56 protein-coding genes, 1 tRNA gene and 1 pseudogene (1 of these 58 only partly in view) are annotated in these 55,494 nt (G+C 71.3%); 36 read left to right on the top strand and 22 right to left on the bottom strand.

Features of this window, described 5'->3' with window-relative positions; genetic code table 11:
- Both miaA and dapF read left to right on the top strand, forming a co-directional pair.
- Window positions 1-235, top strand: the 3' portion of a protein-coding gene (gene miaA / locus VHA72_RS13505) for a tRNA (adenosine(37)-N6)-dimethylallyltransferase MiaA (protein ID WP_325576059.1). Its footprint begins 719 nt before the window's first position; only the last 235 of its 954 coding nucleotides appear in the window; its start codon lies off the left edge, out of view; its stop codon occupies window positions 233-235.
- Window positions 232-1,056, top strand: a complete 825-nt coding sequence (gene dapF, locus VHA72_RS13500; RefSeq protein WP_325576057.1) for a diaminopimelate epimerase — start codon at window positions 232-234, stop codon at window positions 1,054-1,056. The genes miaA and dapF overlap by 4 nt, the downstream gene beginning before the upstream one ends.
- A gap of 6 nt (window positions 1,057-1,062) precedes the next feature.
- Here the strand turns inward: dapF and VHA72_RS13495 are convergent, their stop codons facing one another.
- Entirely contained in the window at window positions 1,063-1,812 is a 750-nt protein-coding gene (locus tag VHA72_RS13495; RefSeq protein ID WP_325576055.1) for an alkaline phosphatase family protein, read from the bottom strand.
- Between VHA72_RS13495 and VHA72_RS13490 the strand changes: the two genes are divergently transcribed.
- From VHA72_RS13490 to VHA72_RS13465, 6 genes are all read left to right on the top strand, one after another.
- Complete coding sequence (locus tag VHA72_RS13490; RefSeq protein WP_325576053.1) at window positions 1,811-2,041, top strand: hypothetical protein; 231 nt, start codon at window positions 1,811-1,813, stop codon at window positions 2,039-2,041. The genes VHA72_RS13495 and VHA72_RS13490 overlap by 2 nt on opposite strands.
- Window positions 2,042-2,066: 25 nt before the next feature.
- Complete coding sequence (locus tag VHA72_RS13485; protein ID WP_325576051.1) at window positions 2,067-2,843, top strand: SDR family oxidoreductase; 777 nt, start codon at window positions 2,067-2,069, stop codon at window positions 2,841-2,843.
- Between the two features lie 100 nt (window positions 2,844-2,943).
- Window positions 2,944-4,407 (top strand): GTPase HflX, encoded by a 1,464-nt coding sequence (hflX, locus tag VHA72_RS13480; RefSeq protein WP_325576049.1) that lies wholly within the window; start codon window positions 2,944-2,946, stop codon window positions 4,405-4,407.
- A 44-nt stretch (window positions 4,408-4,451) separates the two neighbouring features.
- Complete coding sequence (locus VHA72_RS13475) at window positions 4,452-5,132, top strand: SGNH/GDSL hydrolase family protein (protein ID WP_325576048.1); 681 nt, start codon at window positions 4,452-4,454, stop codon at window positions 5,130-5,132.
- A 44-nt stretch (window positions 5,133-5,176) separates the two neighbouring features.
- The gene (locus VHA72_RS13470; RefSeq protein WP_325576047.1) at window positions 5,177-6,166 is read left to right on the top strand and encodes an aldo/keto reductase; all 990 of its coding nucleotides are present in this window, start codon (window positions 5,177-5,179) and stop codon (window positions 6,164-6,166) included.
- Window positions 6,167-6,173: 7 nt separating this feature from the next.
- On the top strand, window positions 6,174-6,818 hold the full coding sequence (locus VHA72_RS13465) for a class E sortase (RefSeq protein WP_325576045.1): 645 nt from the start codon (window positions 6,174-6,176) through the stop codon (window positions 6,816-6,818).
- Here VHA72_RS13465 and VHA72_RS13460 read toward each other — a convergent pair.
- Complete coding sequence (locus VHA72_RS13460; protein ID WP_325576043.1) at window positions 6,802-7,386, bottom strand: mismatch-specific DNA-glycosylase; 585 nt, start codon at window positions 7,384-7,386, stop codon at window positions 6,802-6,804. The two genes, VHA72_RS13465 and VHA72_RS13460, sit on opposite strands and share 17 nt — an antisense overlap.
- 179 nt (window positions 7,387-7,565) lie before the next feature.
- On the opposite strand from VHA72_RS13460, the gene VHA72_RS13455 reads away from it, so the two are divergent.
- Window positions 7,566-8,750, top strand: a complete 1,185-nt coding sequence (locus VHA72_RS13455; RefSeq protein WP_325576041.1) for a site-specific DNA-methyltransferase — start codon at window positions 7,566-7,568, stop codon at window positions 8,748-8,750.
- A complete protein-coding gene (locus VHA72_RS13450) occupies window positions 8,747-9,841 on the top strand; it encodes an FUSC family protein (protein ID WP_325576039.1) in 1,095 nt (364 codons plus the stop codon). The genes VHA72_RS13455 and VHA72_RS13450 overlap by 4 nt, the downstream gene beginning before the upstream one ends.
- Here VHA72_RS13450 and VHA72_RS13445 read toward each other — a convergent pair.
- The 3 genes from VHA72_RS13445 to VHA72_RS13435 are packed head-to-tail and all read right to left on the bottom strand — an operon-like array spanning window position 9,786 to window position 12,725.
- Window positions 9,786-10,358: a DUF402 domain-containing protein gene (locus tag VHA72_RS13445; RefSeq protein ID WP_325576038.1), complete on the bottom strand. Its 573-nt coding sequence runs from the start codon at window positions 10,356-10,358 to the stop codon at window positions 9,786-9,788. The genes VHA72_RS13450 and VHA72_RS13445 overlap by 56 nt on opposite strands.
- A gap of 25 nt (window positions 10,359-10,383) precedes the next feature.
- Window positions 10,384-11,217, bottom strand: a complete 834-nt coding sequence (locus VHA72_RS13440) for an SDR family NAD(P)-dependent oxidoreductase (protein ID WP_325576036.1) — start codon at window positions 11,215-11,217, stop codon at window positions 10,384-10,386.
- A complete protein-coding gene (locus VHA72_RS13435; RefSeq protein ID WP_325576034.1) occupies window positions 11,214-12,725 on the bottom strand; it encodes a flavin-containing monooxygenase in 1,512 nt (503 codons plus the stop codon). Before VHA72_RS13435 ends, VHA72_RS13440 begins: the two co-directional genes overlap by 4 nt.
- A 102-nt stretch (window positions 12,726-12,827) precedes the next feature.
- On the opposite strand from VHA72_RS13435, the gene VHA72_RS13430 reads away from it, so the two are divergent.
- The 5 genes from VHA72_RS13430 (at window position 12,828) to VHA72_RS13410 (ending at window position 20,065) form a co-directional block, all read left to right on the top strand.
- A complete protein-coding gene (locus VHA72_RS13430) occupies window positions 12,828-13,424 on the top strand; it encodes a TetR/AcrR family transcriptional regulator (RefSeq protein WP_325576032.1) in 597 nt (198 codons plus the stop codon).
- A 210-nt stretch (window positions 13,425-13,634) separates the two neighbouring features.
- Complete coding sequence (locus VHA72_RS13425) at window positions 13,635-14,048, top strand: GNAT family N-acetyltransferase (protein ID WP_325576031.1); 414 nt, start codon at window positions 13,635-13,637, stop codon at window positions 14,046-14,048.
- Between the two features lie 23 nt (window positions 14,049-14,071).
- Window positions 14,072-17,863 carry an ATP-dependent RNA helicase HrpA gene (hrpA, locus tag VHA72_RS13420; protein ID WP_325576029.1) on the top strand — a complete coding sequence of 1,264 codons (3,792 nt, stop codon included), beginning with the start codon at window positions 14,072-14,074 and terminating at the stop codon, window positions 17,861-17,863.
- Window positions 17,860-18,453: a hypothetical protein gene (locus tag VHA72_RS13415; protein WP_325576027.1), complete on the top strand. Its 594-nt coding sequence runs from the start codon at window positions 17,860-17,862 to the stop codon at window positions 18,451-18,453. Before hrpA ends, VHA72_RS13415 begins: the two co-directional genes overlap by 4 nt.
- A 214-nt stretch (window positions 18,454-18,667) precedes the next feature.
- Window positions 18,668-20,065, top strand: coding sequence for an ABC transporter substrate-binding protein (locus tag VHA72_RS13410; protein ID WP_325576025.1), 1,398 nt, complete (start codon window positions 18,668-18,670; stop codon window positions 20,063-20,065).
- Here the strand turns inward: VHA72_RS13410 and VHA72_RS13405 are convergent.
- Together VHA72_RS13405 and VHA72_RS13400 are read right to left on the bottom strand one after the other, a co-directional pair.
- A complete protein-coding gene (locus tag VHA72_RS13405; RefSeq protein WP_325576023.1) occupies window positions 19,987-21,318 on the bottom strand; it encodes an HRDC domain-containing protein in 1,332 nt (443 codons plus the stop codon). The genes VHA72_RS13410 and VHA72_RS13405 overlap by 79 nt on opposite strands.
- Window positions 21,315-21,932: a DUF3000 domain-containing protein gene (locus tag VHA72_RS13400; RefSeq protein WP_325576021.1), complete on the bottom strand. Its 618-nt coding sequence runs from the start codon at window positions 21,930-21,932 to the stop codon at window positions 21,315-21,317. The genes VHA72_RS13405 and VHA72_RS13400 overlap by 4 nt, the downstream gene beginning before the upstream one ends.
- A gap of 32 nt (window positions 21,933-21,964) precedes the next feature.
- Between VHA72_RS13400 and hemE the strand changes: the two genes are divergently transcribed.
- Genes hemE through hemQ form a run of 3 tightly spaced genes read left to right on the top strand, consistent with a single transcriptional unit; the run spans window position 21,965 to window position 25,128 of the window.
- Window positions 21,965-23,044: a uroporphyrinogen decarboxylase gene (gene hemE, locus VHA72_RS13395; RefSeq protein WP_325576019.1), complete on the top strand. Its 1,080-nt coding sequence runs from the start codon at window positions 21,965-21,967 to the stop codon at window positions 23,042-23,044.
- The gene (locus tag VHA72_RS13390) at window positions 23,044-24,375 is read left to right on the top strand and encodes a protoporphyrinogen/coproporphyrinogen oxidase (protein WP_325576017.1); all 1,332 of its coding nucleotides are present in this window, start codon (window positions 23,044-23,046) and stop codon (window positions 24,373-24,375) included. The genes hemE and VHA72_RS13390 overlap by 1 nt, the downstream gene beginning before the upstream one ends.
- A gap of 33 nt (window positions 24,376-24,408) precedes the next feature.
- Window positions 24,409-25,128 carry a hydrogen peroxide-dependent heme synthase gene (hemQ, locus tag VHA72_RS13385; RefSeq protein WP_325576015.1) on the top strand — a complete coding sequence of 240 codons (720 nt, stop codon included), beginning with the start codon at window positions 24,409-24,411 and terminating at the stop codon, window positions 25,126-25,128.
- A 46-nt stretch (window positions 25,129-25,174) separates the two neighbouring features.
- On the opposite strand, the gene VHA72_RS13380 is transcribed toward hemQ, so the two are convergent.
- Window positions 25,175-26,443: a uracil-xanthine permease family protein gene (locus tag VHA72_RS13380; protein ID WP_325576013.1), complete on the bottom strand. Its 1,269-nt coding sequence runs from the start codon at window positions 26,441-26,443 to the stop codon at window positions 25,175-25,177.
- Window positions 26,444-26,589: 146 nt separating this feature from the next.
- Window positions 26,590-26,991: a peptide-methionine (R)-S-oxide reductase MsrB gene (gene msrB, locus VHA72_RS13375; protein ID WP_325576011.1), complete on the bottom strand. Its 402-nt coding sequence runs from the start codon at window positions 26,989-26,991 to the stop codon at window positions 26,590-26,592.
- A 22-nt stretch (window positions 26,992-27,013) separates the two neighbouring features.
- Between msrB and VHA72_RS13370 the strand changes: the two genes are divergently transcribed.
- Entirely contained in the window at window positions 27,014-28,090 is a 1,077-nt protein-coding gene (locus VHA72_RS13370; protein ID WP_325576009.1) for a DNA polymerase domain-containing protein, read from the top strand.
- A 249-nt stretch (window positions 28,091-28,339) separates the two neighbouring features.
- Here the strand turns inward: VHA72_RS13370 and VHA72_RS13365 are convergent, their stop codons facing one another.
- Together VHA72_RS13365 and VHA72_RS13360 are read right to left on the bottom strand one after the other, a co-directional pair.
- Window positions 28,340-28,855, bottom strand: a complete 516-nt coding sequence (locus VHA72_RS13365; protein WP_325576007.1) for a hypothetical protein — start codon at window positions 28,853-28,855, stop codon at window positions 28,340-28,342.
- 9 nt (window positions 28,856-28,864) lie between these two features.
- Complete coding sequence (locus VHA72_RS13360; RefSeq protein WP_524538598.1) at window positions 28,865-29,923, bottom strand: ATP-dependent DNA ligase; 1,059 nt, start codon at window positions 29,921-29,923, stop codon at window positions 28,865-28,867.
- 101 nt (window positions 29,924-30,024) lie between these two features.
- On the opposite strand from VHA72_RS13360, the gene VHA72_RS13355 reads away from it, so the two are divergent.
- The 5 genes from VHA72_RS13355 to VHA72_RS13335 all read left to right on the top strand — a co-directional run bounded on the left by VHA72_RS13355 (window position 30,025) and on the right by VHA72_RS13335 (window position 31,767).
- Complete coding sequence (locus VHA72_RS13355; RefSeq protein ID WP_325576003.1) at window positions 30,025-30,276, top strand: type II toxin-antitoxin system Phd/YefM family antitoxin; 252 nt, start codon at window positions 30,025-30,027, stop codon at window positions 30,274-30,276.
- Entirely contained in the window at window positions 30,273-30,692 is a 420-nt protein-coding gene (locus VHA72_RS13350; protein ID WP_325576001.1) for a type II toxin-antitoxin system VapC family toxin, read from the top strand. Before VHA72_RS13355 ends, VHA72_RS13350 begins: the two co-directional genes overlap by 4 nt.
- A gap of 262 nt (window positions 30,693-30,954) precedes the next feature.
- Window positions 30,955-31,095 (top strand): hypothetical protein, encoded by a 141-nt coding sequence (locus VHA72_RS13345; RefSeq protein WP_325575999.1) that lies wholly within the window; start codon window positions 30,955-30,957, stop codon window positions 31,093-31,095.
- Between the two features lie 76 nt (window positions 31,096-31,171).
- Entirely contained in the window at window positions 31,172-31,360 is a 189-nt protein-coding gene (locus VHA72_RS13340) for a hypothetical protein (protein WP_325575997.1), read from the top strand.
- A complete protein-coding gene (locus tag VHA72_RS13335; RefSeq protein ID WP_325575995.1) occupies window positions 31,357-31,767 on the top strand; it encodes a type II toxin-antitoxin system VapC family toxin in 411 nt (136 codons plus the stop codon). Before VHA72_RS13340 ends, VHA72_RS13335 begins: the two co-directional genes overlap by 4 nt.
- A 4-nt stretch (window positions 31,768-31,771) precedes the next feature.
- Here the strand turns inward: VHA72_RS13335 and VHA72_RS13330 are convergent, their stop codons facing one another.
- The 7 genes from VHA72_RS13330 to VHA72_RS13310 form a co-directional block, all read right to left on the bottom strand.
- Window positions 31,772-31,915 (bottom strand): hypothetical protein, encoded by a 144-nt coding sequence (locus VHA72_RS13330; RefSeq protein ID WP_325575993.1) that lies wholly within the window; start codon window positions 31,913-31,915, stop codon window positions 31,772-31,774.
- A gap of 40 nt (window positions 31,916-31,955) precedes the next feature.
- Complete coding sequence (locus tag VHA72_RS13325; protein ID WP_325575991.1) at window positions 31,956-32,894, bottom strand: replication initiator; 939 nt, start codon at window positions 32,892-32,894, stop codon at window positions 31,956-31,958.
- The gene (locus VHA72_RS16540; protein WP_414689804.1) at window positions 32,882-33,064 is read right to left on the bottom strand and encodes a replication initiator; all 183 of its coding nucleotides are present in this window, start codon (window positions 33,062-33,064) and stop codon (window positions 32,882-32,884) included. Before VHA72_RS16540 ends, VHA72_RS13325 begins: the two co-directional genes overlap by 13 nt.
- Window positions 33,061-33,303 (bottom strand): replication initiator, encoded by a 243-nt coding sequence (locus VHA72_RS16535; RefSeq protein WP_414689803.1) that lies wholly within the window; start codon window positions 33,301-33,303, stop codon window positions 33,061-33,063. The genes VHA72_RS16540 and VHA72_RS16535 overlap by 4 nt, the downstream gene beginning before the upstream one ends.
- A gap of 285 nt (window positions 33,304-33,588) precedes the next feature.
- Window positions 33,589-37,041, bottom strand: a complete 3,453-nt coding sequence (locus VHA72_RS13320; protein WP_325575989.1) for a hypothetical protein — start codon at window positions 37,039-37,041, stop codon at window positions 33,589-33,591.
- 326 nt (window positions 37,042-37,367) lie between these two features.
- Window positions 37,368-38,009: a TetR/AcrR family transcriptional regulator gene (locus VHA72_RS13315; protein ID WP_325575987.1), complete on the bottom strand. Its 642-nt coding sequence runs from the start codon at window positions 38,007-38,009 to the stop codon at window positions 37,368-37,370.
- A 281-nt stretch (window positions 38,010-38,290) separates the two neighbouring features.
- Window positions 38,291-38,797: a nucleotidyltransferase family protein gene (locus tag VHA72_RS13310; protein ID WP_325575985.1), complete on the bottom strand. Its 507-nt coding sequence runs from the start codon at window positions 38,795-38,797 to the stop codon at window positions 38,291-38,293.
- A gap of 120 nt (window positions 38,798-38,917) precedes the next feature.
- Here VHA72_RS13310 and VHA72_RS13305 point away from each other — a divergent pair, with 120 nt between their 5' ends.
- From VHA72_RS13305 to VHA72_RS13285, 5 genes are all read left to right on the top strand, one after another.
- Complete coding sequence (locus VHA72_RS13305) at window positions 38,918-40,810, top strand: PAS domain S-box protein (protein ID WP_325575983.1); 1,893 nt, start codon at window positions 38,918-38,920, stop codon at window positions 40,808-40,810.
- Window positions 40,811-40,862: 52 nt separating this feature from the next.
- Window positions 40,863-41,294, top strand: coding sequence for an FAD synthase family protein (locus VHA72_RS13300; protein ID WP_325575981.1), 432 nt, complete (start codon window positions 40,863-40,865; stop codon window positions 41,292-41,294).
- Window positions 41,291-42,889 (top strand): LicD family protein, encoded by a 1,599-nt coding sequence (locus VHA72_RS13295; protein WP_325575979.1) that lies wholly within the window; start codon window positions 41,291-41,293, stop codon window positions 42,887-42,889. Before VHA72_RS13300 ends, VHA72_RS13295 begins: the two co-directional genes overlap by 4 nt.
- Window positions 42,889-43,125, top strand: coding sequence for a DUF6752 domain-containing protein (locus tag VHA72_RS13290; protein ID WP_325575977.1), 237 nt, complete (start codon window positions 42,889-42,891; stop codon window positions 43,123-43,125). Before VHA72_RS13295 ends, VHA72_RS13290 begins: the two co-directional genes overlap by 1 nt.
- A 16-nt stretch (window positions 43,126-43,141) precedes the next feature.
- Window positions 43,142-43,220 (top strand) — tRNA-Gln (locus VHA72_RS13285).
- Here the strand turns inward: VHA72_RS13285 and VHA72_RS13280 are convergent.
- Window positions 43,188-44,948, bottom strand: a complete 1,761-nt coding sequence (locus VHA72_RS13280; RefSeq protein WP_325575975.1) for a putative bifunctional diguanylate cyclase/phosphodiesterase — start codon at window positions 44,946-44,948, stop codon at window positions 43,188-43,190. The genes VHA72_RS13285 and VHA72_RS13280 overlap by 33 nt on opposite strands.
- Before the next feature lie 98 nt (window positions 44,949-45,046).
- On the opposite strand from VHA72_RS13280, the gene glmU reads away from it, so the two are divergent.
- The 4 genes from glmU (at window position 45,047) to pth (ending at window position 49,061) form a co-directional block, all read left to right on the top strand.
- Window positions 45,047-46,597 carry a bifunctional UDP-N-acetylglucosamine diphosphorylase/glucosamine-1-phosphate N-acetyltransferase GlmU gene (gene glmU, locus VHA72_RS13275; protein WP_325575973.1) on the top strand — a complete coding sequence of 517 codons (1,551 nt, stop codon included), beginning with the start codon at window positions 45,047-45,049 and terminating at the stop codon, window positions 46,595-46,597.
- Between the two features lie 41 nt (window positions 46,598-46,638).
- Window positions 46,639-47,619: a ribose-phosphate diphosphokinase gene (locus VHA72_RS13270; RefSeq protein WP_325575971.1), complete on the top strand. Its 981-nt coding sequence runs from the start codon at window positions 46,639-46,641 to the stop codon at window positions 47,617-47,619.
- A 178-nt stretch (window positions 47,620-47,797) separates the two neighbouring features.
- A complete protein-coding gene (locus VHA72_RS13265) occupies window positions 47,798-48,448 on the top strand; it encodes a 50S ribosomal protein L25/general stress protein Ctc (protein WP_325575969.1) in 651 nt (216 codons plus the stop codon).
- A 4-nt stretch (window positions 48,449-48,452) separates the two neighbouring features.
- Complete coding sequence (gene pth, locus VHA72_RS13260; RefSeq protein ID WP_325575967.1) at window positions 48,453-49,061, top strand: aminoacyl-tRNA hydrolase; 609 nt, start codon at window positions 48,453-48,455, stop codon at window positions 49,059-49,061.
- Here the strand turns inward: pth and VHA72_RS13255 are convergent.
- Complete coding sequence (locus tag VHA72_RS13255) at window positions 49,051-49,743, bottom strand: LuxR C-terminal-related transcriptional regulator (protein ID WP_325575965.1); 693 nt, start codon at window positions 49,741-49,743, stop codon at window positions 49,051-49,053. The genes pth and VHA72_RS13255 overlap by 11 nt on opposite strands.
- Before the next feature lie 564 nt (window positions 49,744-50,307).
- Here VHA72_RS13255 and VHA72_RS13250 point away from each other — a divergent pair.
- The 3 genes from VHA72_RS13250 (at window position 50,308) to VHA72_RS13240 (ending at window position 53,882) form a co-directional block, all read left to right on the top strand.
- Window positions 50,308-51,741, top strand: coding sequence for a sensor histidine kinase (locus tag VHA72_RS13250; protein WP_325575964.1), 1,434 nt, complete (start codon window positions 50,308-50,310; stop codon window positions 51,739-51,741).
- The gene (locus tag VHA72_RS13245; protein ID WP_325575962.1) at window positions 51,719-52,408 is read left to right on the top strand and encodes a response regulator; all 690 of its coding nucleotides are present in this window, start codon (window positions 51,719-51,721) and stop codon (window positions 52,406-52,408) included. The genes VHA72_RS13250 and VHA72_RS13245 overlap by 23 nt, the downstream gene beginning before the upstream one ends.
- Window positions 52,409-52,568: 160 nt before the next feature.
- Window positions 52,569-53,882, top strand: coding sequence for an exopolysaccharide biosynthesis polyprenyl glycosylphosphotransferase (locus tag VHA72_RS13240; protein WP_325575960.1), 1,314 nt, complete (start codon window positions 52,569-52,571; stop codon window positions 53,880-53,882).
- Between the two features lie 3 nt (window positions 53,883-53,885).
- Here the strand turns inward: VHA72_RS13240 and VHA72_RS13235 are convergent, their stop codons facing one another.
- Both VHA72_RS13235 and VHA72_RS13230 read right to left on the bottom strand, forming a co-directional pair.
- On the bottom strand, window positions 53,886-55,139 hold the full coding sequence (locus VHA72_RS13235) for a DUF4910 domain-containing protein (protein ID WP_325575958.1): 1,254 nt from the start codon (window positions 55,137-55,139) through the stop codon (window positions 53,886-53,888).
- Window positions 55,140-55,149: 10 nt separating this feature from the next.
- Window positions 55,150-55,494, bottom strand: a pseudogene (locus VHA72_RS13230) (NAD-dependent dehydratase); the annotation flags it as partial.

The raw sequence follows: 55,494 nt of genomic DNA, 5'->3' as shown, positions 1-55,494 counted from the left end.
ACTGCTGCGGAGCAGGACCGCCGCGGCGGCGATCGGCTACCAGGAGGTGGCGGCGTACCTCGCCGGCGACCTGACCCTGGCCGAGGCCAAGCTCAAGACCGTGGCCAAGACCCGCCGGTTCGCCCGGCGCCAGGACGCGTGGTTTCGCAAGGACCCGCGGGTGGTGTGGGTGCGCCACGACGACCCCGAGCGGGTCGAGAAGGCGGTGGCAGCGGTCCGTAGGCTGGTGCCGTGAGCTATCCATTCGTCAAGGGCCACGGCACCGAGAACGACTTCGTGGTGCTGCCCGACCCGGACGGATCGGTGCACGGTCCGCTCGCCGCCGAGCGCGTTCGCGCGTTGTGCGACCGGCGGGCCGGCCTCGGCGCCGACGGCGTGCTGCGCGTCGTCCGCACGGCGAGCTACCCGGCCGACTGGCCCGGCGCGCCGACGGGGGTGGCGGGCGAGTGGTTCATGGACTACCGCAACGCGGACGGCTCCATCGCGGAGATGTGCGGCAACGGCACCCGGGTGTTCGCGGCGTACCTGCGCGAGCAGGGGCTGGCCGGTGACTCGATCACGATCGCGACCCGGGCCGGCGACAAGACCCTTACCTTCGACGGTGCCGACTGGACCGTCGACCTCGGCCCGGCCGAGATCCACGGCGAGACCAAGGTCGCCGCGGGCGGCCACACCTGGCCGGCGCGGCACCTGAGCATGGGCAACCCCCATGCGGTCGTCTTCGTGGAGACCCTGGAGCAGCCGGGCAGCCTGCTGGAGCAGCCGGAGTACGACGCCGCGGTCTACCCGACCGGGGTGAACGTCGAGTTCGTGGTGTCGGTGGGGCCGCGGCACGTCGCGATGCGGGTGCACGAGCGCGGAGTGGGGGAGACCCGCTCCTGTGGCACCGGCGCCGGTGCGGTGGGGGTGGCCGCGATGCTGGCCGACGGTGCGACTCGGCCGGCGGCGTACACGGTGGACGTGCCCGGTGGTCGGCTGACGGTGACGTGGACCGACACGGGCGTCCTGCTGAGCGGGCCGGCGGTCCTGGTCGCCCGTGGCGAGACCGACCTGTGAGGCCGATCAGTCGACCCTGAGGCCGAACGCCCGCGCCAGCGACGGGGCGGTGCGGGCACGACGCAGGTGCTTGGCGCCGACGACGTCGTCGAGGAAGCCGGTCAGCGAGTAGTGACTCAGCGGTGAGGAGACCACCCGTGGTCGCTGGTCATGGGTGGCCACCACTGTCAGCACCCTGTTGCCGTGGCGGCCGTCGTCCTCGTCGGCGGTCACCACGATCGCCAGCCGGCCGGACGTCCAGTCGGGTCCGGAGGTGAGGGCGGCGATGCGGGCCGAGATCCAGTCGTCGGCCTGGGCCAGCGTGCCGTCGTGGGCGTCGTGGACGACGTCGGGGATGACGAACCCGACGTTCGGCAGCGTGCCCGCAGCGGCGTCGTGGGCCAGTCGGGTGGCGGGTACGTCGTGCTTGCGGCAGGCGGCCCGGTCCGTGACGAAGTAGGCCCACGGGTTGTGTCGGACGGCGTACTCGCCGTGGTTGGTCAGGGCGCAGTGACCGGGCATGGCGTCGGCGTACACCTTCGCCGTGCGGCCGTGCCGGTGGGCCTGGCGGAAGACGGTGTTGCCGCGCAGTCGGTGGACCGTGGGGTCGGCGTCGTCGGTGATCCCGAGCGTCGACCCGGCCGCGATCGCGATGTAGTTCGGCAGGGACGGGTGGCGGATGGCGGTGTAGTCGGTGGCGTAGGCGTGCTGGGTGGCGAAGGCATAGGTGCGCGGCATGCCGGCGCGCATCTCGGCGAGAGAGTGGTTCTCGACCATGAAGACGATCGCCTTCGTCACCCGCGGCCCGGCGGCACGTGCGGTCGCCGTGCTCCCCGGGGTCATCGGGGTCATCGGGGTCATCGGGGTCGTGGAGGCCGCCGTGGCCGCCGGCGGTGAGGGCGTCGCCCCGGCGGGACGCGAGGCGCCGCCGCATGCGGTCAGCACGGCGGCCAGCACGGTCGACGACGACAACAAGACCAGGCTTCGACGCATGGATCGACGATAGGTGGCCGGGCGCTAGAGTCCGGCGCATGGATCTGACCAACAGCACCGCCATCGTCACCGGTGGCGCCAGCGGCATCGGCGCGGCCTGCGTGCGCCAGCTCGCCGACCGCGGCGCGACGGTGATCATCGCCGACCTGCAGGCCGACAAGGGCGAGGCCCTGGCCGAGGAGGTCAAGGGCGTCTTCGCGCAGGTGGACGTGACCAAGACCGACCAGATCACCGCCGCGGTGGAGCAGGCCGCGCAGATCGCACCGCTGAAGGCGTGCGTGAACTCCGCCGGCATCGGCTCGGCGGTGCGCACCATCGGCCGCGACGGTCAGATCGAGTCGGCGTTCCCGATCGACGCCTTCCGCAAGGTCATCGAGATCAACCTGATCGGCACCTTCGACGTGGTCCGCCAGGCCGCGACGGTGATGAGCCGCAACGAGCCGGACGCGAACGGCCAGCGTGGCGCGATCGTCAACCTGGCCAGCGTGGCTGCCTTCGACGGCCAGATCGGCCAGGCGGCGTACAGCGCCTCCAAGGGCGGCATCGTCGGGCTCACCCTGCCGCTGGCCCGCGACCTGTCCGCGGCCGGCATCCGGGTCAACACGGTCGCGCCGGGCCTGATCGACACCCCGATCTACGAGTTCGTGCCGAACCCGGAGGAGTTCAAGGCCAACCTGGGCAAGAACGTGCTCTTCCCCAAGCGCCTCGGCGTGCCCGACGAGCTGGCCTCGATGGTGCTGGAGCTGATCACCAACGACTACATGAACGCCGAGACCATCCGCGTCGACGGCGGCATCCGGATGCCACCCAAGTGAGTCGCTGACCCCCGCGATGTCACGCGTCCCGGCCGCACCAGCGGCCGGGACGCATGAGGGTGCGATAACCGCTGGCGCGCCGCCGTACCCTTGAAGGCGTATGACGAACGCACATGACTTCAGCCTGGAGACCGAGCTCGAGGAGACCGTCGACTGGGACGACCTCGCCGACGACCTCGCCGACGACACCGAGGACGAGCCCAGCGCCGGCGCGATGGAGCTCGCCGAGCGGCACGCCCTGCGCCGGGTGGCCAGCCTGCGCACCGAGCTCGAGGACATCACCGAGGTCGAGTATCGCCAACTGCGACTGGAGCGGGTCGTCCTGGTCGGGGTGTGGACCGACGGCAGCATCGAGGACGCCGAGAACAGCCTCGCCGAGCTCGCGCTGCTCGCCGAGACGGCCGGCTCGGAGGTGCTGGAGGCGATCTACCAGCGCCGGCAGTCGCCCGACCCGGCGACGTACGTCGGCCGTGGCAAGGTCGAGGCGATCGGCGAGATCGTCCGGGCCACCGGCGCGGACACGGTGATCTGCGACGGTGAGCTCGCGCCCAGCCAGCTGCGCAACCTCGAGGACCGCCTCCAGGTCAAGGTGGTCGACCGGACCGCCCTGATCCTCGACATCTTCGCCCAACACGCGAAGTCCAAGGAGGGTCAGGCCCAGGTCGAGCTCGCCCAGCTCAACTACATGAAACAGCGCCTGCGCGGTTGGGGCGGCAACCTGTCGCGCCAGGCCGGTGGCCGGGTCGCCGGCGGCGCCGGCATCGGTGGCCGCGGGCCCGGTGAGACCAAGATCGAGACCGACCGGCGCCGGATCAACACCAAGATCGCCAAGCTCAACCGGGAACTGCGCGAGATGAAGTCGACCCGCGACACCAAGCGGGCCACTCGACGGCGCAACCAGATCCCCGCGGTCGCGATCGCCGGCTACACCAACGCCGGCAAGTCCAGCCTGCTCAACCGGCTCACCGACGCCGGCGTGCTGGTGGAGGATGCGCTGTTCGCCACGCTGGACCCCACCACCCGGCGTACCACCACCGCCGACGGCCGGGTCTACACCATGAGTGACACCGTCGGGTTCGTCCGGCACCTGCCGCACCAATTGGTCGAGGCGTTCCGGTCGACCCTGGAGGAGGTCGCCGACGCCGACCTGATCCTGCACGTGGTCGACGGCTCCCACCCGGACCCGGAGGGGCAGTTGTCAGCGGTGCGCGAGGTCTTCGCCGAGATCGGCGCCGCCGACGTGCCGGAGCTGGTGGTGGTCAACAAGATCGACGCCGCCGACCCGCTGGTGGTCCAGCGGCTGCTGCGCGAGGAGCCGCACAGCGTTGCCGTCTCCGCGCGCACCGGCGAGGGCATCGCGGCGGCACTGGCGGCGGTCGAGGCCGACCTGCCGCGGCCGGGCGTGCCGTTCCACGTGCTGCTGCCCTACGAGCGTGGCGACCTGGTCAACCGGGTGCACCAGCACGGCGAGATCGACCACCTGGAGCACACCGGCGAGGGCACCGAGATCACCGGCCGCGCCAACGAGGACCTGGCCGCGGAGCTGTCGTCGTACAACGTTTAGGTGAATCTGCTGCGCCTCGTCGGTATCGGCCGGATCATGGTCCGGTGACCAGAAGGATCCGGCTCGTGCTGGCGGCCTCGGTGGCGTCCGTGCTCGCCACCCTGGGCGTCGTGGTGGTGCTGCTGCACGACGGCGCCAGCGCGGCCGAGTCGTCGTGCGCCCGCACCCAGGCGGCCTCGGTGGCGCGCGCCTCGATCGTGACCGGCCACGGCCCGCGCACGCTGGTGATCGGCGACTCGTGGGCGGCCGGCTTCGGGCTGTGGAACATCGGCCGGTCGTTCCCGTCGTACCTGCCCGGGCGGGTGCACGTCGCCGCGTTCTCCGGCTCCGGCTTCAGCGAGGGCGCGACCCACTGCCGCCACGAGTCGTACGCCGACCGCGCCCCCGAGGCGTTGCGCGGCGGTGCCTCGCTGGTGGTGGTCGAGGGCGGCCTCAACGACACCGACCAGCCGCCCGCCGACGTGGTGAGCGGGTTCCACCGACTGATGAGCGTGCTGCACGGCCACCGGGTGGTCGTCATCGGGCCCACCGCGGCCCCGAAGCGTGGCGACAGCGTGTACCCGGTCGACGCGCTGCTGGCGCGGCTGTGCGCCGCCGCCCGGGTGCCGTACATGTCGACGCTCGGCATCGAGCTGCCCTACCAGGGCGACCGGCTGCACCCCACCGCCGACGGCGCCGGCATCTTCGGCGAGGCGGTCGCGCACTGGATTCAGACCCAGGCCTGACACCTGGCTCGCTCCCCGGGCGCTCGATCGGACAAGATGGGGCCATGGAGCAGCGCACCCTCGGAACCACCGGCAAGGACGTCTCGATCGTCGGGCTCGGCACCTGGCAGCTCGGCGCCGACTGGGGCGAGGTCAGCGAGTCCGACGCCCGCGCCGTCCTGGAGGCGAGCGTCGAGGCCGGCGTCACGTTCTTCGACACCGCCGACGTGTACGGCGACGGGCGCAGCGAGCAGCTCATCGGCGACTTCCTGCGCTCCACCGGGGCGTCGGTCACGGTCGCCACCAAGATGGGTCGCCGCGTCGAGCAGATCCCGGAGAACTACACCCTGGACAGCTTCCGGGCCTGGACCGATCGGTCCCGGCGCAACCTCGGCGTCGACACCCTCGACCTGGTGCAGCTGCACTGCCCGCCGTCGGCAACCATCGACGACGAGGTCACCTACGACGCGCTACGCACGCTGGTCGAGGCCGAGGCCATCGCGGCGTACGGCGTCTCCGTCGAGACCTGCGACCAGGCGCTCTCCGCCATCCGCCACGGCGCCGCCACGGTGCAGATCATCCTCAATGCGTTCCGGCTCAAGCCGCTGGACCAGGTGCTGCCCGCCGCGGCGCGGGCGGGCGTGGGCATCATCGTGCGCGTGCCGCTGGCCAGTGGGCTGCTCTCGGGTCGCTACGACCGCGACACCGTGTTCGCGCACAACGACCACCGCAGCTACAACCGGCACGGCGAGGCGTTCGACGTGGGTGAGACGTTCTCCGGGGTCGACTACGAGACCGGCGTGGCGGCGGCGAAGGAGTTCGCCGAGCTGGTTCGGGCGCACGGCCCCGAGGGCGCGACGCCCGCGCAGGTGGCCATCGCGTGGTGCGCGCAACAGCCCGGCGTCACCACCGTGATCCCCGGTGCTCGCAACGTGGACCAGGCCCGGTCCAACGCCGCGGCCGGGCTGGTGCCGGCGCTCTCGGCCGAGTTGCTCGAGGGCATCACCCGGATCTACGACACCCACCTGCGCGCCTCGATCCATCCGCGTTGGTAGCACGCCGGTGCGGGCGCGGCGGATCCTCACCTGGACCGGGTTCGGCCTGATCCTGGCCGGCCTGGCCATGCTCGGCTGGGTGGCCTGGGAGTTCTACGGCACCACCTGGGTCAGCCACCGGCACCGGGAGCAGGCGCTCAGCCGGCTGGAGCAGGGCTGGCGCGGCGGACACGGCTCCGTGCGTACGTCGTGGGGCGAGGCGGACGCCATCGTCCGGATCCCACGCTTCGGCTCCTCCTACGCCGTGCCGGTGCTCGAGGGCACCTCCGCCGCGGTGCTGGCGACCGGCTACGGCCACTTCACCGGCACCGCGGGTCCCGGCCAGGTCGGCAACTACGCGCTGGCCGCCCACCGGATCACCCACGGGGAGCCGCTGCGCCGGATGCCCGATCTGCGGTCGGGTGACGAGGTGATCGTGCAGACCCGCACGCGGACCTACACCTACCGGCTGACCAACGCCGGATCCGCGCTGGTGGTGCCGATGACGGCGACCTGGGTGACCACGCCGCTGCCGCGCAATCCGACCGGCGGGATCGAGCCCGCGCAACAGCCGGGGCAGCGGCTGATCACGCTGACCACGTGCAGCGAGCTGTTCCACACCGACAACCGGATGGTGGCCTTCGGCGTACTGGTGGCTAGCGCGCCCCGATGACGCCCGCCGCGCGCGCCGCCTCCGCATAGGCGGCCGCCAGCGAGGCCACCGTCTCGTGGGCGTTGAGGCCGCTCGGGTTGGGCACCACCCACAGCTCCGACTCGCCCAGCATGGTCGGCTGACGGCCGACGGTGGCCTTGGGCAGCCCGAATGCGGTCCGGTACGCCGTGATCCCGGCCATCGCGACCACCCGCGGCCGCAGCCGCAGCACGAGGTCGGTGAGGGCCTTGCTGCCTTCGCGCAGCTCCTCGGCGCCCAGCTCGGAGGCGCGGGCGGTGGCGCGGTGCACCAGGTTGGTGATCCCGATGCCGCGCTCGCGCAGGTGCTCACGGTCGGCCTCGGTCATGCCGTCGGCAGGGCTGATCGGGCGGTCGATGATCCCGGCCTGGAACAGCGCGGGGTAGAACCGGTTGACCGGGTGGGCGAAGTGGGTGCTCGTCGCGGCGGTCCACAGCCCGGGGTTGATCCCGACGAACAGCAGCCTCAGCTCCTGTCCGGGCCCCGGCAGCAGGTCCGGCACCGCGGCGCCGTAGAACGTCTCGAGCTCTTCTCTGGTGAATCGCGCCACACCCCGAGCATTTCACCCTCCCGCCGAGAGGTCACTTTCTGCCCCTCGAGGGGTCACTTTCGGCGCGTTGAGTGGTCACTTCGGGCGGTTACTTCCGGCGGCACGGCGGACACTCGACCCGCCAAAGGTGACCTCTCGACCGGCCAAAGGTGACCTCTCGACGTGGATAGGGTTTGCGCGTGCCGTGGAACACCTTCATCGAGGGCGACAACCTCACGGTGCTGCACGCGCTCGCCGCCGCGGGTGAGACCTTCGACCTGGTCTACATCGACCCGCCGTACAACACCGGCAGCGCGTTCGCCTACCACGACGACGTGCGCGGCCCGGACGGCCGGCGGGCGGGGCGACACGAGGCGTGGGTGGCGATGATGCGGCCACGGCTGGAGGCGGCGCGTGCGGTGATGAGCCGGGGCGCGGCGATCTACGTCTCCATCGACGACAACGAGGCCGCGCACCTGCGGCTGCTGATGGACGAGGTGTACGGCGAGGCCAACTTCCTGGCCCAGGTCGTGGTCAGCCTCAACGCCAAGGGGCGCCAGCTGGGGCGCGGCTTCGCCACCTCGCACGAGTATCTGCTGGTCTACGCCCGCGACGCGCGGGCCTGTGTGCTGGACGCCTCCTCGCCGGAGCTGGTGGACGAGCGCGACTTCCCGCTGGTGGCCGACGACGGCCGGCGCTACCGGCGGCTGCCGTTGCGCAACACCAACAAGAAGTTCAACCCAATCACCGCGCCCACGCTGCACTATCCGCTGTGGGGCTCGCCCGAGTCCGGTGAGGTGCGGGTCGAGCCGTTCCCCGGTGCGGTGGAGATCAAGCCGGTCTTCGGCGACGGCTCGCCGGCGGTGTGGCGCTGGAGCGCGCCGCTGGTGGCCGAGCGCAGCGACGACCTGGTCTGCCGGCGGCTCACTGGGCGGCTGGGGGAGCGGGTCGACGTCTTCCAGCGCGATTGGCTCGACGTCGTCGGCGGGGCGACCGGGACCGTGCGGCGCAAGAAGCTGCGCACCGTGTGGACCGCCGCCGAGGTCGGCTCCACCGACGTCGCCGTCGCCGAGCTCAAGGCGCTGGTCGGCCACGTCTTCGAGTCGCCGAAGCCGACCGGGCTGCTGCGCCGCATCCTGCAGACCATGCCCACCGATGCGCGGGTGCTCGACTTCTTCGCCGGGTCCGGGACCACGGGCCACGCGGTCGCGCTGCAGAACGCCGCGGACGGGGGTCGTCGTACCTGTGTCTCGGTGAACCACGCCGAGCCCACCCGACCCGGCTCGAACGCCCACCGTGTGGGCCTGGCCACCGTCGCCGACATCACCCGGGCCCGGCTACGCGCCGTGGCCGAGGCGGTCGGTGGCGGGCTGGAGGAGCGGTGATCGAGCGCGAGCTGCTGCTGCACCGCGGCCGTACGTCGCTGCGGACGCGGCTGGCCCGCTGGCGCACCAAGCGCTGGCAGATCGTGCAGTGCGCGGTCGCGGCGGCGGTGGCGTGGTTCATCGCCCGGCACGTGCTCGGGCACCCGACGCCGGTCTTCGCGCCGATCGCGGCGGTCGCCTCGCTCGGCACGTCCTACGGCCAGCGGCTGCGGCGCGTGGCCGAGGTCTCGCTCGGGGTGTCGCTGGGCGTCCTGGTCGGTGACCTGCTGGTGGCCTGGATCGGGCAGGGGCCGTGGCAGCTCGCGCTGATCGTGGCGCTGGCGTTCAGCGTCGCGATCCTGCTCGACGCCGGCGTGATCTTCCAGAACCAGGCGGCGGTGCAGTCGATCTTCGTCACCGCGATGCTGCCCGGGAACAACGGCATCTGGACCCGCTGGACCGAGGCGCTGGTCGGCGGCGCCGTCGCGCTGGTGGCGGCCACGGTGGTGCCGGCGGCGCCGTTGCGCCGGCCCCGGGAGCAGGCCGCGCGCGTGGTCATCCGGATCGCCGAGCTGCTGCGCGCCGCGGGTGCGGTGATGCTCGAGGGTGAGGGCGATCGCGGCTACGCGATCCTCGCCGATGCCCGCGCCACCGACAGCCTCATCCGTGAGCTGCAGGCCGCCGCCGACGAGGGCATGGCGGTGGTGGCGTCCTCGCCGTTCCGGGTCAAGCACAAGGCGTCGGTGCGCCGCATGGTCGAGCTGGTCGAGCCGCTGGACCGTGCCCTGCGCTCCACCCGGGTGCTGGTGCGTCAGGTCGCGGTCGCCGCCCATCGCAGCCGGCCGGTGCCGGCGTCGTACGCGACCTTGGCCTTCGACCTCGCTGACGCCACCGAGCAGGTGGCCGCCGAGCTGCGCGCGGGCCGACTGGCCGCCGACGCCCGCGAGGCGCTGCTGGCGGTCGGGGAGGCCTCCGGCGCCGTGGAGCGCTCGGAGATGATGACCGCGGAGGTGATCCTGGTGCAGATCCGCTCGGTGGTGGTGGACCTGCTGGTGCTCACCGGGATGGAGCAGCTGGAGGCGACGGACTCGCTCCCACCGCCCCCGCGCTGATCGCGTCGAGCGTGGCCAGCCAGCGCTCCGCGGTCCCGTCGTACGGCGGCTCGCCGGCGGCGACCGCGGCCCAGACCCGGTCGGCGGAGTCCTCGGCCAGCGAGATGATCTCGGGCGGATAGCCGAGCTCGACCTGGTGCTGCTCGAACTCGTCCTGGTCGTCGAGGACCAGCCCGCGCTGGTCGCGGAGCAGGATGACGTCCAGGTCCAGGTCGACCATGGTCAGCACGTCGCCGTCCCAGACCGGCGGCGTGGTCATGTCGACGTACACCGCGGTGTCATGACCGGCGTCGTAGAAGCCGGCGAAGTGGGCGGCGTCGTGGTGCGGAGCCAGGCTCACGCAGGCGAAGTCGGCGACGAAGTCACGGCCGGGGCGCTGGTAGCGCGTGCCCACCGGGAAGCCGAGCCAGTCGCCGTGCTCGTCGGTGCCCAGATAGACGCCGTCGTAGCGCCAATGAGGCCGGCCTCCCCACTTGGTCATGCGGATGTGGATGGGGTGGCCGGCCTCGAAGAGCATGAGACCTGTCTACCGCAGATCGGACTCAGTGCGACTTCGGCGGCATCACGTACTTGGCGCCGAGGGCGATCAGGTCCTGGTAGCGCGAGCCGGTGAACTTGCCGAAGTTGTGCACCGCGTGGGCGTCGAGCCCGATCAGCACTCGGGCCTGCCTCTTCTGGATGCCGCGGATGATCACCTCGGCGGCCTTCTCCGGCGTGGTCTTGGCCAGCTTCTCGTCGAAGAACTTCGCGGTGGCGGCCTGGTCCTCCTTGGCCGAGGTGCGGGCCGAGCGCGCGATCGCGGTCTTGATGCCGCCGGGGTGGACGGCGGTGACGCCCACGCCGGTCCGCCCGATCAGCATCTCCTCGCGCAGCGCCTCGGTCATGCCGCGCACGGCGTACTTGGCGGCGTTGTACATCGACTGCCCCGGCATCGAGACCAGCCCGAAGAGGGAGGAGATGTTGACCAGGTGAGCGTCACCGGACTCGATCAGCGCGGGCAGGAAGAACTTGGTGCCGTGCACCACGCCCCAGAAGTTGATCCCGATGATCCAGTCGATGTCGTCCCACTCCAGGTCGACCAGGTCGCCGGCGAGCGCGACGCCGGCGTTGTTGATCACCACGTTGACGCCGCCGTAGTGGCTCAGCACGTCCGCGGCGTACGCCTCGAAGGCTGCCCGGTCGGCGACATCGAGCCGGTCGGCCTTGACCTCCGCGCCCCGGTGCTTGACCGCGTCGACGGTCTCGGCCAGGCCGGCCTCGTTGATGTCGGAGAGCGCCAGCCTGGCGCCGCGGCCGGCGAAGTCCAGCGCCAGCGCGCGGCCGATCCCGGAGCCGGCACCGGTGATGACGACGACCTTGTTGTCGAACTTCTTCATGCGTTCACTTCCTCGTGCAGGCGCTCGGAGGCGCCGGTGACGACGTACTTGGCGACGTCGAAGGTGTGCAGCAGGCCGCGGAAGACGAACGTCGTGCGCGGCCAGAGGGTGGTGTTGCGGCCCTGCTCGTCGAGGTACCAGGAGGCGCAGCCGCCCGAGGACCACACGGTCGGCTTCATCCGCTCTTGGAGGTCGGCGTTCCACGCCTCGAAGGCGTCCTCGCGCGGCTCGACGGTGGCGTAGCGGTGGTGGCGCATGGTGCGGATGGCGTCGCGGATGTACTGCACCTGCGACTCGATGATGAACACCATCGAGCTGTGGCCCAGCCCGGTGTTGGGGCCGATCACGAAGAACAGGTTGGGGAACTCCGGGACTGTGGTGCCCTTGTACGCCGCCGCGCCGGTCTGGGCGAACCGGTCCGCCATCGACCGCCCGGTCCGCCCGATCACGTGGTGGGCCACCGGGATGTCGGTGGTGTAGAAGCCGGTGGCCACGATCAGCACGTCGATCTCGCGCTCGGTGCCGTCGGTGGTGACGATCGAGGAGCCGGTGACCTTGGCGATCTTGTCGGTGACCAGCTCGGTGTTGTCCGCGTCGAGCGCGGGGTAGTAGCGGTTGGAGATCAGGATGCGCTTGCAGCCGATCTCGTAGGTCGGGGTGACCTTGGCGCGCAGCTGGGGATCCTTGATGCCCTTGCGGATGTTCTGCAGCGCCATCATCTTGGCCGGCAGCGCCAGCTTCGGGTTCTTGGTGAACGCCGGCACGTAGAGCTCGCGACCCCAGTAGATCGCCGTCCGGGCAGCCCGCTGCAACCCGGGCACGTGCCGGAAGGCGAGCTTCTCCAGGCTGCTGTAGCGGTGCTCGTTGCGGGGGATCACCCACGGCGCGGTGCGCTGGTAGACGTCGAGGTGGCTGGCGACCTTCTGCACCTCGGGCACGATCTGGATCGCGCTCGCGCCGGTGCCGATCACCGCCACCCGCTTGCCGGTCAGGTCCACGTCGTGGTTCCACCGGGCGGAGTGGAAGATCTCGCCCTGGAAGTCCTCGATGCCGTCGATGTCGGGGAGCTTGGGCTCCGAGAGCGGACCGGGTCCGACGATGAACGTCTTGGCGGCGTACGTCGTCGTGCGCCGGCCGCTGCTGGTGGAGACCAGCCAGCGCTGCCGCTCGTCGTCCCAGCGGGCGGCGTCCATCGTGGTGTTGAGCACGATCCGGTCCCGCACGCCGTACTCCTCGGCGACGCGGCGGATGTAGTCGAGGATCTCCGGCTGGGGGGAGAAGCTCATCGACCAGTCCGGGTTGGGGGCGAACGAGTAGCTGTAGAGCTGGCTGGGCACGTCGCACGCGGCACCCGGGTAGGTGTTGTCGCGCCAGGTGCCGCCGACGTCGTTGCCGCGCTCGATCACGACGAAGTCACGCTCGCCGTCCTCGTCGAGCTTGATCGCGGCGCACACGCCGCCGAAGCCCGCACCCACGATGAGGTGGTCGACCTCGATCTCCTTGGCCATGGCTCTTCCTTTCCTGGCTGCGTTCCCACCGTAGGCGGTCTATTGAACGAACGTCAATAGACCGTAGGTTGCTTGTTGAACGAATGTCAATAGACTGTTGGCATGGCTTCGCGGATCCGGCTCTCACCCGCCGAACGGCGCGAGCAGCTGCTCGACCTCGGCGTCCGGCTCTTCGCGCGCCGTTCGCTCGACGAGCTCTCCGTCGACGTGCTCGCCCAGGAGGCGGGCATCTCGCGCGGGCTGCTCTACCACTACTTCGGCGACAAGCTCGGCTTCCGCGAGGCGGTCGTCCGCCGCGCGGCCGCCGACCTGGTCGCCCAGACCGCCCCGCCGCCCAGCGGCGACCCGCAGCAGCGCCTGCTGCACTCGATGGCGGCGTACCTGGCCTATGTCGAGGCGAACTACGAGGGCTACCTGTCACTGGTCAGGGGCGCGGCCGGGGATCCGGTCCTGCGCGAGGTGTACGACGAGGCCCGCGCCGCGCTGACCGACCGGATCTTCGAGTCCGACGACGCCGGCATGCTGCCCGACACCCCCGTCGTACGGCTGCTGGTCAAGGGCTGGGCGGCGATGGCCGAGGAGCTGGTGCTCTCCTGGATGGCCGATCCCGCCGGGGTCACTCGCGAGCAGCTGCTCGACCTGCTCGGCAACTCGCTGCCCGCGCTGGTCGCCTCGCCGGCGGCGGCCACGGTCGGCTGACCCGCCCGCCCGCCCGCCCGCGCCGCAGCCCGCTGCACCCGCCGTACCCCCGACTCCAAAGTGTCACCGTGACACTTTGGGCCTGGAGTGACACTTCGCATGTGTCACCCTCGCCGCGAAATATCACGGTGACACTTTGGGAGCGGGCGATCGGGCGGGGGCGCCGGGAAATCGCTCGCGTCCCGGCCGCGGCACTGACAGGCTGCAGCGATGGAACTCATCGTCGGTGAGGGCGACCCGGACCTCGACGGGCAGCTGTCCGACGCGCTCGACGCGGTCAACGCCCTGCGTACGGCCGGGGTCGCCGGCGCGCGGGAGCTGACCGTCAAGCTGGTCGATGACCGCGGGCTCGCGGCCGGCGTCAGCGGCTGGACGTGGGGCATCGCGGCCGGCATCGGCATGACCTGGGTACGCGAGGACGTGCGCCGGACGGGCGTGGGGTCGCGACTGCTCACAGCGTTCGAGTCGGAGGCCAAGGCGCGCGGCGCCGATCGCGTCTTCGTCACGTCGTTCACGTTCCAGGCGCCCGGCTTCTACGAGCGACATGGCTATCGAGAGCTGTTCCGGTGGGACGGCGTGCCGCGCGAGGGCGAGGCCGACGTCCACTTCCGCAAGCACCTGTGAGCGTCGGGGAGAATGGGGGCGCGATGACCGAGCAACCCCTGGAGATCAACTACCCACCGCATCTGCCGGTCAGCGAGCGGCGTGAGGACATCGCCGCCGCCATCCGCGACCACCAGGTGGTGATCGTGGCCGGCGAGACCGGTTCGGGGAAGACCACCCAGCTGCCCAAGATCTGCCTGGAGCTGGGCCGGTCGATGATCGGGCACACCCAGCCGCGCCGGATCGCGGCCCGGTCGGTCGCCGAGCGCATCGCCGAGGAGCTGGACACCGAGCTGGGCGACCTGGTCGGCTACCAGGTGCGCTTCACCGACCGGACCTCGGCGGCGTCACGGATCAAGCTGATGACCGACGGCATCCTGCTCGCCGAGCTGCAGCGCGACCGCGACCTGCGCCGCTACGACACGATCATCATCGACGAGGCGCACGAGCGCAGCCTCAACATCGACTTCCTGCTCGGCTACCTCAAGCGGCTGCTGCCGCGCCGGCCCGACCTGAAGGTGATCGTCACCTCGGCGACCATCGACACCCAGCGCTTCTCCGAGCACTTCGCGAGCGGCGGGGTCGGCGCTCCCGTCATCGAGGTCTCCGGTCGCACCTTCCCGGTGGAGATCCGCTATCGACCGCTCCTGGAGCTGCCCGAGGCGGACGACGAGGGCGAACCGGTCGTCCGGGACCAGACCGAGGGCGTCGTCGACGCGGTCAAGGAGCTGTGCGCCGAGGGGCCCGGCGACATCCTGGTCTTCCTGCCCGGCGAGCGGGAGATCCGCGACACCGCCGACGCGCTCGGCGACCTGCCCCGCACCGAGATCGTCCCGCTCTACAGCCGGCTCTCCGCAGCCGAGCAACACCGCGTCTTCCAGCCGCACACCGGTCGCCGCGTCGTCCTCGCCACCAACGTCGCCGAGACCTCGCTGACGGTGCCCGGCATCAGGTACGTCGTCGACACCGGGCTGGCCCGGATCAGCCGCTACTCCAGCCGCACGAAGGTGCAGCGCCTGCCCATCGAACCGATCTCGCAGGCGTCGGCCAACCAGCGCTCCGGCCGCTGCGGGCGCGTCGAGGCGGGCATCGCGATCCGGCTCTACGACGAGGAGGACTTCGCGGGCCGGCCGGAGTTCACCGAACCGGAGATCCTGCGCACCAACCTGGCCAGCGTCATTCTCCAGATGGCCTCGCTGGGCCTGGGTGAGATCGCCCGGTTCCCCTTCGTGGAGCCGCCGGAGAGCCGCAACGTGACCGCCGGCGTGCAGCTGCTGGAGGAGCTCGGCGCGCTCGGATCCCCGAATGAAAGGGACAGAAGGCCGGAATCAACGGGGCGAAATCCCCGACTCACGAGGCTCGGTCGGCGGCTGGCCCGGCTGCCGATCGACCCGCGACTGGGCCGGATGATCCTGGAGGCCGAGCGGCTCGGCTGCGTGCGCGAGGTGATCGTGATCGCGGCCGCGCTGAGCCTGCAGGACCCGCGCGAGAGGCCCGGCGCCGATCACCCCAAGGAGCAGGCGCAGGCCGACCAGCTGCACGCCCGGTTCAAGCACGAGGCCAGTGACTTCCTGACCTGGCTCAACCTGTGGCGCTACCTCAAGGAGCAGCAGCGCGAGCTGTCCTCCAGCGCGTTCCGGCGGATGTGCCGACGCGAGTTCCTCAACTACCTGCGGGTGCGGGAGTGGCAGGAGTTCGAGTCCCAGCTGCGCCAGGTCTGCAAGGAGATGAGGATCCAGGTCGGCCGCCCCGCGGACAGCCCCGACGAGGACGGCATCCACCAGGCGCTGCTCTCGGGTCTGCTCTCCCACATCGGCCTGCTGGAGGAGCGAACCCGTGACAAGGCCGGTGACAAGGCCCGGCGGTCGGGGCCGCGGGAGTACCTCGGCGCGCGCAACACCCGGTTCGCGATCTTCCCCGGCAGCGCCCTGCACCGGCGCAACCCGCCGTTCGTGATGGCCGGCGAGCTGGTCGAGACCGGCCGGCTGTGGGCCCGCCAGAACGCCGCCATCAAGCCCGAGTGGGCCGAGCGGCTCGCCGGCGACCTGGTCAAGCGGACCTACTCCGAGCCGCACTGGTCCCGCAAGCGGGCGGCCGTGATGGCGCGCGAGCGCGTCACACTCTACGGCGTACCCCTGGCGGCCGATCGCCCCGTCAACTACGGCCGGATCGATCCCGAGCTGGCCCGCGAGCTGTTCATCAGGCACGCGCTGGTCTACGGGGAGTGGCAGACGCATCACCGGTTCCTGCGCGACAACGCCCGGCTGCTGGAGGAGGCCCAGGAGCTCGAACACCGCGCCCGGCGGCGCGACATCGTGGTCGACGAGCACACCCTGTTCGACTTCTACGACGCCCGCATCCCCGCCGACGTGGTCAGCGGGCAGCACTTCGACCGCTGGTGGAAGCAGCAGCGCGACAAGCAGCAGCTGACGTTCAGCCTCGACATGCTCACCCGGGACGTGGAGGTGTCGGAGCAGGAGTTCCCGACACAGTGGGAGAGTGGCCCGCTCACATTCGAGATCGGCTACCACTTCGAGCCGGGCGCCGCCGAGGACGGCCTGACCATCGACGTACCCGTCGCCACGCTCAACCGGGTCGGCGACGAGGACTTCTCCTGGAACGTCCCGGGCCTGCGCGAGGAGCTGGTCACCGCGCTCATCCGCAGCCTGCCCAAGCAGCTGCGCACCGCACTGGTGCCGGCCCCAGACCGGGCCCGGCAGTTCCTCGCCGAGACGCCACCGGGCGAGGAGCCGCTGCTCGACGCGCTCGAGCGCTGGGCGCGCGCCACGGCCGGGCTGCACGTCCCGCGCGAGGCCTGGGACTGGTCGAAGGTGCCCGAGCACCTGCGCCCGACGTACCGCGTCGTCGACGAGGACGGCCGCGAGCGGGCCCGTGGCAAGGACCTGGCAGCGCTGAAGGCGCCGCTGGCGGGGGAGTTCCGGCAGGCGATCGCCGAGGTCGCATACGACGCCGGGCTGGCCCGCACCGGGCTCGCGTCGTGGGACATCGGCGATCTGCCGGCGACGGTCACCGAGAAGCGGGCCGGCCACGAGGTCACCGTCTACCCCGCGCTGGACGACGAGGGCGCCAGCGCGGGCGTCGTCGTCTGCGGCAGTCCGGAGGAGGCCGAGGCGCGACACCGGCTCGGTGTCGCCCGGCTGGTGCTGTTGACCACCCCGGACCCGACCAAGCAGGTGATCGAGGCGCTGTCGATGACCGACCGGCTGGCGCTGGCCTCGACGCCGTACCCCACCACCGCCGCGCTGGTCGAGGACTGCCGCGCCGCCGTGGTGCAGCAGGCCGTCGACGCCCGGCCGCGGGTGCTCACCGCGGCGGGCTTCGAGGCGCTGCGACAGGCGCTCGGCACGCCCGAGGAGCAGCGCGCGGCCACCGCCGCCGTGCTCGGGGACGCGCTGCGCGCTCTGGCGGCCTGGCGGGAGGCAGACAAGGCGTTGTCCGGTCGCGCCGACATGTACCAGCTGCCGGCGTTGACCGACATGAGGGACCAGCTCGCCCGACTGATGGCGCCCGGCTTCATCCACGACGCCGGGCCGGCGCAGCTGCGCCGTTATCCGACGTACCTGCGCGCGATCGTGCTGCGCCGCGAGCGGCTCGACGCCGCCCTGGTCGCCGACCGGGAGCTCCAGGGCCGGATCGCCGAGCTGCAGGAGCACTACCTGCACCAGCTCGCCGCGCTGCCGCCCGGTCGACCGCCGGGCGAGCGGCTGCGCCGGGCGCGCTGGATGCTCGAGGAGTACCGCGTCCAGCTCTGGGCCCAGCAGCTGGGCACCGCTCAGCCCGTCTCTGATGCTCGGATCCGTAAGGTGTTGGGATGACCGAACGGAAGCATCACCGGCCGATGACGCCGGGCGACCGGTTCCTGGAATCGGTGGCCGGGGGAGTGGACCCGATCGAGGTGCGGGAGGCCGCCGACCGGGCCGCCACCCTGCTGGTGCGGGGCGCACGCGAGACGGGCGACCCCCAGGTCGCCGAGCGACTGCTGCACCTGGCCGACACCGAGGGCATCGAGGCGATCGCCGAGGTCTGGGCCGGCAGCCCGGCCGACACGCTCGCGGGGTGCCTGTGGCGGCTCTACCTGCTGCGCAGCTGGGTGTACGCCGATCCGGTCGAGGTGGCGCGGCAGTTCGACGCCGGCCGGACCCGGGCGCAGGTCGCCCGCGTGGTCGCCGGGGTGGCCGAGCCGCCGGGCCCGGAGGAGCTCCAGACGATGGTCGACGAGGTGCTGCGCGGCATCGCCGGCAGCGACTTCGCCGACGTACTCCTGCGGGCGGCCGCCTTCGCCCGCGTCGTCGCCACCGGTCGGGCGGCGCTGGAGCACGATCCCGCCGAGGTGCGGCACACCCTGACCCTCGCCGAGCAACTGGAGACCGCCGGTCACGCGGAACTGGCCCACCGGTTGGGGTGAGGGCGTTAAAATAGACAACGAGTACGTCGGGCCGCGGCAGCCCCGGGTCCCAAAATTAGCCGCTGCGAGCGGCCACGCGCCGTGAGGCGCTCCCGGTCCGGCGTGCTCCCTTTCTTCGGAGTCTTCCCTCTCAGGGTCTCCTCAGATGCCGGCCGCTAGAGTGAGGCGGCAGTTCGAGACCAGGCGAGATGACGGAGGCGCGCGAGTGAGGTCGATGAGCAAGGTGGCCTCCGCGATCGCCCTCACCGTCGTCGCTGGCGCGGCACTCAGCGGCTGCGGCGGCCACGCCGCGGCCACCAAGCACCACAAGACGCGGCCCAGTCACACCGCCGCGGCCGGTCCCACCCAGTTGAGGCTGGGGGTGTTCGGGTCGCCGGCCGAATTGGCGGCGTACCAGCAGGCGGTCTCGACCTACGACGCCCAGCACACCGACGTCACCATCAGCGTGCAGACCTGGCCCACCGCTGCGGCGATGATGAAGGACCTGGCCTCGGGCAGCCCCACGCCCGACGTCTTCCTCGCCGGCCGGGAGGACCTCGCCGAGCTGGAGCAGGACAAGACCATCGCCCCGGTGGACGAGGCGTTGGCGGCCCGCAACGTCGACCTGGGCGACGAGTACTCCCGTGAGGCGCTGGAGGCGTTCTCCGCCGACCGGCACCTGCAGTGCATGCCGTACGCGGCCGACCCGGACGTCGTCTACTACAACACCGACCTGGTCGACTTCGACGCGATGAAGGCCGCCGGCGTTGCCACCCCGAACAGCCTGGACAGCGGCAAGTGGACGGTGAACACCTTCGCCGCCGCGGTGCAGTACGCCAGCGCCGCCGGGCCGCGGATCCGCGGGTTCTACCTGCCGCCGACGCTGGAGGGCCTGGCGCCGTACATCTACTCCGGCCAGGGCAAGGTCTTCGACGACGAGACCACGCCGACCTCGCTCGCCTTCTCCGACCCCAGCAGCCAGAAGGCGCTGGAGGAGCTGCTGCCGGCGGTCACCACACCCGGTGCCACGCTGAGCGCCCAGCAGCTGAAGAAGCACACGCCGCTACAGTGGTTCGAGCGCGGCAAGCTGGCGATGATGGTCGGCGACCGCTCGATCGTGCCCGAGCTGCGCGAGCAGCCGGGCCTGCACTGGGACGTCATCTCGCTGCCCTCGGTCAACGGCACCACCACCGTCGGCGACTACACCGGGCTGTGCCTGAGCCGCACCACCAAGACGCCCCAGGCCGCCGCCGACCTGCTCGCCTACCTGGTCTCCGACGACGCCGAGGCCATCGTCGCCCACGCCGGCTCGATCGTGCCGGTCAACAACGAGGTGGCGCTCTCCGACGACTTCCTGCAGCCCGACCTCCAGCCGGCGCACGCGAAGGTCTTCGTCAACAGCATCCGGCAGATGCACATCCTGCCGGTCTCCTCTGACGTCGCCGACTCCCTCGACGGCGCCGTCGGCGGCCTGCTCACTCAGCTGCTCGCCCCGGGCGCCGACGTGGCCGGGATCAGCGCCTCGATCGACGCCGCCAGCCAGCCGATCCTGGCTCAGGCGCTGCCGTCGTCCTCGTCCTCGCCGTCGGCCACCACATCGGCGACCACGTCAGCCTCGACGCCGGCCGGCTGAGCCTCGGCCGCCAGCACCGCGTCGGTCAACAGCGGCGCGGTGAGCGCGATCTGCCACCCGCGGGCGCCGTACGACGCGAGCTGGGCGATGACCTGGTCCAGCAGGGTGCCCGGATCGCGGGTGGCCGGGGGCGTCCACATCACCCGGCGCAGGAAGTCGGGGGTGAGCAGGTTCTCCACCGGCAGGTTGTGCTCCCCGGCGAGGCGCTGCACGGCGTCGCGCGCGAGCGCCAGCCGCCGGGCGGCGATCGGATCCCGCTCCGCCCAGGCCCGCGGCACCGGCGGACCGTCGCCGCGCGGAGTGCGCACCGGAAGCCGGGACTCGTCCATCTCGGCGACCCGGCGTAGGGCGGCCACCCAGCGGGAGGCGTAGCGCTCGGCCCCGCGGCCGTGGAAGCCCTTGGTGGCCATCAGCGCGTCCCGGTCGCTGGGCATCGCGGCCGCGGCTGCCACGATCGCCGAGTCGGGAATGATCCTGCCTGGTGTCACGTCACGCTGTCGGGCGATCTCGTCGCGGGTCTCCCACAGCTCGCGCACCGCCGCCAGCTCGCGCCGGCCACGGATGCGATGCATGCCGGAGGTACGCCGCCACGCCTCCACCCGCGGTGTGGGCTCGAAGCCGCGCAGGTAGTCGAACTCCTGGCGCGCCCACTCCGCCTTGCCGGCCGCCTCCAGCTCGGCGGCGAGCACGGCGCGCAGCTCGACGAGCACCTCGACGTCGAGCGCGGCGTACTCCAGCCAGGCCTCCGGCAGCGGCCGGGTCGACCAGTCGGCGGCGGAATGCTCCTTCTTCATGTGGAAGCCGAGCACCGTCTCCACCAGCGTGGCCAGGCCGACGCGGGGGTAGCCGAGCAGCCGGCCGGCCAGCTCGGTGTCGAACAGTGCGGACGGGCGCAGCCCCACCTCGGCCAGGCAGGGCAGGTCCTGGGTGGCCGCGTGCAGGATCCACTCGGTGCCCTCCAGCGCCTCGGCCAGCGGCTGCAGCGTGGTCAGTCCGATCGGGTCGATCAGCCAGCTGCCGGCGCCCTCGCGGCGCAGCTGGATCAGGTAGGCGCGGTTGGAGTAGCGGTAGCCGGAGGCGCGCTCGGCGTCGATGCCGACCGGCCCCGTCCCGGCCGCGATCGCGGCCGCCGCGGCCTGCAGCCCCTCGTCGGTGTCGGTCACCGGGGGCAGGCCCTCCCGCAGGGTGAGCAGCGGCGCCTGGGCGTTCTCGGTGTCCTCGGCGGCGCTGCCCGGCGTGGTGCTATCGGTCACGCAGGTCCTCGCTGCCCGCGCCGGCTCGGCATCACCGCGACGCCGTCGGGCACGGGCGGCAGGCCGACGGCGGTGCACAGCAACTCGCCCCACGCCTCCACGTGCGGGCGGACGTCGACGTACCCGCTCTCGCCGGCGACGGGCGTCCAGGAGGCGCGGATCTCGACCTGGGCGGTGCCGGCCTCGTCGGCCATCCCGCCGAAGCTCTCGGTCGCGACCCGGGTGACGGTGCCGGAGGCGGCGACGTACGCCGCGTCGTGGGCCTGCAGCGCCTCGGTCAGCCAGGACCAGCCGACCTCGCCCAGCATGGGGTCGCTGATCAGATCGACCTCGACCTCGGCGCGGGCGTAGAGCACACAGCGGAACGTACCGCCGGCCCAGGCGTCGTTGCCGGCCGGGTCGTGCAGCAGGATCAGCCGACCGGTGCCGAGGTCGGTCTCCTCGACCGTGACATCGGCGGAGAGGGCGGCGGCGTACGGCGCGATCCGCTGCGGCGCCGGCATCTCCTCGCAGAAGACCTCCGGGCGCAGGGTCGCGGCGTTCATGGTGGCGACGGCGGCCCGGAACACGTCGGGCGTGCCCGACCCCGGCTGTGTCTCCTGCCGTGCGACCATGGCATCACCCTAGGTCGCCATGGCTCGCACGGATGTGCGAACACGCCGCGTGGAGTGCGACGATCGTAGCCGTGACGCTCGCTCCCGATCCCCGCCTGGCCGACTCCGCCCTCCTCAAGGCCGCGCGCGGCGAGCGGCCGCAGCACACGCCGGTCTGGTACATGCGCCAGGCCGGGCGCGCACTGCCGGAGTACCTGAAGGTGCGCGAGGGCATCCCGATGCTCGACTCCTGCATGAACCCCGAGCTGATCACCGAGATCACCCTCCAGCCGGTGCGGCGCTACGGCGTCGACGCGGCCATCTTCTACTCCGACATCGTGCTGCCGCTCAAGGCGGTCGGCGTCGACCTGGACATCAAGCCGGGCGTGGGCCCGGTGGTGGCGCAGCCGGTCCGGACGCTGGCCGACGTGGCCGCGATCCCCGACCTGACCCCCGACCAGGTGCCGTTCATCACCGCGGCCGTCCGCGCGCTGACCGCCGAGCTGGGCGGCACGCCGCTGATCGGCTTCGCCGGGGCGCCGTTCACGGTGGCGTCGTACCTGGTCGAGGGCGGCCCGTCGAAGGACTATGCGAGGACCAAGGCGCTGATGTTCGGCGCGCCCGAGATCTGGCGAGCGCTGATGAGCAAGGTCGCCGGCATCTCCGCGGCGTTCCTCGAGGTGCAGGTCGCGGCCGGTGCCTCCGCCGTCCAGCTCTTCGACTCGTGGGCCGGCGCCGTCACTCCCGACGACTACCGCTCGTTCGTGATGCCCTACTCGGCGCAGGTGCTGGCCCGGATCACGTCGGTGCCCAAGATCCACTTCGGCGTGAACAGCGCGATGCTGCTCGACCAGATGGGCGAGGCCGGCGCCGATGTGGTCGGCGTGGACTGGCGCACGCCGCTGTCCTGGGCAGTGCCGCGAGTGGGCGAGCGCGCCGTCCAGGGCAACCTCGACCCGACCCTGGTCTTCGCGCCCACCGAGGTGATGACCGCCCGGGCCGCCGAGGTGATCGAGGCCGGTCGGGCCGCCCGTGGCCACATCTTCAACCTCGGCCACGGCGTGATCCCCTCGACCGACCCCGACCAGCTCCAGCGGCTGACCGAGTTCGTCCACAGCTACCCGCTGGCCTGATGCGCGTCCTCGTGCTCGGTGCCGGTGTCGCGGGCTTGACCGCGGCCCGGTCGCTCGCGTCCGCCGGCCACGACGTGGTCGTGCTCGAGGCGTCGGACCGGGTCGGCGGCAAGCTGCGCCCCGCGACCGTCGCCGGCGTCACGGTGGACGTCGGCGCCGAGGCGATGCTGGCCCGCCGCCCCGAGGGGCTCGCGCTGGCGGCCTCGCTCGGCCTGGACGTGGTGCACCCCACCGGCGCCACCTCGCAGATCTACAGCTACGGCGCGCTGCGGCCGATGCCGCGCTCGATCATGGGCGTGCCGATGGACATCGAAGCGCTCGCGTCCTCCGGCGTGCTCTCGGCCGCCGGCGTGGAGCGGGTGCGGGCCGAGGCGTCGCTGCCGGTCGAGCCGGTCGAGGGAGACATCTCGGTCGGCGACCTGGTCGCGGCCCGCTTCGGCGACGAGGTCACCGACCGTCTCGTCGAGCCCCTGCTCGGCGGCGTGTACGCCGGCCGGGCACGTCGCATCTCCGCCCGGGCCGCCGTCCCGCAGCTGCCCACGATGCTGGCCCGCGGGCCGCTCACCCCGCAGGCGGCGGTCGTGCCGACGTCGACGGCACCGGTCTTCGGTGGCCTGGCCGGCGGGATGTGGCAGCTCCCCGCCGCGCTCGCCGAGGGCTTGGACGTCCGACTGGAGACCCCGGCGCTCGACCTGGCCCGCGACGCGGGCGCCTGGGTGGTCTCGACCCCGGCCGGGGAGCTGGCCGCCGACGCGGTGGTGCTGGCCACGCAGCCCAGGGTGAGTGCGCCGCTGCTGGCCGGGATCGCGCCGGTGGCCTCGGCCGAGCTGGCCGGCTACGAGGCCGCGACCAGCGCCGTGGTGACCTTCGCCTTCCCCCGGGCGGCGCTGCCGCTGGACGGCTCCCGGTCGGGGCTGCTCGTCCCGCCGGTGGAGCCGACCGCGATCAAGGCCTCGACGTACTCCTTCGCGAAGTGGGACTGGGTCCGTGAGGCCGGCGACGGGCTGGCCGTGCTGCGCACCTCACTCGGCCGTGCCGGCGAGACGCTGAGCGACGCCGACGACGAGCTGGTGGCCGCGTCGCTGGCCGACCTGGTCAGGATCGCCGGCATCGACGCGGCGCCGGTGGACGTGCACGTGCAGCGCTGGGTCGACGCGCTGCCGCAGTACGCCGTCGGACATCTGGAGCGGGTTGCCCGCATCCGCGCCGCGGTCGCCGAGCTGCCCGGCTTGGCGGTGTGCGGTGCGGCGTACGACGGCGTCGGCATCCCGGCCGTGATCGCTTCCGCCCAGCGTGCCGCGGCCGAGCTCGAGGCGGGCCGGGCCAGCTGAGGGTGTGCTGGGTCACCGGCGCACAATAGGGGCATGACCGATCCGCAAGCCCACATCAAGTCGAACGCCGCCAAGATCAACGAGCTCAACGCCACCCTCCGTTACACGATGTGGTCGGTCTTCAAGCTCTCCGACGTGCTCGGTGACGCCGACCGCAAGGCCGAGGCGCGCGAGGTCGAGGAGCTGCTCACGGATCTCGCGGAGCAGGACGTCGTGCTGCGGGGCCTCTACGACGTGGCCGGGCTGCGTGCCGACGCCGACCTGATGCTGTGGCTGCACGCCGACTCCTCGGACAAGCTGCAGAGCGCGTTCCACCGCTTCCGTCGCACGTCCTTCGGGCGCCGGCTGGCCCCGGTGTGGTCCCAGATGGCGCTGCACCGGCCGGCTGAGTTCAACCGCTCGCACCTGCCGGCGTTCCTGGCCGACGAGCGCTCACACGACTACGTCGCCGTCTACCCGTTCGTGCGCTCCTACGAGTGGTACCTGCTGCCCGACGACGAGCGTCGTGCGCTGCTCGCCGAGCACGGCCAGATGGCGCGCGAGTACCCCGACGTGCGCGCCAACACGGTGCCGGCGTTCGCGCTGGGCGACTACGAGTGGATCCTCGCCTTCGAGGCCGACGACCTGTCCCGCATCGTCGACCTGATGCGCCACCTGCGCGGCTCGGAGACCCGCCGCCACGTGCGCGAGGAGGTGCCGTTCTACACCGGCCGCCGCACCGAGGTCGCCGAGCTGCTGGAGCAGCTGCCCTGAGGGTGGTGGTGAGTCGTTCTCCCGCTCGGACTCTGCAGGATCCGACTCACAACTCGGTGCCGCGGATCCGGGCCAGGGCGCGCATGCCGTGGTAGATGACCACGGCGGCGATCGTGCCCAGCGCGATGCCGGTGAAGGTGAGGTCACCGGTCTTCACTGTCAGGTTTCCGATGCCGATCACCATCGCGACCGCGGCGGTGAACTGGTTGACCGGCCGGGAGAAGTCGACCCGGTTGTCGATCCAGATCCGGATGCCGATCAGGCCGATGAGGCCGTAGAGCGCGACCGTCACGCCGCCCAGTACGCCGGCCGGGATGGTGTTGAGCAGCGCCCCGACCTTCGGGCAGAGGCTGAGCAGGATCGCGACCAGTCCGGCCACCCAGTACGCCGCGGTCGAGAACACCCGGGTCGCGGTCATCACGCCGATGTTCTCGCCGTACGTCGTGGTCGCGGAGCCGCCGCCCAGGCCCGCGAGGGTGCTGGCCAGGCCGTCGGCGAGCAGCGCCCGGCCGGTCTCCCGGTTCAGAGTGTGGTCGCCGGCGAGGTGGGCGACGCTGCGCACGTGGCCGACGTTCTCGGCGACGAGGACCAGCACGACCGGCAGGAACATCGGCACCACCGACCAGGTGGCGTGCGGGCCGGTGAAGTCGGGCAGGCCGAACCAGTCGGCGGCCCTGACCTTGGCGAAGTCGATGTCGCCGGCCAGCGCGGCGGCGACGTACCCGACGACCACGCCGATCAGGATCGACAGCCGTGCGGTGAGGCCGCGGAACGCCACCGTCACGACCAGCACCGCCAGCAGCGTGACCAGCGCTAGCCAGGGCTTGGCGGCGAAGTTGGTGGTCGCCGAGCCGGCCAGGTTGAGCCCGATCAGCGCCACGATCGCGCCGGTGACCACCGGCGGCATCAGCACCTCGATCCAGCGCGTGCCGGTGGCGATCACGATGGCGCCCACGGCCGCCAGCAGCACACCGGTGACGATCACGCCGAAGAGTGCGCCGCCCATCCCGGCGCCCTTGTCGCCGGTGGCCGCGGTGATCGGTGCGATGAACGCGAACGAGGAGCCCAGGTAGCTGGGCAGCCGGTTGCGGGTGAGTAGCAGGAAGATCAGCGTGCCGACGCCGGAGAAGAACAGCGTCGTGGTCGGCGGGAAGCCGGTCAGCAGCGGGACCAGGAACGTCGCCCCGAACATGGCGACCACGTGCTGGGCCCCGAACCCGATGGTCCGCGGCCAGGTCAGCCGCTCCCACGGAGCGACGATGTCGCCCTCGCGGATCCTCTTGCCGTCACCATGCAGATCCCACGTCAGCCGCACGTCGCCTTCTCCTTTGCCTTGCGGTGGGCAAAGGATGGCGTAGCCGCGGCCCGCGACGCCAGCGGGCTCGCTGCCGCCGCTGCCCGCCGCAGCCGCCGCGGCCGCCGCGGCCGCCGCGGCTCAGCGGATCGGCTCAGCGGATCGGCTCAGTCGTCGGCGGGCTCGAGGGTCAGCGAGATCGAGTTGATGCAGTAGCGGTCACCGGTCGGCGTGCCGTAGCCGTCGGGGAACACGTGGCCGAGGTGCGAATCGCAGTTGGCGCAGCGCACCTCGACGCGCTTCATCCCGAAGGAGTTGTCCTCCAGGTACTTCACGGTGTCGGTGATCGGCTGGTAGAAGGACGGCCAGCCGCAGCCGGAGTGGAACTTGGTGTCCGACTCGAACAGCTTGGCGCCGCACGCGCGGCACTTGTAGACACCCTTGGTCTCGGTGTCGGTGTACTCCCCGGTGAACGCCCGTTCCGTGCCGGCCTCGCGCAGCACGTGGTACTCCTCGGGGGTCAGCTGCTCGCGCCACTCGGCGTCGGTCTTCTGCACGTTGTTGGCCACCCCTCCAGAGTACGTTGGCGCCATGGTGGCTTCAGCGCAGGTGCAGGCGGGGGAGCGCAGCGTCCGCATCTCCAGTCCGGAGCGGGTGATCTACCAGGCCACGCCGAGCACGCCCGAGGTCACCAAGCTGATGGTCGCGCAGTACGTCGCGAGCGTGGGCGAGGGTCTCATGCGAGCGCTGGGTGAGCGTCCCACCGCACTGGAGAGGTGGCCCTCCGGCGTACGCGAGGGGATGCGGCTGGCCACCGGCCCGCAGGACCGGGATGCCGACGCGTTCTACCAAAAGCGCGTCCCCAAGGGCGCGCCCGACTACCTCGAGACGGTGCAGGTGCGGTTTCCCAGCGGCCGCACCGCCGAGGAGATCTGCCCGACCGAGATCGCGGTGCCGGTCTGGTGCGCGCAGATGGGCACCCTGACGTTCCACCCGTGGCCGGTGCGGCGCGCGGACGTCGACCATCCCGACGAGCTGCGCATCGATCTGGATCCCCAGCCCGGGACGACGTTCGCGGACGCGCGCCGGGTCGCCGCGGTGGCGCGCGAGCTGCTCGAGGAGCTGGGCATCACCGGCTACCCGAAGACCAGCGGCAACCGCGGCATCCACATCTACGTGCGGATCCGGCCGGACTGGCGGTTCGAGGACGTGCGGCACGCCGCGATCGGCCTGGGTCGCGAGCTGGAGCGCCGTGACGACGGCGTCACCACCGCCTGGTGGAAGGAGCAGCGGGGCAGCCGGATCTTCGTCGACTTCAACCAGAACAACCGGGACCGGACCATCGCCAGCGCCTACAGCCTGCGGCCGCTGCCGGGCGCGCCGGTCTCCACGCCGCTGACCTGGGCGGAGCTGGCGGAGCTGGACGACCCGCGCACGCTCAACCTCTTCACCGTCCCCGATCGGCTGGCCGACGGCGATCCGTGGGCCGCGATCGACGACGTGGCGCACGACCTCACGCCGCTGCTGCGGCTGTGGGAGGAGTTGCCCGGTGGCGAGTTGAACTTCCCGCCGGACTATCCGAAGATGCCGGGCGAGCCGCCCCGGGTCCAGCCGAGCAAGAAGGTCGCCGAGCACTGGGACGAGGCCGGCAACCGGATCGGGGGATGAGAAAGGCCCGCCGTGCGGATCCCCCGATCCGCACAGCGGGCTTCGCCACGAAGGGCACGTCCGCGCGGCTTGTCCCCCGACCCGCCGCGCGCGGAGCCTGGGAGCCCGGGCTCCGGTGCAGCTTCGAAGCTCCCCACGCCGACGCGCGCCCCGGATGCGGTCGACGCCGAGACGATAGTCGGACGCCGACAACCCGATCGCTACAGGTGATCCAACGACCGGTAACAGGTCGTCAACGAAGCCCGGCGCTCAGTAGCCCTCGGCCTGCTCGTCGAAGGTCTCGTGCTCCAGCAGGTGCAGGACGGGGACGCCGAGCTTGCGCCGCGCCTGCGCCGTCCAGTCGACGTGGAAGAACTCCGCCACGACGTGCGGCCGGGTCAAGATGATGGCCTCGCGGCCGTCGACCTGCCGGACCTTGGCCGCAAGCGCCTGGATCGGGTCCTCGACGAGCTCCCCGGTGGCCTCCGCGCCAGCCTCGTGCAGCGCGGTGAGGGTGTCGGCCAGCTGGGTCTGGGCACGGTCGCGGGCGTCGGCCTGGACGGCGTCGAGGTCGACCTGCTGGGAGAGCATGTTCGGTGCGCCGAGCAGCTCGCTGGAGGGCAGCGAGCCCATCGCCGCCTCGATCCGGGCGGCGGCGTCCTCCACGGGCAGCAGCACGTGGTAGGTCACCGGGTCGTCGAGGCCCTCGTGCAGGGACAGCACTCGTGCCGCATCGGCCTCGGTGAGGGCCTGCTCGACCAGGAGTACGACGTCGTAGTCAGCCATGAGGCGACTCTAGCCACCCAGCACGTCGCGCAGGTCGTAGGACACCGGCTCCTCGAGCTGGTCGTAGCCGCACGACTCCGGGTCGCGGTCGGGCCGCCACCGCTTGAACTGTGCGGTGTGCCGGAACCGCCGGCCCTCCATGTGGTCGTAGCCCACCTCCAGCACTCGCTCGGGCCGCAGCGGCACGAAGGAGAGGTCCTTGCCCTGCGACCAGCGGCTCTGGGTGCCCGGCACCCGGTCGGGGTTGGCGGTCAGGAACTCCGCCCACCGGCCCCATGGGTGCTCCTCGAGCGGCACCTCGAGCGGCGCCAACTCCTCGATCAGCTCGGCGCGCCGCTTGGCGGTGAACGATGCCGCGACGCCGACGTGCTGCAGCTGGTCGCCGTCGTACAGGCCCAGCAGGAGGCTGCCCAGGAGCGGCTTCTGTGGCGTCGAGGTCTTGTGCGGCCGGTAGCCGGCGAGCACCACGTCGGCGGTGCGGGCGTGCTTGATCTTGAGCATGGTGCGCTGGTTGGGGGAGTACGGCGCGGTCAGCGGCTTGGCCACCACGCCGTCGAGCCCGGCACCCTCGAACCGGGTGAACCAGTCCCGCGCCACCACCGGATCGGCGGTCGTCGTGCACAGGTGCACCGCGTCGCCGGTCGTCAACGCGCGCTCGAGCGCGGCCCGCCGCCGAGCGAACGGCTCATCGAGGTAGGACACGTCGTCGAGCGCGAGCAGGTCGAAGGCGACGAAGGACGCGGGCGTCTGCTCGGCCAGCAGCTTGATCCGCGAGGCGGCCGGGTGGATGCGCTCCTGCAGCACCTCGAACTCCAGTCGCCCGTCGCGCGCCACCACGATCTCGCCGTCGACGACGCACCGCTGCGGCAGCGCCGCGCGCAGCGCCTCGACCAGTTCGGGGAAGTAGCGGGTCAGCGGCTTGGTGTTGCGGGAGGCCAGCTCGATCTCGTCCCCGTCGCGGAAGACGATGGCTCGGAAGCCGTCCCACTTGGGTTCGAAGGAGTAGTCCGTCGAGTCGGGTACGGCGGGCACCGACTTGGCCAGCATCGGTAGTACTGGCGGCCTCACGGGCAGGTCCATATGCAGATCATGTCATCGCCGGGGGCCGGCGTTCCGTTCGATCGTCATTGGCCTGGCCAGACCTGACCAGGAGGCGTAGAATCAGGCATATGACCACGGTCAACGTCTATGAGGCGAAGTCCTCCCTCAGTCGGCTCATCGCTGCAGCAGAGGCCGGCGAGACGATCGTGATCGCGCGAAACGGCAAGCCGGTCGCCCAGCTCGGCCCGGTCGTGGAGCGCGCAGCCCGTGTCCCGGGGCGGATGAAGGGCGAGATCCGTATCCCCGATGACTTCGATCAGTGGACCGCCGAGGACGAGGCCGCCTGGTACGGCACCAGGACCGACCCAGTGGTGTCGTGAGGCTCATCCTCGATACCCACATCCTGTTGTGGTGGTGGGATGACTCTCCGGGGTTGACGCAAGACCTCCGTGATCTCATCGCGGATTCGGCTCATGAGGTGTTCGTGTCGGCGGTCTCGATCGCCGAGATCGCGGTCAAGAAGTCGATTGGCCGGCTGGTCGTCGGGGACGACTTCGCCGAGGGCATCGAGCGGGACGGTTTTGCCGAGCTGCCCCTGAGGGCCGCCCATGCTGCGCGGCTGGCATCGCTGCCGCTGCTTCACCGTGATCCATTCGACCGAATGCTCGTCGCTCAAGCGCAAGTCGAAGGAGCGACCCTGATCACCGTGGACAGCATGGTGCAGCAGTACGACGTGAAGACCTTGCCCGACGGTCAAGAACGACGGAAGCCGTCCCACTTGGGCTCGAAGGAGTAGCCGTCGAGTCGGGTACGGCGGGCACCGACGTGGCCAGCATCGGCAGGACGGGCGGGTCCATGAGGCCACGGTAGGCCGGTTCGGGGCAGGGGAGTGCGGTGGCGCGGAAGGCTCGCGGAAACGCGGCAGTGGCTTACAGCAGGTTCTCTGACGAGAAGCAGGGCATCAATGCCGAGCAAGAGGGCATCAATGCCGAGCTAGATGCTCTGAGCCAGACTCAGCTCTCCGTCGACCTGAGTACGCGACTCGCAGTCTCAATGCGATGGCCGAACTCGTCGAACTCCTGGCCGACGAGACCATCCCTGTGGAAGACCGTCGAGCCGCTCTGCGCCACATCGGCGTCGAGGCCGTCTACATCGATCGCCCGCACGTCAGCGTTGAGTTCCTCCCTGGCGCTGGCTGAGCGGCGCGGCACAAGAGTGCCGCCGGGTCGCGCCTGACACAATGAGAACGTTGGACACAAAGGAGGTACCGCCGTCATGACACACGCGCCGCAGCCGGCTCCCGAGCTACTGCCCGACCTCCTCGACCTGGACGCGTTGATGCGAGGCGTCGCACCCGTCACGAGCCCTGACGACTTGGCCGCGCCCGACGTCTTCCCCGATGACGAGGAGTTGCAGGAGTTTGTGGCGTGGGTCCGCGCGCAGCGGAACAGGGACATCGCGTGACCTCTGGGGATCGCATTGTCCTCGACACCGACGCCGCGTCCCTCAGCTTCAAGCGGCAACTGCCTGCCTCGCTGTTTGCCAAGATCGTCGGCTCCCAGCCCCTCATCACCTGGGTGACCTACGGCGAGATGACCCGCTGGCCGCATGCCCGCAGCTGGGGCAACCCCCGCCGTGACGCCCTGGACGGGTGGCTTCGCAACATCACTGCCTTGCCGGGTACGTCAGGGGTGGCCCGCAAGTGGGGCGAGATCGTCGCCTACGCCGACCGCCGAGGACATCCACGGCCCGTCAACGACTCGTGGATCGCTGCCGCCTGTCTGGCCTACGACCTGCCTCTGGCGACGCTCAACGTCGCCGACTTTCAGGACTTCGCAGAGTACGAGGGGCTTCGGGTCATCACACCCTGAGTGGTCAGGCTGCGGCCACAGGCTCGGCGGTCAGCCGCACCTCGGCCGTCCAGGCATGAGCGTCGATTTCAGTCCTGCTGACGCCTGCATCGAGGGCGGCCTTCTTGGCCCACAGGATCGCCAGAGCCTCGTGGGCGCCTGCTGCCACACCGGGAGGTAACGGGGCACCCTCCGCCACTCTCACAGCATCAGTCGGCATGGCCGCCTCCGCGATCCTCGTCTTCAAGAGAGGACAGCTCCTCACGGGCGACCTGGCGAGCCTCACGCAAACGAGCGGCGGCAGTCAGGGCAAGCAGGCGGTCGCCGTCTGTGGCGTGACCGGCGCCGACGAACTCCCATACGCGGTCTGTATTCACCTGGACGTCAGCCGCGTTGTCCGTCGATCCATCGGCCGTTGCGTGCAGGGCGCGCCATGCGGCTCGGCGTGCGCGCAGGGCTCTCATCGTGGTGGAGTAGCGCAGTGTCTTGGTGGTGATGTGTCCGCGGTAGCCGAAGGTGTGGAGCCAGCGCACCATCTCGCCAGGGCCGGGTGACTCGGCGAGGTCGAGGATGGTTCGCAGGATCGCCCGAACATGGGGCCGTACGTCGAGGGTTTCGACGGCGAGTGGGGAGAAGCGCCGCGGTGTCAGGCCGAACTCGTTGACAGACTTGGTGACGTATTTCGCCAGGTAGCTCGCGATACGTCGGTCGTGATCGCCGTCTCCATGTTCGATCGAGTCGTCTTCGCTCGGCGGGCTCGTGGCGCGGAGGGGTTGGACGTCGGTCTGTTCTCCGAAGCGGAGGGTGACCAGTTCGCCGCCGAGGCTGGGCACATCTAACCGAACGTTGTCGACGGCTTGGCGCACGGCCAGCATGAGATCGACCATGGTCAGTGGCACCGGACCCATGGGCGCTTCTTCGCCGTCCTGAATGGAGTCGAGGCGCACGACGGCGTGGTAGTGGGGGACGCCGCGGCGCTGTAGTTCGACGACCTTGATGTAGGAGACGCGGACGCTCTTGGGGTCGTGTCCGAGGTCCCGCAGCTGGCGACGGATCAGGCGGCGCAGGGCGATGGTGAAGCGGTGCCATAGCTCGGGGAGTACCAGGTGAAGAGCACGTGATTCGGGTAGTCGTATCAGTCCGGGCACAACGGTTCGCCGAGTCGCGGGTCGGCTGCGGAATGGGTCTCGCTGCACGCGGTCGCTCGTCCGTGGGGACAGGCGCGCGTGCCGCGGGCCGGACGGCAAGGGCCGCTCTGCTCGCCCCGTCGTTCGCTGCGGCGTGCGGTGTGGACGGGCCCGAAGCTGGGGGCGGTCAGGGTGCGAAGACCATGTCCCGTGTGGGATCTGCGCTGGCGTCACTCTGCGCGGGGTCCGGCGTGATGACGCGGTGGACGAGCTGCCAGGTATCGCCGGCATACAGGGCCGAGCAGGACGGGCAGATCGTGGCTCGCCGGGTCTTGCAGTAGGCGAGGATCGTGACGGCCTTGCCTTGGGCGTCGCGTCCGCGCAGGTGGACGGGGTGGCGCAGTAGCCGGCATAGGTGACCTGACCCCACCACTTCTCATAGGCAGGGGAGGAGGCCCGGTGGATGATCTCGGCCTCGATGTCTTCGATCAGGCCGGCACGGACAGGTCTCCGGCCGGGGAGCTGGGCGGGGTGCTGGAGGCGGGCATGCCCGCGCCCGTCAGCGGAGCCAGCGGTGGACCGAGCTCCTCGGTACCGCGACTCTCCGTCACGCAACAGACGCCGGCCGTGGCCACTGACCGCTTCTCAGCCGACACGTGACGTCGTGGCCCGTGCGTCAGACGCGAGGGCCACGACGTCCATCCGGACGCGCCGCTCAGCGGATGCGGTGACGTCCCGAGCTCTTGCCGATCTGGTGCCGCTTCTTGTTCGCGGTCCAACTCTCGGTCACCACGACCCGCAGCCACTTGCTGCGCCAGCGCGCCTTGAGGTGCAGTCGTGCCGCGTGGCCGACCGTGCGTCCGGCCACGCGCCATGTGACCGTCCGGTGCGCCCGGCCCGGCAGGTGGTGGAAGGTCGGCCCTACGACGCGTACCCAGTGGCCCACCGCGATCCTGCCCGCGATCCTGACCCTGCCCGTGACGGACGGCTTCGCCGTCGGCGTCGCCGAGGGACTACCCGTCGGGCTGGGGCCGGACGAGCCATCCGTGGAGGCCGACGCGACCGTGCCGGTGGGGTCGGACGGGTCACTCAGCGTGGTGAGGTGCCCAGGCTCTGCCACCTCCGCCCGCACCGTGACGGCCTTGCCGCTCTGTGCCGAGGTGAGCGTCACGTTCGCGCCGGTGGCGAAGCGGCTGCCGCCGGCATACCAGAGGTAGGAGGAGGTCGCGGTGCCTGCGTCAATGCTGGCCTGATCGTCGCTCCCGAAGGTCGCCTTCCCGGTCAGCGTGTCGCCGACCTTCGGATGGGTGGTCGACGTGACAGCGCTGCCCGTGGCGTCGTCGATCTCCACCGCGGTCGGCGCGAACGTGGCCGGCTCGGTGACGAACGTGGTGTCGTCCACCTCGCTGTCCACCGGGGTGGCGGCCGCGGCACGGAGCCGAGCCGAGGTGTAGACGCCGTTGGCGAAGCTCACCGTGGCGTCGTAGTCGGTGTCGGGTGTCAGGCCCAGCAGCGTCGAGTCGTCCTCGGTATCCGCCGGATCCACGGTGCCGTCGGCCTTCACGTGGACGACGACCGGGTCGTCACCCGTCGGCACGTACGCCGACTCGTCGCTGTCGTCATCGGACGCGACCGGCGTGAAGGTCACCTCGTAGGGGTAAGCGCCCGAGGCGACGCCGCCGATCGAAGCCGGAACGCTCGGCAGGCCCGTCACGCTGGCGCCGTTGTCGGTGGCCTTCACCGTGACACTGCTCGTGTCGGGCTCGATGCCGGGCACGACGTCGAGGGCGTGGCGGGTCACATCGAGCGCGTAGACGCCGTGGCTGGTCGTGACGACCTGCTCGAGGTCACCACCCAGGCGGCCGCTCCCGAACAGAGGGTTGTAGTTCGCGTCGGTGACGAACTCGCCGTACGTCGGGTCGAGCGGGAAGCCCAGGACGTAGCCGGTGCTGGTCGTCGCCCATAGCGTGCTCTCATCCGTGTTGAGCGCGAGGCCCGTGACCGGGCCAAGGTTCGGCGACGCGGAGGTGATCTGCTCGCCGTCCGGCGTGCCATTGAACAGCGCGGCCGCATCGAGGCCGATGGTGGAGCCCTGTGCCAGGTAGACGTCGTTGAACACGGTGCCGTGCTGAGTGACGCCCAGGTCGGCGGCCGGGACGGGCCGCGAGCCCAGGTCGTCCACTTGGTAGGCCACGACACACGATTCCCCCGAGAGGCAGTCGATGAGGCCCCCATCATTGTTGCCGGCCCTCACGAGGGCAGACTCAACGGTCTCGTCGTCGTCCAGATCTGTGTCGACGAGATACAAGCCCCAGTCGCCGGCCGCGTCCTTGGCTTCGATCAAGGTGCCGTCGGCGTCGCCACCCAGGGCGACCGGCGCCGTGTTCGTGAGGATGCCGAAATCGGTGCTGTCGTCGGAACTGAGGCCGTACACCGGGTACGCGGTGCCGCCGGACTGCAGCGTCACCTGCCCGCCCGTGACACTGATCGGACCCGTCGGAGTCGGCAGGGTGCCGGTCGTGAGGGTGGTCGAGGCCGGGCTGGTGGCGCTGATCTGCGAGGTGTCGACCTGCTTGGTCGTCGTGCCGTCGGTGGCGTAGATGGTGTTGCCGTCAGCAGTCAGCGAGGTCGCGGCGAAGCCGAGCGGGATCCGCCAGGGCGCGCTGCTGCCGCTCGTGCTGGCCGGCACGCGCGCCGTCGCCGCCGCGGTGTAGGCGCTGGTGAAGAGCCCGTTGTCGTAGGCGAGCGCGATGCGGTAGCTCGTGACGCCGCTGCCGACGGTGAACCGCGTGCTCGGGTCGAGGTCGCCGCTGGCGTCGGCCCGCAGCATTTCTGGGTCCCCGCCGCTGGCCGGGGTGAGCCGCACCAGGTAGGGGTAGGCGACCGCCTCGCTGGAGTCGGCCAGGCCGGTGCTGTCCGTGCTCAGACCGTTCAGGAACAGGACGGGCGTGTCGTCCGCGTCGAGGGCGATGGTCGCCTGGAACCCGGCGTCGGGTGTGCTCGGCACCGACGGCAGCGTGTACACCGTCGAGCCGTCGGCACTCAGGCCGACGAACGTGCCGGAGAGGTTGACCAGGCCGGCGACCCGCTTCCCGTCGCCGCCGAGCTGGCCGTCGGTCTCAGTGATCGGGGAGCTGCTGAAGTCGAGCACGCTCACCTGGTGGCCGGCCGCGGCCATCACCGTCTCACCGTCAGCCGCCAGGGCCGTCACGAGGTCGGTGGTCGACATGGTCTTCTCTCTCGCGAGGCTGAGGGACACGTCGACGTTGTCGGTGTAGTAGTTGCCGGACTCACTGCCGCCAACGGTCGGGGCCGGACCGTTCGAAGCAGTGAAGTGGTAGACCGTGGTGGTGGAGCCGTTCTGCGCGGCGACGTAGAACTGGGAGCCGTCGGTCAGCCCGAGGAAGCCGTTCATGACCTCGCGCCCGCAGCCCGAGACAAAGCAGTCACCACCGACCTCCTCACTGCCGCTGAAGGCCAGAGCGGTCGGCGTGCCGTAGAACTCGAGGTCAGGGTCGCCCAGGTTGGCCAGCTCGATGGCCCCCCATCCGCTGAACCAGCTGCCAGAACTCCAGACGTTGTTCGCCGGCTGGAGGATGTAGATGCCCCAGCTGCCGTCGGACGCCTTGGCAATGAAGGTGCCCGAATCCGACGTGGCGGCCACCTCGGTGAGCCGGTCACTGTCGGGCGTGGTGTCACAGACGACGTAGTCGTCATAGGAGCCGGTGGCCGGAGGGGTGCTGTCGTCCGCAGGGGCTGAGCCCGTATACGGGTCGCAGCGGTACAGGTCGTATCCAGCACCCAGCCCGCTGTTCGCCTGCAGTCCGTCGTCGCCCTCGTCGAGCAGCAGCATGTTCCCGTTGACAGCCGGGTCGGACAGCAAGCTAGCCGTACCCTCCGGGGCGCTGCCGTCCACATAGGCGTTCACGTCGGACACCGCACCCGTGGAGGGGTCGAGGGTGCCCCAGCCGTTCGTGCCGGCGACCATGAGGTGGCCGCTGTCGTCGGAGGCGATGGCGAACGGCGTGCCGACCGTGCTGTCGTCGACGGAGACCGCCCAAGGGAGCAGGGCCGCGGTGGCGGGCGCGGCGACGGCCAGTCCGGCGCCCACCAGGGCGCCTGCCGCCAGCGCGGTGAGCAACCTGCGCGAACGAGGGAGAGAAGACATGGACGTGCCTTTCGCGTCGAGACGAGGGAGCACCGCGCGGCGCTTGCATCAGAACGGCGATATACATACATCCATGAACGCAATTATTGCAAAAGTTCGGCGCGTAGACCGAGCGCGGCGCGAAACGACCGCCGGGGCCGTGCTCGCTCGATGACCCACTCGGGCCGGGGAACGTCGACGAGGCCACAGACCGCCTCGTGCAGCTGGCGCCACGCGCATCACGAGGCGCAGCGGCAGGCGCATCGGCGGCGGCCTCGACCTCGGCTCCCCGGCAACGAGGAGCAGGTTGCGTGGCCGCGGCTACAGCCTCGACCTCTGTGCTACGGCTACGGCTGCAGCATCCGGTGGATGACGTCGACGTAGGACTCCGGGGTCACCTCAAGGCCGTAGACGGCGCGATGCAAGAGCAGTCCGTCGTGGACCGCTAGGACGGCGGCGGTGATCTCGTCGGCCGTCAGGTCGTCCCGAGCAAGGCCTAGTTCCTTCACGGCGTCGACCCACACTGCCGCCTCTGCCAGCCACCCGGCGTAGAGCTCGCGCAGTTCGTCGAGGTGGGAAGAGCCCTCGGGGAGAGACTGGAAGAACTCGGCGATCAGCATCCCGAAGCCCAGACCGTTCTGTCGCTCGTCCGGCAGCACGCTCACCATCGCCGCGATCGCATCCCTCAAGGTCGCCGGCGCGGGATCCAAGGCTCGACTCGCCCACTCCGAGCGCTCGTTGCCACGCCATCGCAGCACCTCGACGAAGAACGCCTCCTTGCTGCCGAAGTGGAAGTAGAAGGCTCCGCGCGTGTAGTCGCTGTCGTGGACGATGTCCTCGATCGTGGTGGCGGCGTAGCCCTTGAGTGGGAAGCGCTCGATGCCGAGCCGGAGCAGGCCGGCACGTGTCGCCTCGCGACGCTGCACATGCTTGTTCGGCCGTTTCCCCTTCAGGACCGGCTCTCCGCCTGCCGTCACCGACTCCACCATCCCGCCGATCCTAGAGGACCTGGCGGGGATCCCCCGAGCGGCATCTTGCACGCTCGTCGGCGAGCACGAGCACCCACCTTCGAGCGCATGTTCGCGCAACGCTTCCCGAGGCCGCACCAGCCCCAGCGTCGACTCGCGCTCACGAGGCCCAGCAGAACAAGCGTGAAACGAGACACCGGAAGAGACAGCAGAGGCCGTTTTCGGATCACTCCAAAAACGGCCTCTGGCTTGGGATTTCTCCCTAGTAGCGGGGACAGGATTTGAACCTGTTGACCTCTGGGTTATGAGCGGAGAGATGGAGCCGAAATGTCACCGTCAAGAACGACGGAAGCCGTCCCCCTTGGGTTCGAAGGAGTAGTCCGTCGAGTCGGGTACGGCGGGCACCGACGTGGGCCAGCATCGACATGACGGGCGGCATGACGGGCGGGTTCACTCACCAACGATATGTGCCAGTGGGACGTCTGGGCCGCCATGTGCGACGGTCGCCGGCGCCGGAAGGGGCTACTCAAAGAAGGCGGCGGTCCCCGTCGGCGATTGAGGCGAAATCCTGGCCGTGGTTGTCGAGTAGCCAGGTCAACTGCGCGACCGAAGAGCTCGGCCAGATCGTCGACAAGGTCGAAGTAGTCGAAGCCGAGGCGTGAGCCGGGCTGGAGCTCGTCGCGCAGGTCGACGTCGCTGTCAGGACGATCCTCGCCACGGCTCACCGAGCCGAACACCTCGAGACGCACGACGCCGTACCGTTCGCACACCTCGCGGAGACGCGCAACGTCGACAGCGAGACCGTTCATGCCCTCGTGGTAGGTCCACGCGCCCGGCCCAGGCAGAACTCATTCCAGGTTCGACGCACGTTTTCTGCTAGGGATGGGTACGTCTATGCGCGAACTGGGGGGATGAATGTGGAAGGACCCGTGAAGCCGACGCTCGCCCTCATCGACGACTCCGATGACGTGCGCGCGCTGGTGAGGACACGGTTGCAGCTCTCCGGCGAGTTCGAGTTCGTCGGGGAGGGGAGCGACGGCAGCGAGGCGATCAGCCTCGCCTACCGTCATGAGCCGGATCTGATGGTGCTCGACATCTCGATGCCGGCGATGGACGGCCTGGAGGCGTTGCCGGCGATCCTGGCGCTCTCCCCGGAGACCCGGGTGGTGATGTTCACCGGGTTCGAGGAGCGCGGGCTGGCCGAGCGGGCGCGGGAGCTCGGCGCCGCCGGCTACGTCGAGAAGTCGCTGCCGATCGACCAGCTGCCCGACCGTCTTCTCGCCGTACTCGGGAAGGAGCAGCCGCACCGCCCGCGCGGCCTGCGGCTGGTCGACCGGGGCGGCGCCAACGACGACCAGGCGGTGCTGGACGAGCATCTGGAGCGGTTCCGGGAGGTCTTCGACCAGGCCGCCATCGGGATGGCCACCCTCACTCTCACCGGTAACGTGGTGCGCGCCAACCACGCCCTGGCCGAGATGATGAGATGCGACCCCGCCGACCTGGTCGGCGTCGACTACGGCCAGGTCAGCACGGGGCACGGCGACGAGCTCGACGAGGGCCTGCGGTTGATCCGCGACGAGAACCAGGGCCTGGTCACGTTCGAGCATCCGCTGCCCCTGGACCAGGACCGGATGGTGCGGGTGACACTGGCGCCGATCCGCGACTCCAAGATGCAGCCGCTCTACGTCTTCGCGCAGGTGCAGGACATCAGCGGCCAGCGGCACGCCGAGGAGGCGCTGCGACTCAGCGAGGAGCGGTTCCGGCTGCTGGTCACCGCGGTGCGCGACTACGCCATCTTCATGCTCGACCCGGACGGCCGCGTGGCCAGCTGGAACGTCGGCGCCGAGCGGATCAAGGGCTACGCCTCCGACGAGATCATCGGTCAGCACTTCCGGCTCTTCTACCCGCCTGAGGAGCAGGAGGCGGGGCACCCGGAGGAGAACCTCGCCCGGGCGCTGCGCCACGGCTCCTACGCCGAGGAGGGCTGGCGGGTGCGCAAGGACGGCACCCGGTTCTGGGCGAGCGTGGTGATCACCGCGGTGTACGACGAGGCCGGGCGCCATGTCGGCTTCGCGAAGGTGACCCGCGACCAGACCGAACAGCGTGAGTACGCCGAGCAGCGGCAGGGTGCGCTCGAGCAGCAGGCCCACCTGCTCGCCGTGACCGCCCACGAGCTGCGCACCCCGGCGGCGGTGGTGGCCGGCTCCGCGAGCATGCTGCTCGACGAGGGGTCCGCGCTCGGGCCGCCCGAGCGCCGCCAGCTGCTCTCGGCGATCGCGGCCAGTGGCTACCGGTTGCAGCGGATCGTCACCGACATGGCCGCCGCTTCGCGGCTGGAGCGGGACGCGCTCGAGCTGGACATCTCGAGCACCTCGCTGCACGCGCTCCTGCACAGCGCGCTCCAGGGCCTGCGGGCCGCGCATCCGGGCATCGAGGTCACCGCCGATCTGCCCGAGGACGTCACCATCCCCGCCGACGCCGGCCGGCTCGGTCAGGCGGTCGACAACCTGCTGGAGAACGCCGTGCGGCACGGCCAGCCGCCGATCACCGTCACCGCCCGGGTCGAGCCGGAGTGCGTGGTGATCTCGATCAGCGACGCCGGCAACGGCGTCCCCACCGAGTTGCTGCCGCGGCTCTTCGACCGGTTCGCCATCGCCGGGCCCACCGGCGGCACCGGGTTGGGCCTCTACCTGGTCCGCCGCATCGCCCGCGGGCATGACGGCGACGCACGCTACCGGCCGCCCGCCCACGGCGTACCCCACGTCTTCGAGCTGACCCTGCCGCGGGAACAGACCCGCACCCGGACGCGAGTACACGGCTGAGCGGCCGGCGTCGAAGCCGTTTCGCGCGGGTGATGTGGGTAGGCTGTGGCGCATGAGCAAAGTCGTCGGCTATGTCCCCGGCGTCTTCGACCTCTTCCACGTCGGCCACCTCAACGCCCTGCGCCAGGGCCGGTCGATGTGTGACGTCCTGGTCGCGGGGGTGGTCTCCGACGAGGTGTGCGAGGCCGCCAAGGGGATCCGTCCCACCGTGCCGCTGCGTGAGCGCCTGGAGATCGTCAAGGCGATCGGCATCGTCGACGACGCCTACGTCGAGGTGACCACCGACAAGCGCGACGCCTGGCGCGACGTCGGGTTCCACAAGATCTTCAAGGGTGACGACTGGTTGGGCACCCCGAAGGGGGAGCGGCTCGAGGAGCTGATGGCCGAGGTCGGCGTCGAGGTCGTCTACTTCCCCTACACCGTCCACACGTCGAGCACCGCGCTGCGGGCCCACCTGGCGCGCGCCGCCGAACGGGTGTCGTGACGGACCCAGCCGTTGGGGTCATCGGCGGGGTCACCGTCGACGACCGCGGCATCCACGTCACCGCGACGGGCACCGGTCCGCTGGTGCTCTCGGTGGAGGGTCGCTACGTCTGGTCGCTGACCCCGGAGCGCGACGGTACGCCGGAGGCGGGTGGCCTGCTGGTGCCGTGGCCGCACGTCCTGCACCGCTATCTGGACGGCGTGGGGCGGATCCGGGTCGCGGACGTGCCCGGCGTACGCGTCTTCTTCGACGCGGAGGTCTCGCTGGGCTCGGGCCGCGACCGGATCGAGATCGTCGACGGGGAGGGCAACCCGCTCAGCGTGGACAAGGTCGGCCACCTGACCCGCTCCTTCGCCGCCACCGACGAGGGGATCCGCGAGGAGATCCTGGCCGGCACCGAGCGGGCGCTGCGCGACCTGCGCGAGACCTGCGGCGTGGATGCCTACCTCAACTACGGCGCGCTGCTCGGCGCCATCCGGGACGGCGCGATGATCGCGCACGACTCCGACACCGACGTCTGCTACCTGTCGCGGCATACCTCGCCGGCCGACATCATCATGGAGTCGTACCGGATCGAGCGGACGATGCGGGACCTGGGCTGGAACCTGCTTCGCATGTCGGGCGGCGACATCAAGCTGCTGCTGCCGCTCAGCGACGGCCGCACCTGCCATATCGACATCTTCGTGGCGTTCTACGTGCTTGGCACCTTCTACCAGCTCGGCAACCGCAGCGGACACCTGCCGCGGGAGGCGATCGTGCCCGTCTCGCAGATCGAGCTGCACGGCCACACCTTCCCGGCGCCGGCCGATCCCGAGGCGATGCTGGCCTTCCTCTACGGCCCGTCCTGGCGGGTGCCCGACCCCTCCTTCAAGTACGCCGACCCACCCGCGGGCGTGCGCCGCCTCGACGGCTGGCTGCGCGGGTTCCGCAGCGACATGGGCCGCTGGACCGAGTTCTGGACCTCGGTGACCGCGCGGCATGTGCCGCGGCGCGGGTCGGCGTTCGCGCGCTGGGTCAAGCGGCAGCTGCCCCGCGAGGACGCGCTGCTGGAGATCGGCATGGGCAATGGCCGTGACGCGCTCTACTTCGCCCGGCGCGGCCGGCGGCCGGTGTGGGCGGTGGACTACTCCCGCGGCGCGATCCGGTTCACCCTGCGGCGCAGTCGACGCAAGGGCATCGAGCTGCGGGTGGAGCAGCTCATCCTCGGCGAGCTGCGCCAGGTGCTGACCTTCGGCGCGCGGCTGGCCCGCGACCCGCACCACGTCTACGCCCGCGGCCTGCTCGGCTGCCTCGACGCCGCCGCCCGCGAGCAGCTGTGGCGGCTGTGCCGGATGGGACTGCGTGGTGCCGGCCGGTTGCTGTTCCTGGAGTTCGCGGCGACCGGTCCGGTCGGCGCCGAGGCACCCGAGCCGCTGCCCGCCGGGCTGGTCAGGCGGCTCGACCCGGAGGCGGTCGTCGCCGAGATCGAAGCGCAGGGCGGCCTGGTCGAGACCCTCTGGGTGGGCGCCGGCGAGGACCTCTTCGACCACCCCGACCCCTACGTCTGCCGGCTGCGCGTCTCCTGGCCGCGGCCCCGTCAGGAGGAGATCCGGTGATGAACGCCGACAAGCTGCGGTCCAACCTCAGGGCCTGGCGCGAGGAGCGCTCGGGCGAGCGCATCCCGGTCCGGGCCCGGCTGCGGGCTCTCGAGGAGGAGGTGCAGGAGCTGCGTCAGCTCAACCGGCGCATCGCCGAGCTGACCGACGTGGTCGCCGAGCTCCTCATCCCCATCCAGGACCGGGACGAGGCCAAGGTCGCCGAGGTGCTCGAGCGCTACCGCTCCGGGATCTGACAGTCTTGTCCCGCGATCCCCGGTTGGTCTGCCGGTAGGGCCCGCCTGACTTTGAATCAGGACTAGCGACGCAGGTTCGACTCCTGCCCGGGGAGCTCAGGTGGTGCGGGGCGACCGAACAGGTAGCCCTGGGCCCGCTCGTAGCCGAGCCGACGCAGGAGGTCGGCCTGGTGGCGGGTCTCCACGTGCTCGGCGACCAGGCGTAGGCCGAGCGCGCGGCCCATCGCGGCGATCGCCTCCAGCACCGGCGCCTCCTCCTGGTCCTCGCGCACCGACCTGATCAGCGCCCCGTCGACCTTGAGCACGTCGATGGGCAGGCTGTCCAGGCGTCGTAGCGAGGAGTAGCCGGCGCCGAAGTCATCGATCGCGACCCGGATGCCCAGTCCGCGCAGCGCACGCAGGTTGGCCACGATCTGGCCGTCGTCGCCGTCGAAGGCGCCCTCGGTGACCTCGAGCACGATCCGTCGTCCGGGTACGCCGTGGGTCTCCAGGCACTCGCGAACCATCTGCGCGTAGTCGGGGGTGCGCAGCTCGACCGGCGAGGCGTTGACGCCGATGGTGAAGCCGTGGTCCTCGGTCGAGACGAAGGCACACACCTCGTGCAGCAGCCAGGAGCCCAGGGAGTGGATCGCGCCGGTCCGCTCGGCGTCCGGGATGAACTCATGCGGGCCCAGCAGCCCGCGATCCGGTCGCCGCCACCGGACCAGCGCCTCGTAGCCGGCCACGTCGCCGCTCGCCAGGTTGACGACCGGCTGGTAGAGCAGGCACAGCTCACCGCGCTCGATCGCCGCCTCCAGGGCGCTCGCGGCCCGCTCGGGGTCGCCGTAGACCGAGGTCCGGTCCCGACCCGAGGTCTTGGCCTGGTAGAGCGCGACGTCGGCCCGGCCCATCAGCACCGAGCCGGAGTCGCCCCGCTCCCAGGCGGCCACCCCGGCCGAGACGGTCAGCCCCGGCGGGGTCGCGGCGCGCAGCGCGTCGGCGAGATCGGCCGCCCGACCCAGCGGCTGGCCCGGGAGCAGCAGCGCGAACTCGTCGCCGCCGTACCGGCTCAGGCAGGCGCCCGGAGGCACCAGTCGCGACCAGGCCTGGGCGCACGCGATCAGGGCCTGGTCGCCGTGTGGGTGGCCGTGGAGGTCGTTGACCTCCTTGAACCAGTCCACGTCGAGCAGGGTGACGGCGAGCCCACCGCCGCCCTGGTCGGCCTCGCGCAGGGCGGTCTGGAGGCGGCGGGTGAAGCCGCGCCGGTTCAGCAGCAGGGTGAGCGGGTCCTCCTCGGCAGCGTCGGACAGCCGCGCCAGCCAGGCGGCCACCACCGCCATCCCGACGGTGCAGCCCTCGATGATCACGATGGCGCCTGCGGCGATGCTGCTGCGCGACATCGCGACCGCGCAGGCGACCTCGGCGAAGATCACCTCGGCGAGCGCCTCGCGCAGGGCGAAGACGAGCATGGAGTTGACCACCACGAAGATGTACGGCGACCCCAGCGCCACCGAGGCCGAGCCGTGCCCGCCCATCAGCACCAGGGCGGAGATGATCAGGGTCGCGAGCACGGCGAGCGCGTGGTAGCCCCGGCGCGGGATCAGGTGCCCGCAGGCGAAGATCAGCACGCCGATCGCGATCACCCCCGCGCTGACGATCCCGATGCCGACGTGGTCCACCCCGGGCGAGGTCAGGAGCAGGTTGCCGGGCACCAGGGTGAGGCCTCCGAACAGGTAGAGGCTGCCGTTGGTCCAGCGCAGTACGGCCAGGCTCGACACCGCCGGCGTCTCGCGCCACCAGCGCCTGAGGTCGGCCACGATGCGGCGGCCGATGGGGTCGGTCATGTCCCACCGCTTACCCGCGGCGGCGGGGTTGATGCGCCCGCGAGCTCCTCCGGACAGGCCGTGGCGCCCGACCGGCCGCAAGCACCTAGGCTCGTGCCATGAGCGAACTGACGGTGATCGTGCTCGCTGCCGGCCAGGGCAAGCGGATGAAGTCCAGCCTGCCGAAGGTGCTGCACCCCCTCGGCGGGCGCACCATGGTCGGCCACGTCCTCACCGCGGTCGAGGCGCTCGGCGCCGACCGGGTCGTCGCCGTCGTCGGCCACGGCCGCGAGCAGGTCACCGCCCACCTCCACGAGCACTTCCCGGGCGTGCAGGTGGCCGTCCAGGAGGAGCAGCTCGGGACCGGCCACGCCACCCGGGTGGGCCTGGAGGCGGCCGGCACCGTCGGCGGCGACGTCCTCGTCCTGACGGCGGACACCCCGTTGCTCACCGGGGAGACGCTGGTCTGGTTCATGGAACGGCACCGGGGCGGTGGCCGCGCGGTCAGCATCCTGACCGCCGACGTGCCCGACCCCCGCGGCTACGGCCGGATCGTGCGGGACGGCGACGACGTGCGGGCCATCGTCGAGGAGAAGGACGCCAGCGCGCAGGAGCAGGCGATCACCGAGATCAACTCGGGGATCCTGGCCTTCGACGCGGCCTTCCTCGCCGCGGCACTGCCGCGGCTGGGCAACGCCAACGCCAGCGGCGAGTACTACCTGACCGAGGCGGCCCGACTCGCCGCCGAGGACGGGCTGCGCGCCGGCGCCTTCCTGCTCGAGGACCGGCTGCAGACCGAGGGCGCCAACGACCGGGTCCAGCTCGCCGCGCTGGGCAAGGAGCTCAACCGCCGGATCGTGGAGCGGTGGATGCGCGAGGGCGTGACGGTGGTCGACCCGGACACCACCTGGATCCACGTGGACGTCGAGATCGGCCAGGACACCACGATCGAGCCCGGCGTGCAGCTGCTCGGCGTGACGTCGATCGGGCGCGGCGCGCGGATCGGCCCGGACAGCACGCTCACCGACTGCGAGGTCGGCGACGGCGCCCACGTGGTGCGCACCCAGGCGCTGCTCTCGGTGATCGGCGAGGGCGCCGACGTGGGTCCGTTCGCGCATCTGCGCGCCGGCACCGTGCTGGGCCGCACCGGCAAGATCGGTGGCTTCGTGGAGACCAAGAACGCCCGGATCGGCGATGGCGCGAAGGTGCCGCACCTGTCCTACGTCGGCGACGCCACCATCGGCGAGGGCAGCAACATCGGCGCCGGCACGATCTTCGCCAACTACGACGGCGTCGCCAAGCACCACACCACCATCGGGGCCCAGGTGAAGTCCGGCTCCAACGTGACGTTCGTGGCTCCGGTGACGGTCGGCGACGGTGCCGGTACCGGCGCCGGCACGCTGGTGCGCGAGGACGTCCCGCCGGGCGCGATGGCGCTCTCGGCCGGCCCGCAGCGGCTGCTCGAGGGCTGGGCGCAGGAGCGCCGGGCCGGTACGGCGCAGGCGGCGGCGGCCGAGGCCGCCCGTGCGGCCGGCGTCCTCGTGGTCGGCCGACCGGACGCCGCGGGGACCCCCGATGAACATCCGGGTGAACAGTCGGGTGACCATGAGGCGTCTCACACCGGGGGACCCGAGGTTGGGGCAGCAGACCCCGGTAGGTCAGAATCCTGACGTAAGGCCCTTCGGCGGACACCATCCAGGGAGCAGCGCCTGTGACGGACATCAAGCGGACCACTGAGAAGCACCTGATGGTCTTCAGTGGCCGGGCCCATCCGGAGCTGGCCGAGGAGGTCAGCCGGATCCTTGACACCGCACTGGTGCCGACCTCGGCGTACGACTTCGCGAACTCCGAGATCTACGTGCGCTACCAGGAGTCGGTCCGCGGAGCGGACTGCTTCGTGATCCAGAGCCACACCGCGCCGATCAACCAGTGGATCATGGAGCACCTGATCATGGTCGACGCGCTCAAGCGCGCCTCGGCCAAGCGGATCACCGTGGTGATGCCGTTCTGGGGCTACAGCCGCCAGGACAAGAAGCACAAGGGCCGCGAGCCGATCTCGGCCCGGCTCGTCGCCGACCTGTTCAAGACCGCCGGCGCGGACCGGATCATCTCGGTCGACCTGCACGCCGACCAGCTGCAGGGCTACTTCGACGGCCCGGTCGACCACTTGATGGCGCTGCCGGTGCTGACCGACTACATCGGGCAGAAGTACGGCGACCAGCAGCTGTGCGTGGTCTCGCCGGATGCCGGCCGGATCAAGGTCGCCGAGCGGTGGGCGGCGCGGCTGGGCGGCGTACCGCTGGCGTTCATCCACAAGACCCGCAACATCGAGCGGCCCAACGAGACCGTCGCCAATCGGGTCGTCGGCGAGGTGGCCGGCAAGGTCTGCGTGCTGACCGACGACATCATCGACACCGGCGGCACCATCGTGAAGGCGGCCGAGGCGATCATGGAAGCGGGCGCCGCCGGCGTGATCATCGCCGCCACCCACGCGATCCTCTCCGACCCGGCCGTCGACCGGCTCAAGAACAGCCCCGCCGCCGAGGTCGTCATCACCAACACGCTGCCGGTGCCGGTGGAGAAGCAGTTCGACAAGCTCACGACGCTCTCCATCGCCCCGATGCTGGCCCGCGCCATCCGCGAGGTCTTCGAGGACGGCTCGGTGACCTCCATGTTCGACGGCCACGCCTAGTCTCTGGTCACTGATTTCGCCGAGCCCGCGGTCACGCCCTAGACTTCCCGGGTTGCCTCGGCGAGGGAGCACCGACTCCGTGATCGACAGGGCTGGCTGAGACGCCGCGCGCCCTGGGGCTCGCGGCGTTCGTGGTCTCTCGGCCGGGCGCCCCGATGCACAGACGAAGGAGCCACCCATGTCCAGCGAGAAGATCACCGCCGAGAAGCGCACCGAGTTCGGCAAGGGCGCGGCGCGCCGGATCCGCCGGGAGAACAAGATCCCCGCCGTCATCTACGGCCACGGCGCCGAGCCGATCCACGTGACCCTGCCGGGCCACGACACCATGATGGCGCTCAAGCACCACGGCCAGAACGCCCTGCTCGAGCTCGACATCGACGGCAAGACCCAGCTGGCGCTGACCAAGCAGGTCCAGATCGACCACATCCGCCGCGTCATCGAGCACGTCGACTTCGTCGCCGTGAAGGCGGGCGAGAAGGTCACCGTCGAGGTGCCGGTGCACGTCGTCGGCGAGTCTGCCCCCGGCACGCTGGTCGTCACCGACCACGCCGCCATCGCGGTCGAGGCCGAGGCCACCCACGTGCCCGAGGGCCTGGAGATCAGCGTCGAGGGCGCCGAGGCCGGCACCCAGATCCACGCCAAGGACATCGCGCTGCCTCAGGGCGTCACGCTGGTCCTCGACGCCGACACCCTGGTCGTCAACGTGACCGCCGCGCCGACCGCGGCCCAGGTCGAGGCCGAGCTCGAGTCCGCCGAGGCCGAGGCCGGCATCGTCCACGAGGCTTCGGAGGCCGAGACCGAGGCCGCCGCGGCGACCGAGGCCGAGTGACCGCATGACCGAGGACGGCGTCTGGCTGGTCGTCGGCCTGGGCAACCCCGGGCCGACGTACGCCGGGCACCGCCACAACATCGGCTATCTCGTGGTCGACGAGCTGGCCAAGCGGCTGGGTGTCTCCCGCGGCGGAGCCGCAAGTGTGCACTGGCGGAGCCACAAGACCGGCCGCGCCGACGTGATCGAGGGCCGCCTGATGCCGGGTGGCCCTCGACTGGTCCTGGCGCGCCCGCGCTCGTACATGAACGAGATCGGCGGGCCCACCAAGGCGCTGGCCACCTTCTACAAGGTGCCCGCCGACCACATCATCGCGATCCACGACGAGCTCGACATCCCGTTCGACACGATGCGGGTCAAGCTCGGCGGCGGCGACAACGGCCACAACGGCCTCAAGTCGATCCGGGGCTCGCTGGGTACCGGCGACTTCTACCGGGTGCGGGTTGGAATCGGCCGTCCGCCGGGCCGACAGGACGTCTCCGACTTCGTCCTGTCCAACTACTCCGGCGCCGAGCGCAAGGTGCTGCCGTTCCAGGTCGACACGGCCGCCGACGCCGTCGAGTCGCTGGTCACCGACGGCCTGGAGAAGACCCAGCAGCGGTTCAACTCCTGACCTCGTCGGCGGCGTCGTCAAGCAGCGCCCTGACCGCGGCGACCGCGGCGAGCTGGGAGTTGACCTCCAGCTTGCGCAGCACCGACTTCACCTGGCTGCGCACCGTCGCGGGAGAGACGTCGAACAGCGCGGCGATCCGGCCGACCGGCTCGCCGCTGTAGAGCAGCAGTAGCACCTCGCGTTCCCGCGGGGTGAGCGACCCGGCCCGCTCGCGCAGCACCTGGTCGCGATGGCGCTGTTCGTCCCAGGCCGCCCGCAGCACCCGCTGGTCCGCCTCGGGCATGGTGGTCTGCCCGCGGGCGAGCCGCTGCAGCGTCGCGATCACGTCCTCCAGTGAGGTCTCGCTGGAGAGTACGACGCCGGCGCCGCCCTCCAGTGCGGCTCCCCACAGCGGTCCGCGGGGCGCCCCGGTGAGCACCGCCCACGGCGCGCTGCCGCGCCGCATCACCAGCCCGGCGGCGCGTATCCGGGCCCGCCGGTCGAGCTCGCTGACGAGCAGGCCGACGTCGACGGGCCCGCGCCGTACCGGCTGGCGCGGGCGGGGCAGGACCTCACCGGGCCAGCGCAGCACGACCGGCTCGAAGCCACGCTCGGCCAGTGCCGTCCGGACGGCGTCGCTGACCAGCGACTGGTCCGAGGCGACGGCCACCCGCAGCCGGCTGCGTCGGCGTGAGCCTGTCATCGCCTCACCCCACGTCGATCACGTCATCGACGGCCCTCCCGTCCTCTGAATCCTTGCTCGGCAGGTGAAACCGGGGCAGGACCCCGGGTGATCTCCCCCACATTTGGGGATTGCCGCGCAGGGAGCGGCGCGCAGATGCTCGTAGTGGTCCCGCCATCGGGACCGCCCATCGGCCTGGTGGCGGCGTCGTCGTGTGTCCCAGACGGCGTCGTGCCAGGTGCCGGCTGCCGCCGCGCCCCCACTTGCTGGCGCTGGGCCAGGCCGGTGGGCCCCGGACTAGTCCACCCCCGGGCGGCGTGTCGATAAGGGGATATCTCGCCCAAATGTGGTATAGCGTCCACCTTGTTGGGTACGCGGTCGTCGCGTTCGCCTACGGTCCGGTGAGTCGGACAACGAAGCGACCAGGCACCGCCTCTTCATTGGTGGGGGACGCGGGGATACTCGGGGCGTTTGGGGGAACGGCTCCCTGCTGTGCATGGCTGGTCTTTGCACGGGGGCACAATGACAACTACACGTATACCTCCAGAACTGTGGGACTGGAGATGTTCAGCATTCGCTCTACTGGTGGCAGCAACGCCATTGCTGTCGCTGTCGGTGCTGCTGGCAGATGGTCAGGGGTGGCTCCAGGCCACCGCGAACATCGACGGCCTGGCACTCGCACCCGCCGCCACGGTGTCGGCGATGTGCCTGTACCTCGGCTGGAAGCTGAGCGGCCGCTCGGCGCTCGCCTGGCTGGCGACCGGGACCACCGTGGCGGGCCTACAGGGGCTCACCATGGCCGGGCTCCAGCTGGCTGACGCGCACCAGGCCGCCGGCCAGGCGTTCTGGATGGCGATGGCCGACGTCAGCGTGCTGCTGGCGATCCTGGCGCTCGCCGTGCCGGTCGGCCGCGGCGCGCGCAACAGCGAGCCGGCGGTCATCGGCATCCTGGCCGGGCTGACGCTCGGGCTGGGCCGGCTGGTGGCGGTCAACGACTTCGGCCGGGTCGATCTGTGGATGTTCGGCTGGTGGGGCATCGTGCTCTGCTGGCTGGCCTTCTCCATCCCGCCGATCTGGGGCCTGGCCCGCGTGCGCACGATCCCGCTGTGGGCACGCTGGCGCATCGCCGGCAGCGTGGCGCTGTTCAGCACCGGGCATGTCGCAACGTACCTCGACGGGCCCTCCCGCACGGTGCCCGGCAGTCTGGTCACCATCGTCGCCGACCTCGCCGGAGCGATCCTGCTGGTCGCCGGATCGGTCGCGCTGGTCCGCGAGGTGATGAACGACGACCAGGCCCGGGCCGACGACCTGCAGGTGCGGCTGGACGAGATGGAGGCAGGCATCCGCAAGGACCGGGCTCGCATCCACGAGATCAACTCCACGATCGCCGGCGTCCTCTCGGCCACCCGGCTGTTGCAGGGCGGTGCCTCCGATCAGGAGGTCGCGTCGGCACCGGAGATCGACGCGGCGATCGGTGCGGAGCGGCGCCGGCTGCTCGAGGGCATGATCAACGCCGAGCTCAGTCGGTTGGAGCGCCTGCTCAACGAGCCGCTCGTCGTACCGCGGCCGCGCACCGTGGACCTGGACCACACCATCAGCAACCTGGTGTTGGCCCAGGAGGCCCGCGGCAACCGGATCAAGTGGCTGCCGAGCGGGGCGCGGGTCACCGGCCAGCCCGACGACGTGGCCGAGGTGCTCAACATCCTGCTCGACAACGCCGCCAAGCACGGCTCCGCGGAGGCGTCGGTCACCGTCCAGGAGGTGGCCGACGCGATCGAGATCCTGGTCTCCGACACCGGACCGGGGGTGGCTCCCGAGCTGCGCTCCCAGCTCTTCGAGTGGGGCGCGCGCGGTCCGCGCTCGCGCGGCCAGGGCATCGGTCTCAACATCGCGGCCGACCTCACCCGCAAGCAGGGCGGCTATCTGCGGCTGCGCGAGGGCAACGTCGGCGGCGCGACCTTCGTGGTCGGGCTCCCCGCGGCGAGGCGGGACGACGATGAGCCAGCCCACCTCGCGTAGCCAGATCCGCATCGTCATCGTGGAGGACCATGTCCTCTTCGCCGAGTCCCTCGAGCTGGCCCTGACGGTCGAGGGGTACGACGTGCGGCGGATGACGGTGCCGGACAACGGCAACGCCCCCGGGACGATGATCGCCGCGGTGGTGCGCCAGCACCCCCGGATCGTGCTCCTGGACCTCGACCTGGGCCGGTTCGGGGACGGGCTGCGGATGGTCGCGCCGCTGGCCAAGGCCGGGATCAACGTGGTGGTGGTGACCGCCTCCAGCGAGCGGCCCCGATGGGGCGAGGCACTGCGGTACGGTGCCCGGACGGTGCTGTCGAAGTCGCGTCCGCTCAACGACATCCTGGCGGCCGTGCGGCGGATCACCCACGGACTGCCGGTGATGGACGTCGAGGAGCGCGAGGAGCTGCTTCGGCTCTGGCACCAGCGGCGGTCCGAGCTGGCCGACCTGGAGCGCCGGCTGGAGCTGCTCACCCCGCGCGAGGCCCAGGTGCTCGGGCACCTGATGGAGGGCCACACCGTGCACGACATCGCCACCCTCAGCGTGGTCTCGGAGGCCACCGTGCGCACCCAGGTGAAGTCGATCCTGGCCAAGCTGGAGGTCTCCTCCCAGATCGCCGCGGTCGGGATGGCACACCACGTCGGCTGGCGACGGCCGTCCGGCTAGACGGTCTGGACCAGTCGCGCCGCGCCGGTTTCTTGCCCGATTTGGTGCATGCCGTCGCCGCGGACCCACCCCTAGGTTGAACTCGGACCGGCGCTGGGCCTCATCGGGGCCCAGCGCCCGATCCGCCAGGTGACAAGCGAATCGCCGAGGGGGTGTGCACGTGACATCGCTGGCCTCGGTGCCGCCGCACCTGCGCACCCGTGGGCGTCGCTGGATGCGCTCGCGGCTGCCGCTGTCACAGCGGACCGCCGCCGTACTCGTCGACACGGTGGCCGGCCTGGCCGCCGCCGTACTCGCCGGCGCCTGGGTGTTGGCGCTGCCGCTGGCGCTGTGCTGGACGGTCCTGCTGCACGTGCTCGGCGACGACAGGTGCCCGACCGGGCCACGGGTGCGGCCGGTGTGGACCGCCGGCGCGCTGGTCGTCACCGGCTGCTGGATCGCGGGTACGGCGATCCCGTCCAGCCCGGCCCGGCTGCTGGCCGCGATCGCCGTGGCGGTGACCGGATCGGCGGTGGGGCGACTCACCTGCGGCCGGCTGGCTCGCCGGCTGCGCGTGGTGGTCGTCGCGGCGCAGCCGCCGGTCGACCTCGCCGCGCTGGCCCGCGGTCGGCTGGAGGTGGCCGGCGTCTGCCCGGCCGAGCCGACCGACGTGATCCGGGTGCTGGCGGCCGGGAGCGTCGACGCGGTGATCGTGCTCCCCGGGCCGTCCGCGCGGCAGTTGCAGCGGCTCGCCTGGACGCTGGAGTCGGCCGGGACGCCGCTGCTGGTGGCGACCGGTCTGGAGGACGTGGCCGCGGGCCGGGTCGCCCCGCTCAGGGTCGGCGGGATCGGGGTCGGCGGGGTCGGCCTGGTGCACGTGCGCCCGGCCGCGCGCCGCGGCTGGCGGGGCGTGGCCAAACAGGTCGTCGAGCGCCTGCTCGCGGCCGCCAGTCTGCTGCTGGCCGCGCCGCTGCTGTTCGCCATCGCCGTCGCGGTCAGGTGTGACTCGCCGGGCCCGGCGCTGTTCCGTCAGACCCGGGTGGGCCGCAACGGTCACAGTTTCACGATGCTCAAGTTCCGCACCATGACCGCCGACGCCGAACAGCGCCGGGCCGAGCTGGCCTCGGAGTGCGACGGGCCGCTGTTCAAGGTGCGCGCCGACCCGCGGATCACCCGGGTCGGCGGCTTTCTGCGCCGCTACTCCCTCGACGAGCTGCCGCAGCTGATCAACGTGGTGCGTGGACAGATGGCGCTGGTCGGCCCGCGGCCGGCGCTGCCCGAGGAGGTCGCCGCATACGACGCCGACCCGCACCGTCGGCTCGCGGTCGCACCCGGCATCACCGGGCTGTGGCAGGTCTCGGGCCGCTCGGACCTGCCCTGGAGCGAGGCGGTCCGCCTCGACCTGGCCTACGTCGACAACTGGTCGCTGGGCCTTGACCTCGCGATCGTGATGCGCACCCTGGGCGCGGTGCTGCGGCACCGCGGGGCGTACTGAGCATCAGCCCAGCAGCCCGGCCTTCTCCAGGTCGTCGGCCGCCCGGCGCAGGACGCCGAACGGCAGGCCGGCCCGCTCGGCGATGGCGAGCACCGGGGTGGCGCCGTCGCTGCAGGCCAGCAGCCACAGCATCGCCATCACCGCGTCGTCGGCCGACCGGCCGCCGGTGGTCGGGTAGAGGCCGTAGCGGCCCAGCTGCGGCTCGCCGTACGGCGCCAGGTTGCGCAGCGTCCGATCCTCCTCCAGCACCTCGAGGATTTCCTCGATCGCGGTCAGCGACTCGCGCAGCTCGGCATCGGTCACGAAGCCGAGGTCGTCGGCGGAGGTGTGGTACTCGGGGTACTCCCCGTGCGGCGTCCGGGTCAGCCGGCCGGCGGACAGGTCGAAGCCGAGGGCGTTGAACTGCCGCTCGTCGTACCCGTAGGGCGAGTAGTCCACCACCCGGCCCTCGCGGCGGCCCACCACGTGCATCGCGGCCCGGTCCAGGGGCCGGTCGCCGTGCCGGGTGCGCTTGTAGGTCAGCGGCCCGCCGCCGCCCAGCCCGGTCAGCACCAGCACGTGCCGCAGCCGCGGCAGCACCTCGGCGTTGCGAGAGAGCCAGGTCAGCGAGCCGACGGTGCCGGGCGCGAACAGGAACCGGTAGGTCAGCCGATGCTCGCGCTCGGCCAGCCGCTGGGCCAGCTCGACGGCCACCGACAGCCCGGAGAGGTTGTCGTTGACCAGGGAGGGGTGGCACACGTGCGAGCTGATCAGCACCTCGTCGGTGCTGGTGCCGGGCACGACCAATTCGCCGTAGACCAGCTCACCGGGCGCGAGGGTGGTGTCGACCAGGACGTCGAAGAGGCCGTCCCCGAGCGCGTCGCGCTGCCGCTGGGTGAGGCAGAAGCCCCAGTCGCGGTGGTAGTACGACGTCCGGTAGGGGATCCAGTCCGGATGCTCGGGCAGCGAGTGCAGGTGCGGCTCGAGCTCGGCGCGGGAGATCCGACCGTGGAATGGCGTGCTGTAGGAGACCAGGTGCAGGGTGTGGTCGGCCAGGTCGACCAGTCGCTCGCCGGTCTCGGCGTCGGCGATCCAGGCGGCACGGGCGTTCCACTCCGGCGGCAGCGTCCAGTCGAAGGCGGGTGTGCCGGAGGGCACCGCGTGCACGGTCAGCGGGACCGACTCGGCCAGGATCGCCAACGTGCGGCGTACGCCGTCGCCGGTCAGGCTGCGACACAGCGGATAGAGCCGCTCCAGGCGTTCGCGGATCGGGTCCACGACGGCCGCCTCAATGGCGGCGGAGCAGGTCGTCGAGGCGCCCCTCGGCCTGCTGGCGCTGGATCTGCTGGAGTCGCACGTGGCGCCGCTCGAGCGCCTCGGCGTCGAAGCCGTACGCCGCCATGTCCTCGGCCAGCTCGACGATCCCCTCGGCCATCGTCCAGGTGGGCCGGAAGGCCGGCAGCATCCGGCTGGCCTTGAGGAAGCTGACCCGGTAGTCGCGGGCGTCGGAGCCGGCGCCGTCGGCGATGCTGATCGGCGCGCCGAACCGCTCCGCGACCGCCGCGGCGATGTCGCGCACCTGCACCACGTCCTCGTCGCGGCCGACGTTGAACGCCTGGTCGTGCACCAGGTC

Source organism: Nocardioides sp. (genome assembly GCF_035547795.1).
Taxonomy (GTDB): Bacteria; Actinomycetota; Actinomycetes; order Propionibacteriales; family Nocardioidaceae; genus Nocardioides.
Note: the sequence above shows the minus strand (reverse complement) of the source record. Positions and strands in the feature narration are given on the sequence as shown.

What these genes read in the sequence shown, in the direction of transcription:
- VHA72_RS13490 (WP_325576053.1), top strand. Translation starts at nt 1,811, where the DNA reads ATGAAGACGATCGCCTTCGTCACCCGCGGCCCGGCGGCACGTGCGGTC.
- VHA72_RS13495 (WP_325576055.1), bottom strand. Translation starts at nt 1,812, where the DNA reads ATGGTCGAGAACCACTCTCTCGCCGAGATGCGCGCCGGCATGCCGCGC.
- VHA72_RS13485 (WP_325576051.1), top strand. Translation starts at nt 2,067, where the DNA reads ATGGATCTGACCAACAGCACCGCCATCGTCACCGGTGGCGCCAGCGGC.
- hflX (WP_325576049.1), top strand. Translation starts at nt 2,944, where the DNA reads ATGACGAACGCACATGACTTCAGCCTGGAGACCGAGCTCGAGGAGACC.
- VHA72_RS13470 (WP_325576047.1), top strand. Translation starts at nt 5,177, where the DNA reads ATGGAGCAGCGCACCCTCGGAACCACCGGCAAGGACGTCTCGATCGTC.
- VHA72_RS13445 (WP_325576038.1), bottom strand. Translation starts at nt 10,358, where the DNA reads ATGCTCTTCGAGGCCGGCCACCCCATCCACATCCGCATGACCAAGTGG.
- VHA72_RS13440 (WP_325576036.1), bottom strand. Translation starts at nt 11,217, where the DNA reads ATGAAGAAGTTCGACAACAAGGTCGTCGTCATCACCGGTGCCGGCTCC.
- VHA72_RS13435 (WP_325576034.1), bottom strand. Translation starts at nt 12,725, where the DNA reads ATGGCCAAGGAGATCGAGGTCGACCACCTCATCGTGGGTGCGGGCTTC.
- VHA72_RS13430 (WP_325576032.1), top strand. Translation starts at nt 12,828, where the DNA reads ATGGCTTCGCGGATCCGGCTCTCACCCGCCGAACGGCGCGAGCAGCTG.
- VHA72_RS13425 (WP_325576031.1), top strand. Translation starts at nt 13,635, where the DNA reads ATGGAACTCATCGTCGGTGAGGGCGACCCGGACCTCGACGGGCAGCTG.
- hrpA (WP_325576029.1), top strand. Translation starts at nt 14,072, where the DNA reads ATGACCGAGCAACCCCTGGAGATCAACTACCCACCGCATCTGCCGGTC.
- VHA72_RS13415 (WP_325576027.1), top strand. Translation starts at nt 17,860, where the DNA reads ATGACCGAACGGAAGCATCACCGGCCGATGACGCCGGGCGACCGGTTC.
- VHA72_RS13410 (WP_325576025.1), top strand. Translation starts at nt 18,668, where the DNA reads ATGAGCAAGGTGGCCTCCGCGATCGCCCTCACCGTCGTCGCTGGCGCG.
- VHA72_RS13400 (WP_325576021.1), bottom strand. Translation starts at nt 21,932, where the DNA reads ATGGTCGCACGGCAGGAGACACAGCCGGGGTCGGGCACGCCCGACGTG.
- hemE (WP_325576019.1), top strand. Translation starts at nt 21,965, where the DNA reads ATGTGCGAACACGCCGCGTGGAGTGCGACGATCGTAGCCGTGACGCTC.
- VHA72_RS13390 (WP_325576017.1), top strand. Translation starts at nt 23,044, where the DNA reads ATGCGCGTCCTCGTGCTCGGTGCCGGTGTCGCGGGCTTGACCGCGGCC.
- hemQ (WP_325576015.1), top strand. Translation starts at nt 24,409, where the DNA reads ATGACCGATCCGCAAGCCCACATCAAGTCGAACGCCGCCAAGATCAAC.
- VHA72_RS13370 (WP_325576009.1), top strand. Translation starts at nt 27,014, where the DNA reads ATGGTGGCTTCAGCGCAGGTGCAGGCGGGGGAGCGCAGCGTCCGCATC.
- VHA72_RS13365 (WP_325576007.1), bottom strand. Translation starts at nt 28,855, where the DNA reads ATGGCTGACTACGACGTCGTACTCCTGGTCGAGCAGGCCCTCACCGAG.
- VHA72_RS13355 (WP_325576003.1), top strand. Translation starts at nt 30,025, where the DNA reads ATGACCACGGTCAACGTCTATGAGGCGAAGTCCTCCCTCAGTCGGCTC.
- VHA72_RS13345 (WP_325575999.1), top strand. Translation starts at nt 30,955, where the DNA reads ATGGCCGAACTCGTCGAACTCCTGGCCGACGAGACCATCCCTGTGGAA.
- VHA72_RS13340 (WP_325575997.1), top strand. Translation starts at nt 31,172, where the DNA reads ATGACACACGCGCCGCAGCCGGCTCCCGAGCTACTGCCCGACCTCCTC.
- VHA72_RS13320 (WP_325575989.1), bottom strand. Translation starts at nt 37,041, where the DNA reads ATGTCTTCTCTCCCTCGTTCGCGCAGGTTGCTCACCGCGCTGGCGGCA.
- VHA72_RS13315 (WP_325575987.1), bottom strand. Translation starts at nt 38,009, where the DNA reads ATGGTGGAGTCGGTGACGGCAGGCGGAGAGCCGGTCCTGAAGGGGAAA.
- VHA72_RS13310 (WP_325575985.1), bottom strand. Translation starts at nt 38,797, where the DNA reads ATGAACGGTCTCGCTGTCGACGTTGCGCGTCTCCGCGAGGTGTGCGAA.
- VHA72_RS13300 (WP_325575981.1), top strand. Translation starts at nt 40,863, where the DNA reads ATGAGCAAAGTCGTCGGCTATGTCCCCGGCGTCTTCGACCTCTTCCAC.
- VHA72_RS13290 (WP_325575977.1), top strand. Translation starts at nt 42,889, where the DNA reads ATGAACGCCGACAAGCTGCGGTCCAACCTCAGGGCCTGGCGCGAGGAG.
- VHA72_RS13280 (WP_325575975.1), bottom strand. Translation starts at nt 44,948, where the DNA reads ATGACCGACCCCATCGGCCGCCGCATCGTGGCCGACCTCAGGCGCTGG.
- glmU (WP_325575973.1), top strand. Translation starts at nt 45,047, where the DNA reads ATGAGCGAACTGACGGTGATCGTGCTCGCTGCCGGCCAGGGCAAGCGG.
- VHA72_RS13265 (WP_325575969.1), top strand. Translation starts at nt 47,798, where the DNA reads ATGTCCAGCGAGAAGATCACCGCCGAGAAGCGCACCGAGTTCGGCAAG.
- pth (WP_325575967.1), top strand. Translation starts at nt 48,453, where the DNA reads ATGACCGAGGACGGCGTCTGGCTGGTCGTCGGCCTGGGCAACCCCGGG.
- VHA72_RS13255 (WP_325575965.1), bottom strand. Translation starts at nt 49,743, where the DNA reads ATGACAGGCTCACGCCGACGCAGCCGGCTGCGGGTGGCCGTCGCCTCG.
- VHA72_RS13245 (WP_325575962.1), top strand. Translation starts at nt 51,719, where the DNA reads ATGAGCCAGCCCACCTCGCGTAGCCAGATCCGCATCGTCATCGTGGAG.